General features: G+C 66.1%; 55 protein-coding genes and 2 pseudogenes (2 of these 57 cut by a window edge). 32 read left to right on the top strand and 25 right to left on the bottom strand.

Going from position 1 to position 55,907, the window contains the following annotated elements:
- The 4 genes from AC5FRW_RS11145 to AC5FRW_RS11130 all read left to right on the top strand — a co-directional run.
- Positions 1-668 carry the 3' portion of a calcium/sodium antiporter gene (locus AC5FRW_RS11145; RefSeq protein ID WP_493568529.1) on the top strand. Its footprint begins 265 nt before the window's first position, so only the last 668 of its 933 coding nucleotides appear in the window; its start codon lies off the left edge, out of view; it ends in the stop codon at positions 666-668.
- 113 nt (positions 669-781) lie between these two features.
- On the top strand, positions 782-1,306 hold the full coding sequence (locus AC5FRW_RS11140; protein ID WP_493568528.1) for a DoxX family protein: 525 nt from the start codon (positions 782-784) through the stop codon (positions 1,304-1,306).
- 15 nt (positions 1,307-1,321) lie between these two features.
- Entirely contained in the window at positions 1,322-1,621 is a 300-nt protein-coding gene (locus tag AC5FRW_RS11135; RefSeq protein ID WP_493568527.1) for a hypothetical protein, read from the top strand.
- Positions 1,622-1,748: 127 nt separating this feature from the next.
- The gene (locus AC5FRW_RS11130; RefSeq protein ID WP_493568526.1) at positions 1,749-2,177 is read left to right on the top strand and encodes a universal stress protein; all 429 of its coding nucleotides are present in this window, start codon (positions 1,749-1,751) and stop codon (positions 2,175-2,177) included.
- Between the two features lie 54 nt (positions 2,178-2,231).
- Here the strand turns inward: AC5FRW_RS11130 and AC5FRW_RS11125 are convergent, their stop codons facing one another.
- A complete protein-coding gene (locus AC5FRW_RS11125) occupies positions 2,232-2,873 on the bottom strand; it encodes a GNAT family N-acetyltransferase (protein WP_493568525.1) in 642 nt (213 codons plus the stop codon).
- A 108-nt stretch (positions 2,874-2,981) separates the two neighbouring features.
- A complete protein-coding gene (locus AC5FRW_RS11120; RefSeq protein ID WP_493568524.1) occupies positions 2,982-3,236 on the bottom strand; it encodes a hypothetical protein in 255 nt (84 codons plus the stop codon).
- 114 nt (positions 3,237-3,350) lie between these two features.
- Between AC5FRW_RS11120 and AC5FRW_RS11115 the strand changes: the two genes are divergently transcribed.
- Positions 3,351-3,530 carry an HVO_2922 family protein gene (locus AC5FRW_RS11115; RefSeq protein WP_493568523.1) on the top strand — a complete coding sequence of 60 codons (180 nt, stop codon included), beginning with the start codon at positions 3,351-3,353 and terminating at the stop codon, positions 3,528-3,530.
- 2 nt (positions 3,531-3,532) lie between these two features.
- On the opposite strand, the gene mutS (AC5FRW_RS11110) is transcribed toward AC5FRW_RS11115, so the two are convergent.
- On the bottom strand, positions 3,533-6,211 hold the full coding sequence (mutS, locus tag AC5FRW_RS11110; protein WP_493568522.1) for a DNA mismatch repair protein MutS: 2,679 nt from the start codon (positions 6,209-6,211) through the stop codon (positions 3,533-3,535).
- A gap of 89 nt (positions 6,212-6,300) precedes the next feature.
- Here mutS (AC5FRW_RS11110) and AC5FRW_RS11105 point away from each other — a divergent pair, with 89 nt between their 5' ends.
- Positions 6,301-8,517, top strand: a complete 2,217-nt coding sequence (locus AC5FRW_RS11105; RefSeq protein WP_493568521.1) for a glycyl aminopeptidase — start codon at positions 6,301-6,303, stop codon at positions 8,515-8,517.
- Between the two features lie 8 nt (positions 8,518-8,525).
- Here the strand turns inward: AC5FRW_RS11105 and thiD are convergent, their stop codons facing one another.
- Positions 8,526-9,836, bottom strand: coding sequence for a bifunctional hydroxymethylpyrimidine kinase/phosphomethylpyrimidine kinase (gene thiD, locus AC5FRW_RS11100; protein WP_493568520.1), 1,311 nt, complete (start codon positions 9,834-9,836; stop codon positions 8,526-8,528).
- Between the two features lie 214 nt (positions 9,837-10,050).
- Here thiD and AC5FRW_RS11095 point away from each other — a divergent pair, with 214 nt between their 5' ends.
- The 3 genes from AC5FRW_RS11095 (at position 10,051) to AC5FRW_RS11085 (ending at position 11,232) form a co-directional block, all read left to right on the top strand.
- Positions 10,051-10,200, top strand: coding sequence for a DUF7331 family protein (locus tag AC5FRW_RS11095; RefSeq protein WP_493568519.1), 150 nt, complete (start codon positions 10,051-10,053; stop codon positions 10,198-10,200).
- Positions 10,201-10,365: 165 nt separating this feature from the next.
- Positions 10,366-10,542, top strand: a complete 177-nt coding sequence (locus tag AC5FRW_RS11090) for a DUF7331 family protein (RefSeq protein WP_493568518.1) — start codon at positions 10,366-10,368, stop codon at positions 10,540-10,542.
- 69 nt (positions 10,543-10,611) lie between these two features.
- On the top strand, positions 10,612-11,232 hold the full coding sequence (locus AC5FRW_RS11085) for a DsbA family oxidoreductase (protein ID WP_493568517.1): 621 nt from the start codon (positions 10,612-10,614) through the stop codon (positions 11,230-11,232).
- Between the two features lie 90 nt (positions 11,233-11,322).
- On the opposite strand, the gene AC5FRW_RS11080 is transcribed toward AC5FRW_RS11085, so the two are convergent.
- The 3 genes from AC5FRW_RS11080 to AC5FRW_RS11070 form a co-directional block, all read right to left on the bottom strand.
- Positions 11,323-11,655, bottom strand: coding sequence for a thioredoxin family protein (locus AC5FRW_RS11080; RefSeq protein WP_493568516.1), 333 nt, complete (start codon positions 11,653-11,655; stop codon positions 11,323-11,325).
- A gap of 49 nt (positions 11,656-11,704) precedes the next feature.
- Positions 11,705-12,718 carry a sulfite exporter TauE/SafE family protein gene (locus tag AC5FRW_RS11075; RefSeq protein WP_493568515.1) on the bottom strand — a complete coding sequence of 338 codons (1,014 nt, stop codon included), beginning with the start codon at positions 12,716-12,718 and terminating at the stop codon, positions 11,705-11,707.
- Between the two features lie 179 nt (positions 12,719-12,897).
- Positions 12,898-13,677 carry a DUF7847 domain-containing protein gene (locus AC5FRW_RS11070; RefSeq protein WP_493568514.1) on the bottom strand — a complete coding sequence of 260 codons (780 nt, stop codon included), beginning with the start codon at positions 13,675-13,677 and terminating at the stop codon, positions 12,898-12,900.
- A 116-nt stretch (positions 13,678-13,793) separates the two neighbouring features.
- Between AC5FRW_RS11070 and mutS (AC5FRW_RS11065) the strand changes: the two genes are divergently transcribed.
- Positions 13,794-16,493, top strand: a complete 2,700-nt coding sequence (mutS, locus tag AC5FRW_RS11065; protein ID WP_493568513.1) for a DNA mismatch repair protein MutS — start codon at positions 13,794-13,796, stop codon at positions 16,491-16,493.
- Positions 16,494-16,502: 9 nt separating this feature from the next.
- Here mutS (AC5FRW_RS11065) and AC5FRW_RS11060 read toward each other — a convergent pair whose 3' ends face one another.
- Positions 16,503-17,207, bottom strand: a complete 705-nt coding sequence (locus AC5FRW_RS11060) for a bacterio-opsin activator domain-containing protein (protein ID WP_493568512.1) — start codon at positions 17,205-17,207, stop codon at positions 16,503-16,505.
- Positions 17,208-17,294: 87 nt separating this feature from the next.
- Between AC5FRW_RS11060 and AC5FRW_RS11055 the strand changes: the two genes are divergently transcribed.
- Positions 17,295-17,579, top strand: a complete 285-nt coding sequence (locus tag AC5FRW_RS11055; RefSeq protein ID WP_493568511.1) for a HalOD1 output domain-containing protein — start codon at positions 17,295-17,297, stop codon at positions 17,577-17,579.
- Between the two features lie 3 nt (positions 17,580-17,582).
- On the opposite strand, the gene nucS is transcribed toward AC5FRW_RS11055, so the two are convergent.
- Both nucS and AC5FRW_RS11045 read right to left on the bottom strand, forming a co-directional pair.
- Positions 17,583-18,317, bottom strand: coding sequence for an endonuclease NucS (gene nucS, locus AC5FRW_RS11050; RefSeq protein WP_493568510.1), 735 nt, complete (start codon positions 18,315-18,317; stop codon positions 17,583-17,585).
- Between the two features lie 12 nt (positions 18,318-18,329).
- On the bottom strand, positions 18,330-18,881 hold the full coding sequence (locus tag AC5FRW_RS11045; protein ID WP_493568509.1) for a DUF6735 family protein: 552 nt from the start codon (positions 18,879-18,881) through the stop codon (positions 18,330-18,332).
- 92 nt (positions 18,882-18,973) lie between these two features.
- Between AC5FRW_RS11045 and AC5FRW_RS11040 the strand changes: the two genes are divergently transcribed.
- Together AC5FRW_RS11040 and AC5FRW_RS11035 are read left to right on the top strand one after the other, a co-directional pair.
- Positions 18,974-19,249, top strand: a complete 276-nt coding sequence (locus AC5FRW_RS11040) for a DUF7577 domain-containing protein (RefSeq protein WP_493568508.1) — start codon at positions 18,974-18,976, stop codon at positions 19,247-19,249.
- 267 nt (positions 19,250-19,516) lie between these two features.
- Positions 19,517-20,698, top strand: a complete 1,182-nt coding sequence (locus AC5FRW_RS11035; protein WP_493568507.1) for a Fic family protein — start codon at positions 19,517-19,519, stop codon at positions 20,696-20,698.
- A 790-nt stretch (positions 20,699-21,488) separates the two neighbouring features.
- On the opposite strand, the gene AC5FRW_RS11030 is transcribed toward AC5FRW_RS11035, so the two are convergent.
- Positions 21,489-22,112: a transcription antitermination protein gene (locus AC5FRW_RS11030; RefSeq protein ID WP_493568506.1), complete on the bottom strand. Its 624-nt coding sequence runs from the start codon at positions 22,110-22,112 to the stop codon at positions 21,489-21,491.
- A gap of 87 nt (positions 22,113-22,199) precedes the next feature.
- Between AC5FRW_RS11030 and AC5FRW_RS11025 the strand changes: the two genes are divergently transcribed.
- From AC5FRW_RS11025 to AC5FRW_RS11015, 3 genes are all read left to right on the top strand, one after another.
- Positions 22,200-23,375 (top strand): MBL fold metallo-hydrolase, encoded by a 1,176-nt coding sequence (locus AC5FRW_RS11025; protein ID WP_493568505.1) that lies wholly within the window; start codon positions 22,200-22,202, stop codon positions 23,373-23,375.
- Positions 23,376-23,607: 232 nt separating this feature from the next.
- Positions 23,608-25,527 carry a bacterio-opsin activator domain-containing protein gene (locus tag AC5FRW_RS11020; protein ID WP_493568504.1) on the top strand — a complete coding sequence of 640 codons (1,920 nt, stop codon included), beginning with the start codon at positions 23,608-23,610 and terminating at the stop codon, positions 25,525-25,527.
- A gap of 97 nt (positions 25,528-25,624) precedes the next feature.
- On the top strand, positions 25,625-27,841 hold the full coding sequence (locus AC5FRW_RS11015) for a methyl-accepting chemotaxis protein (protein ID WP_493568503.1): 2,217 nt from the start codon (positions 25,625-25,627) through the stop codon (positions 27,839-27,841).
- Positions 27,842-27,880: 39 nt separating this feature from the next.
- Here the strand turns inward: AC5FRW_RS11015 and AC5FRW_RS11010 are convergent, their stop codons facing one another.
- From AC5FRW_RS11010 to AC5FRW_RS11000, 3 genes are read right to left on the bottom strand one after another with little or no spacing between them, the layout of a single operon-like run.
- Positions 27,881-28,615 (bottom strand): sugar phosphate isomerase/epimerase family protein, encoded by a 735-nt coding sequence (locus AC5FRW_RS11010; protein ID WP_493568502.1) that lies wholly within the window; start codon positions 28,613-28,615, stop codon positions 27,881-27,883.
- A gap of 32 nt (positions 28,616-28,647) precedes the next feature.
- Positions 28,648-29,547: an arylamine N-acetyltransferase family protein gene (locus AC5FRW_RS11005; RefSeq protein ID WP_493568501.1), complete on the bottom strand. Its 900-nt coding sequence runs from the start codon at positions 29,545-29,547 to the stop codon at positions 28,648-28,650.
- A gap of 5 nt (positions 29,548-29,552) precedes the next feature.
- A complete protein-coding gene (locus AC5FRW_RS11000; protein WP_493568500.1) occupies positions 29,553-30,482 on the bottom strand; it encodes a DUF7351 domain-containing protein in 930 nt (309 codons plus the stop codon).
- A 132-nt stretch (positions 30,483-30,614) separates the two neighbouring features.
- Here AC5FRW_RS11000 and AC5FRW_RS10995 point away from each other — a divergent pair, with 132 nt between their 5' ends.
- From AC5FRW_RS10995 to fer, 4 genes and pseudogenes are all read left to right on the top strand, one after another.
- Positions 30,615-31,094, top strand: coding sequence for an RNA-binding protein (locus AC5FRW_RS10995; protein WP_493568499.1), 480 nt, complete (start codon positions 30,615-30,617; stop codon positions 31,092-31,094).
- Between the two features lie 129 nt (positions 31,095-31,223).
- Positions 31,224-31,286, top strand: a pseudogene (locus AC5FRW_RS10990) (RNA-binding protein); the annotation flags it as partial.
- Between the two features lie 131 nt (positions 31,287-31,417).
- A pseudogene (locus tag AC5FRW_RS10985) lies at positions 31,418-31,480 on the top strand (RNA-binding protein); the annotation flags it as partial.
- 568 nt (positions 31,481-32,048) lie between these two features.
- The gene (gene fer / locus AC5FRW_RS10980) at positions 32,049-32,699 is read left to right on the top strand and encodes a ferredoxin Fer (protein WP_493568498.1); all 651 of its coding nucleotides are present in this window, start codon (positions 32,049-32,051) and stop codon (positions 32,697-32,699) included.
- An 86-nt stretch (positions 32,700-32,785) separates the two neighbouring features.
- On the opposite strand, the gene AC5FRW_RS10975 is transcribed toward fer, so the two are convergent.
- Positions 32,786-33,490 (bottom strand): DUF1028 domain-containing protein, encoded by a 705-nt coding sequence (locus AC5FRW_RS10975; RefSeq protein WP_493568497.1) that lies wholly within the window; start codon positions 33,488-33,490, stop codon positions 32,786-32,788.
- Between the two features lie 213 nt (positions 33,491-33,703).
- On the opposite strand from AC5FRW_RS10975, the gene AC5FRW_RS10970 reads away from it, so the two are divergent.
- Positions 33,704-34,969, top strand: a complete 1,266-nt coding sequence (locus AC5FRW_RS10970) for a DUF6498-containing protein (RefSeq protein WP_493568496.1) — start codon at positions 33,704-33,706, stop codon at positions 34,967-34,969.
- Positions 34,970-35,009: 40 nt separating this feature from the next.
- Here the strand turns inward: AC5FRW_RS10970 and AC5FRW_RS10965 are convergent, their stop codons facing one another.
- On the bottom strand, positions 35,010-35,684 hold the full coding sequence (locus tag AC5FRW_RS10965) for a helix-turn-helix domain-containing protein (RefSeq protein ID WP_493568495.1): 675 nt from the start codon (positions 35,682-35,684) through the stop codon (positions 35,010-35,012).
- Between the two features lie 89 nt (positions 35,685-35,773).
- Here AC5FRW_RS10965 and AC5FRW_RS10960 point away from each other — a divergent pair, with 89 nt between their 5' ends.
- The 6 genes from AC5FRW_RS10960 (at position 35,774) to AC5FRW_RS10935 (ending at position 41,117) form a co-directional block, all read left to right on the top strand.
- A complete protein-coding gene (locus AC5FRW_RS10960; protein ID WP_493568494.1) occupies positions 35,774-36,523 on the top strand; it encodes a cupin domain-containing protein in 750 nt (249 codons plus the stop codon).
- On the top strand, positions 36,523-37,362 hold the full coding sequence (locus AC5FRW_RS10955) for a CPBP family glutamic-type intramembrane protease (RefSeq protein ID WP_493568493.1): 840 nt from the start codon (positions 36,523-36,525) through the stop codon (positions 37,360-37,362). The genes AC5FRW_RS10960 and AC5FRW_RS10955 overlap by 1 nt, the downstream gene beginning before the upstream one ends.
- Positions 37,363-37,555: 193 nt before the next feature.
- On the top strand, positions 37,556-37,912 hold the full coding sequence (locus tag AC5FRW_RS10950) for a cell division protein SepF (protein ID WP_493568492.1): 357 nt from the start codon (positions 37,556-37,558) through the stop codon (positions 37,910-37,912).
- A 90-nt stretch (positions 37,913-38,002) separates the two neighbouring features.
- A complete protein-coding gene (locus tag AC5FRW_RS10945; protein WP_493568491.1) occupies positions 38,003-38,962 on the top strand; it encodes an ABC transporter ATP-binding protein in 960 nt (319 codons plus the stop codon).
- Positions 38,959-39,732, top strand: coding sequence for an ABC transporter permease (locus tag AC5FRW_RS10940; RefSeq protein ID WP_493568490.1), 774 nt, complete (start codon positions 38,959-38,961; stop codon positions 39,730-39,732). The genes AC5FRW_RS10945 and AC5FRW_RS10940 overlap by 4 nt, the downstream gene beginning before the upstream one ends.
- Positions 39,733-39,878: 146 nt before the next feature.
- Positions 39,879-41,117, top strand: coding sequence for a COG1470 family protein (locus tag AC5FRW_RS10935; RefSeq protein ID WP_493568489.1), 1,239 nt, complete (start codon positions 39,879-39,881; stop codon positions 41,115-41,117).
- A gap of 284 nt (positions 41,118-41,401) precedes the next feature.
- On the opposite strand, the gene AC5FRW_RS10930 is transcribed toward AC5FRW_RS10935, so the two are convergent.
- Together AC5FRW_RS10930 and AC5FRW_RS10925 are read right to left on the bottom strand one after the other, a co-directional pair.
- Positions 41,402-41,794 carry a DUF5611 family protein gene (locus AC5FRW_RS10930; RefSeq protein ID WP_493568488.1) on the bottom strand — a complete coding sequence of 131 codons (393 nt, stop codon included), beginning with the start codon at positions 41,792-41,794 and terminating at the stop codon, positions 41,402-41,404.
- A gap of 26 nt (positions 41,795-41,820) precedes the next feature.
- Complete coding sequence (locus AC5FRW_RS10925; protein ID WP_493568487.1) at positions 41,821-42,675, bottom strand: DUF7093 family protein; 855 nt, start codon at positions 42,673-42,675, stop codon at positions 41,821-41,823.
- 161 nt (positions 42,676-42,836) lie between these two features.
- On the opposite strand from AC5FRW_RS10925, the gene AC5FRW_RS10920 reads away from it, so the two are divergent.
- Together AC5FRW_RS10920 and AC5FRW_RS10915 are read left to right on the top strand one after the other, a co-directional pair.
- Positions 42,837-43,130, top strand: coding sequence for a DUF6432 family protein (locus AC5FRW_RS10920; RefSeq protein ID WP_493568486.1), 294 nt, complete (start codon positions 42,837-42,839; stop codon positions 43,128-43,130).
- A gap of 48 nt (positions 43,131-43,178) precedes the next feature.
- Entirely contained in the window at positions 43,179-43,739 is a 561-nt protein-coding gene (locus AC5FRW_RS10915; RefSeq protein ID WP_493568485.1) for a maltose acetyltransferase domain-containing protein, read from the top strand.
- A gap of 60 nt (positions 43,740-43,799) precedes the next feature.
- Here AC5FRW_RS10915 and AC5FRW_RS10910 read toward each other — a convergent pair whose 3' ends face one another.
- Together AC5FRW_RS10910 and AC5FRW_RS10905 are read right to left on the bottom strand one after the other, a co-directional pair.
- Positions 43,800-44,762, bottom strand: coding sequence for a WD40/YVTN/BNR-like repeat-containing protein (locus tag AC5FRW_RS10910; RefSeq protein ID WP_493568484.1), 963 nt, complete (start codon positions 44,760-44,762; stop codon positions 43,800-43,802).
- A 416-nt stretch (positions 44,763-45,178) separates the two neighbouring features.
- Positions 45,179-45,952, bottom strand: a complete 774-nt coding sequence (locus AC5FRW_RS10905) for a hypothetical protein (RefSeq protein ID WP_493568483.1) — start codon at positions 45,950-45,952, stop codon at positions 45,179-45,181.
- 91 nt (positions 45,953-46,043) lie between these two features.
- Here AC5FRW_RS10905 and AC5FRW_RS10900 point away from each other — a divergent pair, with 91 nt between their 5' ends.
- A complete protein-coding gene (locus tag AC5FRW_RS10900; RefSeq protein ID WP_493568482.1) occupies positions 46,044-46,820 on the top strand; it encodes an MOSC domain-containing protein in 777 nt (258 codons plus the stop codon).
- A 27-nt stretch (positions 46,821-46,847) separates the two neighbouring features.
- On the opposite strand, the gene AC5FRW_RS10895 is transcribed toward AC5FRW_RS10900, so the two are convergent.
- From AC5FRW_RS10895 to uvrA, 4 genes are all read right to left on the bottom strand, one after another.
- The gene (locus tag AC5FRW_RS10895; protein ID WP_493568481.1) at positions 46,848-47,735 is read right to left on the bottom strand and encodes a redoxin domain-containing protein; all 888 of its coding nucleotides are present in this window, start codon (positions 47,733-47,735) and stop codon (positions 46,848-46,850) included.
- Positions 47,736-47,798: 63 nt separating this feature from the next.
- On the bottom strand, positions 47,799-49,034 hold the full coding sequence (locus AC5FRW_RS10890) for an MFS transporter (RefSeq protein ID WP_493568480.1): 1,236 nt from the start codon (positions 49,032-49,034) through the stop codon (positions 47,799-47,801).
- Between the two features lie 51 nt (positions 49,035-49,085).
- Complete coding sequence (locus AC5FRW_RS10885) at positions 49,086-49,370, bottom strand: hypothetical protein (protein WP_493568479.1); 285 nt, start codon at positions 49,368-49,370, stop codon at positions 49,086-49,088.
- 143 nt (positions 49,371-49,513) lie between these two features.
- A complete protein-coding gene (uvrA, locus tag AC5FRW_RS10880; protein WP_493568478.1) occupies positions 49,514-52,483 on the bottom strand; it encodes an excinuclease ABC subunit UvrA in 2,970 nt (989 codons plus the stop codon).
- Positions 52,484-52,581: 98 nt separating this feature from the next.
- Between uvrA and AC5FRW_RS10875 the strand changes: the two genes are divergently transcribed.
- Together AC5FRW_RS10875 and AC5FRW_RS10870 are read left to right on the top strand one after the other, a co-directional pair.
- Entirely contained in the window at positions 52,582-53,163 is a 582-nt protein-coding gene (locus AC5FRW_RS10875) for an LURP-one-related/scramblase family protein (RefSeq protein WP_493568477.1), read from the top strand.
- A 59-nt stretch (positions 53,164-53,222) separates the two neighbouring features.
- Positions 53,223-54,668 carry an LVIVD repeat-containing protein gene (locus tag AC5FRW_RS10870; protein WP_493568476.1) on the top strand — a complete coding sequence of 482 codons (1,446 nt, stop codon included), beginning with the start codon at positions 53,223-53,225 and terminating at the stop codon, positions 54,666-54,668.
- Positions 54,669-54,679: 11 nt separating this feature from the next.
- Here the strand turns inward: AC5FRW_RS10870 and AC5FRW_RS10865 are convergent, their stop codons facing one another.
- On the bottom strand, positions 54,680-55,907 hold the 3' portion of the coding sequence (locus AC5FRW_RS10865) for a ribonuclease FAU-1 family protein (protein ID WP_493568475.1). Its footprint extends 161 nt past the window's final position; only the last 1,228 of its 1,389 coding nucleotides appear in the window; its start codon lies off the right edge, out of view; it ends in the stop codon at positions 54,680-54,682.

Here is a 55,907-nt window from a genome sequence, read left to right as displayed (position 1 = left end):
TCCTCGGTGGGGCGGCGCTCGTGCGGGCGCTACCGACGGCACCCGCGCTCGTCCGCCGGGACGGCGTCGCCCTGATCGGGGCCACGGCGCTGGTGCTCGTCTTCCTCCGTGATCTTCGGATCGGCCGCGGCGAAGCCGCTGTCTCCGTTGCCCTCCTCGGTGGCTATCTCCTCGTCCTCGCCCGCAGCGGGAACGACCGTGACGCCGGTGATCAGTCGGTACCGTTCCGCCCGCGAGAGGTGCTTCGACTGGTCGGCGGCCTCGCGGTCGTCGTCGCCGGCGCGCACCTGCTCGTCCTCGCTGCGACCGCGCTCGCTCGCGACGCTGGCGTCTCCGAGTGGACCATCGGCGTCACCATCGTCGCCGGGGGCACCTCGCTGCCCGAGTTCGTCACCGCCGTCGTCGCTGCCCGGCGCGGTCGCGCAGGTCTCTCCGCGGGCAACCTCGTCGGCAGTTGTCTGTTCAACAGTCTCGGCGTGCTGGGTGTGGCCGCGCTCGTTCGCCCGCTCTCGGTCACGCCCGCTGCCGTCGAGAGCACCGGCTGGCTACTGGGACTGGTCGTGCTCGTGACGGTGCTGTTCTGGTCCGGGCAGGTCCTCTCACGACTGGAAGGAGGGCTGCTCGTCGCCGTGAATATCGTCGACTGGGCCGTCGAGTTGCTGTGGTGAGCCGGACCGACCCGTGGCCTGTTCTCGCCGTCGAAGAGCCATTTTCACCCGTTGGGAACACCCCTCTGTTTATACCACGTATCAGTGCCAACTCGAATATGTGAGGTAATACGATGTCCACCCAAGCGGCCAACCCCCTGGCGACCGACTTCGAGTTAGAGTTAGACAGACCGCTGACGGCGTACTGGATAGCGCTGTTGCGTGTCGTGACCGGCTGGTGGTTCTTCCACGCCGGTGTGACGAAGCTGATCGAGGACGGGCTGGCGTTCACGTACGGGCCGATGTACATGCAGCAGATGACGGGGACGGCGCTGGGTCCCATTCCGGTGTGGATGGGCAACAATCTGGCGTGGTTGATCGCGCCGGGCGTGCCGCTGTTCGAGACGCTGATCGGGCTGGCCCTGATCGCAGGCGCACTGACGAGACTCGCCGCCCTCGGCGGCGTGTTCTTCATGGTGCTGTTCTGGATCGGCAACGCCGACTTCGCCCACGGGCTGGTCAACGGGGACTTCATGGGCCTGCTGCTGTTCATGACCGTCCTCGTGCTCGGGGCCGGCCGGTACTACGGTCTCGACGCCATCATCGAGAAGACCAAGTTCGTCCGGGAACGCCCGAAACTCCGCTACATCCTCGGCTAACGAGGTGCAACAACAATGACTGACACCACCACCACCACCACCGTCGACCGAATCGCCATGGGACTGAGCGGCGCCCTGTTCGTACTGGGCACCGTCGTACTGGGACTGATCGAGATCGTCGCGGGCAAACCGTACAGCCCGGCCGCGCTGACCAACGACGCCGGCGAAATCGTCGCCACGCCGCTGATCGACCCCACGCTGCGCACCGGCGTGATCCTGCTCGGCCTACTCGTCCTGGCCGTCTGGGGCCTCTACAAGGTCGTCACGCCGATGGCCGACGAGACGACGACCCGTCGCGAGATGACCGCCGACTGAACGTGTTCGGCAGGTCACGCCCGAAACTCTTCTCTCCCGCTCGACCGACCAGTGACGAGTCGACCCTGTTTTCACCGGCCGGGAACCCGGTCCGGTGCCTAAGTGTCTCGGGGCAGTAGCCTGTCGTATGTACGACGAGATCCTCTTTCCGACCGACGGCAGCGACGGTGCCGACGCCGCACTGGCCCACGCGATGGAACTGGCCGACACCTACGACGCGGCGGTACACGTCCTCTCCGTGGTCGATTCGAGCTATTTGGGAAGCGCTGCCGCCGAAGCGACGACGTTCGAAGCGCTCCGGGAGGCCAGCGAGCAAGCAGTCGCGGAGACGATCGACCGTGTCGAAGCCCGCGGTATCGAGGCCGTTCCGGCGGTGCAGGAAGGACAGCCCTACGCGACGATCCTCGACTACGCGGACGACGCCGACATCGACGTGATCGTGATGGGCACGCACGGCCGCCGCGGGCTTGATCGCTTCCTGCTTGGCAGCGTCACGGAGAAGGTCGTCCGGGCGGCCGAGGTCCCCGTCGTGACCGTCCGACTGGACGAAGACTGACAACGCGGTCAGGGTCGCAGCCGACGTGCCCGCGACGACGGACCGCGCGGCCACTCACCGTACTGGTCGTTCGCCGGGTCGGTCCTGCACGACTGGTGGGTGCTGGTAGGCGATCACGTCGTCGCCGGTGAGCGAGCGCCGCAGTCGCAGCGTCTCGGCCCACCGACCACGGGACTCGACGGTGTGTTGCTCGACGGTCTCGAAGCCGAGTTTGTCGTAGAGTCGTCGGGCCGACCGATTGTCCGACTCGACGACCAGTGTGAGCGCGTCGCGGTCGGCGGCGGCCGCCGTCGCGAGGACGTGTTTGCTCACTTCCGTCCCGATCCCGCGATCCTGATACTCCTGATGGACGAAGACGGCAAACTCCGGCACGGCGTCTTCGGTGGGCGTGTACAGCGCGTGTCCGACGACCCCGTCGTCACCGGCGACGACGAAGTTACAGCCCTCGGCCAGCAGGTCCGTGACCCACTCGTCGATCCGCGAGCGCGTCCGCGGGGGCACCCCCTGTGCGACCTGCCCGGGTGTGAAGTCGTCGTACATCGCGACCAGCGCGTCACGGTCTTTTCCCGTCGCCGGTCGAACGAGCCACGGGACCCCCTCGCGGTCGACGAAGCGCGGACACCGCGGCGGGCAGTGGCGATTCCCCTCGCACTCGGCCACGTTCCAGTACGTACAGACAGCGTCTGTCTGGTCCATGCTCGACAGTCGGTACTGCCGTGACTTAAGTCACGAACCGTACTGCCACTCCGTGAGAACGCCGCCGACGCGGGTCACCGGCCGGGACAACGATGACACTGCCCCGTCTCACACCTTCCCCGAGAGCGTCGAGGGAACCTCTCGTAGCGCTGCGTTACAGGAGCGACAGGTCTCCATCTCGGTGGCGACGTACACCGTATCGCAGTCGGGGCACCGAAACAGTCCACTCGCTGGCGCTGTCCCTGGTCCGTCGGCGTCCGCGCCGTCCGCCTGCGTCTCCGATTCCGCCGTGCTATCCGTCCCGTTGTGTGACTGAAGCCGTTCGACGCCCTTCCGTAGCCACTCGATCATGTTCTGGCGCAAGCACTCTGTGGTGGCGTCGGGAGGGTTTGACGCTTGTACCTATGTGGAACGTATCGACGGCCCCAGAATGTAGCCCGTAGCTTCTTGATGCTCACCTGTGAACTGTCGGTCGACATGTCGGCAACATTCGAACTGTACACCGATAGTGCGGACGAGTGGCGCTGGCGACTCGTCCACGACAATGGGAACATCATCGCGGACAGCGGCGAGGGGTACGCGAGCAAGCAGAAGGCAAAACAGGGCATCGAGAGCGTCAGAAACAACGCCGGCGACGCTCCTGTCGAGGAAGCCTGACCTCACTCCTCGTCCAGTTGCCCCTGCCACGCCTGGACTTTCGCCATTAGCTCGACCGGCGGCGTCTCGTTGACGTTCAGATCGGCGAGTTCGTCGAGGACGGCTTCCGTCTCGGGATCGAGCACTGCCTCGGTGGCGCTGCCGCCGTCGGCACTGGCCTGCTCGCCCCCGCTCTCTCCGGTCGCAAACTCGCCAGCGTCGAGATCGAAGACGACCTGTGTCGTCTCGCCACCGCCGCCGCTGCCGCGCACGTCGATGGCCTCGTCCTCGCGCAGGCGGTCGAGCACGTCCCGCGAGCGCGAGACGACGGGGTCGGGCACGCCCGCGAGGTCGGCGACGTGGACCCCGTAGGAGCGATCCGTCGGGCCGTCCCGGACGGTCCGTAAGAAGGTGACCTCACCGTCGCTCTCGTCGGCCGCGACGTGGACGTTCTGGACGGTCGGCAGTTCGTCGCCCAACACGGTGAGTTCGTGGTAGTGAGTCGCGAACAGCGTCTTACAGCCGATCTCGTTGACGATGTACTCACTGGCTGCCCACGCGATCGAGATGCCGTCGTAGGTTGCCGTCCCGCGCCCGACCTCGTCTAAGATGACCAGTGACTCCTCGGTCGCCGAATGGAGGATGTTCGACAGCTCCTGCATCTCGACCATGAAGGTAGAGCGTCCCTGTGCGAGTTCGTCCAGCGCGCCCACGCGGGTGTAGATGCCGTCGACCAGTCCCACGCTCGCGGAGCGGGCGGGGACGAAACTGCCGACCTGTGCGAGCAGCGTGATCAGGGCGGCCTGTCGCATGTACGTCGACTTCCCGCTCATGTTCGGGCCGGTGACGATGAGGAACTGCCGCTCGGGGTCCATGGTGAGGTCGTTGGGGACGAACTCGGTGGTCTGCTCGACGACCGGGTGGCGGCCGGCCTCCACGTCAAGTGCGCGCCCGTCGGTGAGTTCGGGCCGGGTCCAGTCGTTGCGGACGGCGTGGATCGAAAGCGAGGCCACCGCATCCAGTTCGGCCAGCACCCGACCCACGTCCTGCAGGAGTGTCGCCCGCTCGGCGACGCGCTCGCGCAGCTCGCCGAACAGCTCGTACTCCATCTCGTGGCGCTGTTCTTCGAGGCGGAACACCTCGCGTTCCTTCTCCTGCAGCTCCTCGGTCGTAAAGCGCTTCGAGTTTTTCAGCTCCTTGATCTGGGTGTAGTGGGCGGGCACGTCGTCGGCCTCACTCTTGCCGACCTGAATGTAGTACCCGTCGGTCTTGTTGCGGTCCACCGAGAGGTGGGTGATCCCCGTCTCTCCTTTCTCCCGGTCGGGCAGGGTCTCTAGCCACTCCAGTGCTGCCTCGTGGCGCTCGATCACGTCGTCCAAGTCGTCGTCGTAGCCCTGCCTGAAGAGGCCGCCCTGTCGGACGGTGCCGGGCGGGTCCTCGACGAGCGCGGCGTCGAGTGTCGCGGCGAGATCGTCGACGGCATCGCGGTCGAGTCGGTCGAGTGCCTCGGCCAGCGGCGAGTCGGCCAGTCGCTGGTCATCTGCGACGATGTCTTCGACGGTCCCGAGCAGGGAGAGCGTGCCGGCGATCGCCCGGAGGTCCCGCGCGTCGGCGCTCCCAGAGACCGCTCGCGAGGCGAGTCGTTCGAGGTCGTAGGCGTCTGAGAGGGTCTCACACAGTTGCTCGCGGGCCATCGCCGCCTCGGCCAGTGCGGCCACACAGGACTGCCGTCGCTGTAGCTCGCCTCGATCACGGCGGGGGCGCTGGAGCCACTCCCGGAGCAGGCGCGCGCCCGCGGCGGTCGTGGTGTGATCGATGGTGTCGAACAGCGACCCGTCGCCGTCGCCCTGCATGGTCTCGGTGAGTTCGAGGTTGCGCTGGGTCGTCGCGTCCAGATCGACGTGGTCGGTCGCGCCGTAGGACTGGAGACGCGTGATCGAGGCCAGCGTGCCGACGCCGGTCTCCTCGACGTAGGCGAGGACGGCACCCGCAGCCCGGATTGCGGCCTCGTCCGCGGCGATACCGACGCTGTCGACGGTCTCGGGACCGAAGTGGTCACGCACGCGGTGGGTCGCCCGGCCCGGCGCGAACGACTCCTCAGTGTGGACGGTCAGGGCGGCATCGGTGCGTTCGCGCAGGCGGTCGAGGAAGTCGTCGTCCCCGCGGAGGTCGGGACCGGGCAGTACCTCTGCGGGATCGAACTTGTACAGTTCCGTCTGGATCCGTGCGCGAGCGTCCTCGCCGTCCAGCTGGGTGACGTGGAACTGCCCGGTGGTCACGTCGGCGACGGCCAGTCCGTACGCCGACTCCCCTCCGCTTGTGTCGTCGTCCGCGACGACCGCGGCGAGATACTGGGCGGCGTCGTCGGTCGTCTCCAGATGCGTGCCCGGCGTCACGACGCGCGTGATCTCGCGGGCGTGGCCGTCTGCGGTCTCGTGCTGGTCGGCCACGGCGACCCGGTAGCCCCGTTCGACCAGCGCGGAGACGTACGGCGTCAGATCGTCGACCGGCACGCCAGCCATCGGGTACGACGACCCGTGCGAGGACTTCTGACTGATCTTCAGATCGAGTTCGTCGGCGACGATCTCGGCGTCCTCGTCGAAAAACTCGTAGAAATCACCACACTGCATCGCGAGAATGTCGGCGTCGCTGTCGGCCTTCAGCGAGAGGAACTCACCGACGATACCCGTCGCCTCTGTCATACCCGCCCGTGGGAGCGACGACGGCCTAAGGGTTGTGGGTCGCTACTGGCTGGGGCAGCTATTTGACGGGGGCTGTGTAACTGATCCCCATGGGTGAGGTGTCGCGCAGGATCGCCGCGTTACTGGTGGTGCTTGCACTCTCGGGCAGCGTCGCGCCCGCCGCCCCCGCCACGCCCGTGCCAGACTGGCCCACTGCCGAGCAACAGGCGCTCCCGACTGTCTCGTCCGAACGGAGTTCCCCGCAGCCCCAGACACGGACGCCGGCCGTCGACTCGCTCCAGCCAGTCGAACGTGATGGCTGGCAGGCGATGGCCGTCACGAGTCAGGCCACCGTCGCGGCCGACGAGACGATCACGCTCGACCAGCAGTTCGAGCGCCTCCCCGACCGGCCCGGCGTCGTTCGCGTCACGCTTCGCTATCGGATTCCCGACCGCATCGTCTCGCTTCGCACCGAGCTACCGGCCGCGGCGATGGACCCGGACGGGGAGGGATTCGTCCGCGACAACGAGACACAGTTCCGATGGCGTGGGACGACCCAGCGACCCGAGATCACGTACGATCTGCCGGTCAACGAGACGATCGACTGGTCCGATCCACGGATCGGGTCGGGGCGCTATCTCGCCGCCGACACCCGAAACTGGTCGCTGTTCGAGCGTCCATCGGCACCGACGAACTGGGAGGCGACCGGTCGCACGCCGATCCAGTTCGAGCGCGAGTCCTCGACGGTCGGTCCCGGTGCGGCCGGGGAATGGCTCGTCTTCCTCGGCGCACACGAGACACACGAGCGGACGGCCTACGGTCAGCAGTTCCGCCTCGTCGTTCCCGCGGCCGCGAACCTGAGCGAGTCACCCGACGCGCTGCTGGCTGCGCTCGCGAACAGTTCCGACGCGTTGCGTGTCGGCGACCGTGACGAGCGTGTCTTCCTGATCGCCGCACCGACCGACGGCGTCCCGTGGGCCGTCCGCGGACTGCAGACCGGTGACAGTGACATCTGGGTGCAGGACGACGAACGCCTCGACGAGGCCGACAGTCCCTGGATCCACGAGTACGTCCACTCCCGGCAGGCCTACACGCCGACGAGTCGGACGCTGTGGCTCTCTGAGGCGTCGGCGTCGTACTATGCGGCCCTGCTCTCTCTGGAGCACGACGCTATCGACTTCGACGCGTTCGAAGATCGGATGCGGATCGGCACGTGGCCGGTGTACGACCGCGTGGTGCTTGCCAACACCTCGACGTGGGTGCGCTCGCCGGACTACTACAAGGGTGCGCTCGTCGCCGGACAGCTCGACCGGCGTCTCCGCGTCAGCACCGACCGCGAACAGACGTTTCAGGACGTGTTTCGGACGCTGAACGGCCAGCAGGGGCCGATCTCACAACTCGATCTCCTCAACGCACTCGCCGCTGCGGACGATACCGGCCTGCTCGATGTCGGGCAGACCTACACCGAGCGCAGCGCGAACGTCAGCATGTGGAACCGGACGACCCACGCGGCGGTGTTCGGACAGCTTCCGGCACGGATCGGCTACGAACTCCCGCCGGTCGAGGCGTCGAACGCCTACCGCATCACCGGCCCGTATCGCAACACAACGGTACGGGAGCCAGCACCGATCGTGCTGGTCACTGGCGAGCGCCTGACCGTCGACGCCGTCGTGGAAAACGCCGGCGGGACCGCCGGCCAGTACAACCTCTCGATGCGGGTCAACGGGACCGTCGTCGAGGAGGCAGGCGGTCGGATCGGGGCCAGCCAGTCCCGGACGGTCCCACTCTCACACCGGTTCCCGACACCGGGGTCGTACGTCGTCTCCGTCGACGGGACGACGGTCAACGTCACGGTCCAGCGCCCGGCCGCTGCACGTGTCGTCGACCTCTCGGTCGGCCAGTCGGACCTCAAACAGGGCGAGTCGGTGCTCCTGACAGCGACCGTCGCCAACGACGCGCCGGTGCCCGGCGAGACGACCGTCGTGTTCACGCGGAACTTCGAGGCAGTCGACCGCACCCGCGTCACGCTGTCGGCCAACAGTACGGTGTACGTCGTCCGTGAGATCGATCTCCCGGCCGCCGGCAACGTCTCGCTCGGTGCCGGACGCGCCCGCCCGGTCGAGGTTGCCGTCGCCCCGGCACCCGTCCAGACCATCGGACCAGCGGTGGCGACCGAGACGGCCACGCGGTCGCCCGCGACCGACGACCGGACGACACGGACATCGAGCGCGTCGTCGGCCACGACGACCGCAGACGGTCACGGATTCGGGCCGTTGTCCGCAGTGCTGGCCGTGGTGCTGTGGTGGCTGGTGCGACGACGGGACTGACCCTCGCCTCACTCGTCGACGTTCGCGACGACCGTCCGAATCCGTTCGAGCAACTGCTCGGCCGTGTCGGCGAGGAGGTGGAGGCGCTCCGTGCGATCGTCGACGATCGCTGCGGGCGTCGTGGCGGTCTCGTCGAACGCCCGATCGATCACCTCGTGCTCGTCCGCCGTGACCGTCGCGGCCGGGCCGTCGAGTCCGCCCAGCGCGTCCACGACGGCCGGCGTCGCCGTACAGGTCAGGCCAAAGCGCACCGCTGGATCACGTTCTCGCGCTGTGAGTACCACGTCGACCAGTGGCGTCTCGACGCCAAAGCGGACGCCGCGATTGGGTCGCAGACCGTCTCTGGTCCGGCCGATCCCGCCGTCGACGGCGGCCACGTCGCTCGCCGACTCCGCGTAGGGGGTCGTCCCGACGACGTTCGTGACACCCTGCGGGACCAGCGCCGTCGCCTCGGCCTCGCGCAGGCCCGCGACGACCCGCTCGATGGCCTCGACGGTCTCGTCGCGTGCGGCATCGTTACGCACATCGACGGCGTGGTGAACCGCGCCCGGTCCCGTGCCCACGTCGACGTTGTACCGGACCGCCCGCGAGAGCAGGGCGATCCCCTCGCCGACGGCCGTCGGCAGGTCGTCACCGTGGGCCAGTCGCGTCGCGATGGCACTGGAGAGCGTACAGCCAGAGCCGTGGGTGGCGTCGGTGTCGATCCGGTCGTGGCGGTAGGTGTGGACGGTCTCGCCGGTGACGAGCGTGTCCACGACAGCATCGCCCGGGACGTGGCCGCCCTTGACGAGCGCGGCGTCGACGCCCTGTTCGAGCAGTGCCTCGCCCGCCTGTTGGGCGGTCTCGGCGTCGGTCACCTCGATGCCGGTCAGGACTTCGGTCTCGTCGGCGTTTGGCGTCACCACCGTCGCCGCCCCAAGCAGGTCGTCGTACGCTGCTTCGGCGTCTTCGTCCAGCAACCGGTCGCCGCTGCTGGCGACCATCACCGGATCGACGACCAGCGACGGCAGGTCCGGCCCGTAGTCGGCGACGGTCTCGACGATCTCGCTGGTCGCCAGCATGCCGGTCTTGACTGCCTGTACGTCGATGTCGTCGACGACGGCGTCGATCTGGGCGCGCACCGTCTCGGGGGCGAGTGTCGTCACGTCCTGGACCCCCTGCGTGTTCTGGGCGGTGACGCTCGTGATCGCCGTCGTCGCGAACGCGCCGCCGGCCTCGATGGTCTTCGTGTCGGCCTGAATCCCTGCCCCGCCGCCGCTGTCGCTGCCGGCGATCGAGAGGACGGCCGGCGGCGCGATTGGTGCTGCCTGACGTGTCATAGTCGGCGTGTTGCGCGAGTGACCCTAATCGGTGGTGATTCTCGTCTCACGTGGCCGCCGTCCCCCCACACGCTCGCGTTTCGCGCCGGATGTCGACAGCCTTCTGCCCGCTATACGAAAATACCCGCTTCCAACACTGTGAAAATAACAAATATTTATGATAGTTGGTGATATATGTCTGGCAACCCGGTTCCACGCCGGGTGGCATGGGACGATGACAGGCACAGTTGACCAAACAGGTGGGGAACAGGCAGACAAATACGGCACGTTCGTGACTGGCGACGGAAACTTCGTGGTGTACGACCGCGAGAACCCCGATGCGTGGATTCAGTCGGACTACGCCCTCGAGGTGGGTGGGCAGTAGCCGACGGTGAGACCAACGGGACACATCGGCGTCGCCGTGTGACGACACATCGATTTCTCGATTTTTCTACCGACGAGGGCCTAATATGCTATTAAGACTGGATACACTCTCTGGGAAAGGCTTATGAAGCACATTCCATTGTGACTGGGTAACGAACGACAACCGATGAACGATACGAACCACTCCTCCGAGACGACCGACGAGCAGATCGATGCCGACGAGCAGTACGGCGCGTTCACGACCGGCGACGGCGACACCATCGTCTACGACCGGACGAACTCTGCGGCCTGGATCCAGTCGGACTACGCCGTCGATGTGGGTCCCGACCCGTCCTCTGCGTAGTCGGGACGACCACCGTGGCTGCACGACCGGCGAACCCTCTTGTGTCACGATCGGTAAGCAGGTCTTACGATGCCTGAGACGATCACCGTTTACTCGGACTACGTGTGCCCGTTCTGTTATCTCGGCCGCGAGTCGCTCGCGCGCTATCAGGACGACCGCGAGGACGACCTTCGGATCGAGTGGCGACCGTTCGACCTCCGGTCGCACAAGCGCCGGCCCGATGGCACCATCGACCACTCCGTCGAGGACGGCAAGGACGACGAGTACTTCGAGCAGGCCAAAGAAGGTGTTCGCCGTCTCCAAGAGCAGTACGGCGTCGAGATGGAACTCGATCTGAGCCGCGACGTGGACTCACTCAACGCTCAGATCGTGTCCTATCACGTCCAGACGACGGCGGACTACGAGACGTGGCTGGCCTTCGACCGGGCGGTCTTCGACGCGCTCTGGCAGGACGGCCGGGACATCGGCGACCCGGACGTGCTGGTCGAACTGGCCGCGGACGCCGGGATCGACGCCGAGGAAATCCACGCAGCACTGAACGACGACGGTCTCCGCGAGGAAGTCCGCGAGCGCTTCGACGCGGCACAGCGCGAGGGCGTCACCGGTGTGCCGACCTTTGCTTACGACGGTCACGCGGCCCGTGGTGCGGTGCCACCCGAACAACTCCGGCGGCTGGTCGAAGGGTCGTAGCCGACCGTCGTCATACTGCCGGCTGTAACTGTGTCAAGAGATTCGCGACCCCGGGTCGCGAAATTCGTTACAGACGTACAGCCGGCAGTATCAGTCCTCGCCGACGAAAGCCAGCAATTCCTCGACCGGCACGAAACCATCTTCTTTCGTCTTCGTGACGACGCCGTCCTCGAACAACAGGAGCTTCGGCACCGAACGCACGTCGTACTCCTCGACGAGTACGGGATCGTCACGGGGGTTCATCGTCACCACGGGCACGTCCGTTGCCTTCGCGACGGCGCTCAAAACCGGCTCCATCGACGCACAGATCGCACAGCCTTCGGTGTGAAACTCGACGAGCACGCGGTCGTGGTCGGCGACGATGTCGTCGAGGTCGGCTTTCGAGTCGAACGCGTGAGGGCGGTTCTGTGTGGTCGAGACCATACCTCGACTACGCGGGCCAGCCGAGTAAGTATGTCTCTGCTCGCGTCGCTCAGAACAGGCCCTGTCCGGCAAGCACGTACAGCGCAGTCGAGATCAGGACGAACAGGGCGGCGACGAACAGTTTCAGTGTTTTCGTGCTCACCGTCGAGGTGACGTAGGGTGCGATCTGGCCGCCCGTCACTGTCGCCGGGACAGTGAAGACGACCATGTTCCACGGTGTCGAGGCGAGGTCTAGCTGGTGGGCGCCGACCAGCCCGCCGCCGAAGACGTGGGTCAGCGAGGCGGCGATGGCCGTGGTGGCGACGATGATGTGGTTCGTTCCGATGGCGACACGCACCGGAATCTTCGAGCGCAGCATCGAGACGATCCCGATCTCACCGATCCCGAAGCCAGCGACGCCCTGAAACACCCCACCGAAGCCGTAGGTACCGAAGCGTTCGAGGTAGCCCGAGCGGTCGTAGCGGTACTCGGTGCCGCTGCGGTCGACGCGGGTGACCATCCCGTCGCCGTCGACGGCGACGCCAGCGTGGCCGAGTTTGTCGTCGTCGTCGGGCAGGTCGTTCCCGCCGTCAGTGGCGGCCGTCGGCTCGTCGCTCCCGTGGCCGTGAGAGAGGTCCAGATTGAAGAGGAGGTACGCCGACAGCGTCAGCACGATCCCGAGCATCAACTGGAACACCGGCTCCGGGAGGAAAAAGGAGAGGAACGCCCCGCCGACCACGAGCGGGAGCGCGCCGCCGACGATGGCCGTCCCGACCCGGCGGTCGACGAGTCCGTGTGCGACGAACGCGATGGCCGAACTCGACAGGCCGAAGGACTCGCTGATGAGACCCACCTTGACGATGGTCGGGGCGTCGAGTGGCGACGCCAACAGCGGGAAGATGAAGATCAGGAACGGGACGAACAGCGCCGCGCCGCTGATCCCGACCGTGTTGACGATCGTCGCCCCGAGCAGGAAGAAGGGGAACAGCCACCAGTACTCCAGCCAGTAGCCACTCCCGCCTGCCCCGTCGGTGGGCGCGAACAGGTACACCAGCGCGACGAACAGCACGGGTGCTGTGAACACGAAGAAGTGTTGATGTTTGAGAAACGACGATACGATTCGTGCGTACGACGACTTCGACTCGGTCGGTGTCGATGTCACGAGCGGATAGCCCTACGTGGGGGAAACGGAGTTAAAAAAGTGAATGTCGAATCCGGTTTTGGTGGGCGTTCCCACGCAGCGTATCGCCGTTTTCGCGCCTGTTAGGCCGGGGTCGAGGGGGTCGTCGCCGCCGTCGACTCGCTGCCGAATTCGCCGTCGTCGGCCTCGCGAAGCTGGGTGTAGGCGTCCGTGGTCACGGCCAGCCCGTACAGCGAGATGGGGGCGATCAGGACGGCGACGACCACGCTGAACAGGCCCGACGGGCCGCCGACGATGGCGACCATCGCCGATCCGAAACCGATGATCCCACCGACCAGGCTACCCAGCGCCATCAGGACGAACAACAGAGCGAAGATCTCGATGCGGTGATCCTCGGTGAGCTCCCAGCTACGTCGGAACCCTTCGAGGAAGCTCACACCCTCGTCGGCGACGTAGATGGGCATGAACACGAGTGTGACCATCACGAACAGTCCGGGAACGACCAGCAAGACGAGACCGGCGGTGTACAGGATCGAGTAGACGATCCCGCCCGCGGCGAGGTTCACGAGTGCCCACGCGATCCCACCGGTGAGGGCGTCGTCGGGGAACGAGCCACGCGCCTTTGGGACGAAGGTTCGGATGGCGACGATCGAGAGATAGCTCAGCGCCAGCAGGCAAGCGAGGACTGCGCACCCTCGGAGCCATAGCGGGCCGCCCAGGGCCGGCTGGAGCATGCCAGCCGTGTCGATGTCGTACTGTCGGTACATGCCGACCATGAATCCGTTGGCAGAGATCTGGTAGATGACGTAGGTGAGGGCGTACGCGAGCAGCAGTACGCCGCCGGTGCGGCTGACGAGTCGGTCGAAGCCGCCTCTGAGGGCGGCACCGATCTGGAGGGACATTGTATTCGGACGTGTACGTGCTGGCATGATCTTCTTTGCGGTGGTACGAGCGGACGACGAGACCGCCACGGTCGGACCCGCAGTATATTAAAGCGACGAGGGCCTCCCTCTCGGGTATGGATGCGGCGGTGGGCGCGCCCGAGAAGATGGCCGAACAGGCCGAGGAGCTGACGCCGATGATGAGTCAGTACTACGACCTCTGTCGGGCCTACGACGACTCGCTGGTACTCTTTCAGGTGGGGGACTTCTACGAGGCCTTCTGTGGAGCGGCCGAGCGTGTCGCACGGCTCTGTGAGATCACGCTCACCAAGCGCGAGGACTCGACGGGGACTTACCCGATGGCGGGTATCCCCATCGACAACGCCGAGAGCTACGTCGAGACGCTGCTGGACGCGGGCTACCGGGTCGCTATCGCCGATCAGGTCGAGGACCCCGACGCGGTGTCGGGGATCGTCGAGCGCGCGGTCACGCGGATCGTCACGCCCGGCACCCTCACCGAGGACGCGCTGCTCGGGTCGCCGGACAACAACTACGTCGCGGCGCTGACCACCGACGAACGGCGCTACGGACTGGCGCTGCTGGACGTGTCGACGGGCGACTTCTACGCGACCAGCGCCGACAGCGTCGACGCCGTCGCCGACGAGGTCGGACGGTTCGCGCCTGCCGAGGCCATCGTCGGCCCGGCGGTCGACATCGACGAGGATGCCGTCTTCGGGACGGCCGCGATGGTGACACCCTACGACGAACGCGTCTTCGAGCGCGAGACCGCGGCCGAACGCGTTCGCGCTTACTTCGGCCAGCCAGACTCACTGCTGGCCGACGACGTGGAGGTACGGGCCTGTGGCGCACTGCTCGAATACGCCGAGTACACCCGCGGCGGCGGTGCGGGAACGAGCGACGAGATCGCTGACGGCGAGGGCGGGCGACTCGACTACCTGAACCACCTCACGCGCTACGATCCCCGCGAGTACATGCTGCTCGATGCGGTCGCACTCGACAGTCTCGAACTGTTCGACCGCCGGGCCGTCCGGGGTCACGAGGGCCGAACGCTCGTCGACACTGTCGACGAGACCGCCTGCGCGCTCGGGCGGCGACGACTCAACGACTGGCTGCGCCGGCCGCTGTTAGACGAGTCCCGCATCGAGCGCCGTCACGCCGCCGTCGCCGAACTGGTCGGCGACCTCCAGACCCGCGAGCGCTTACACGACCTGCTCGCGGACGTGTACGACATCGAACGGCTGATCTCTCGTGTCTCGCGCGGGCGGGCGAACGCCCGGGACCTGCGCTCGCTCGCGGCCACGCTCGCGGTCGTCCCCGACGTGCGCGACCAGCTTGCAGACGCCGAGAGCGACCTCCTCACGGACCTCTACGACGGTCTCGATCCCCTCGCGGACGTGCGCGAGGAGATCGAAGCGGCGATCCGCGAGGACCCGCCACAGGAGGTGACCGAGGGCGGCGTCATCCGTGACGGCTACGACGACGAACTCGACGAACTGCGGGCCACCGAGCGGTCGGGCAAGCAGTGGATCGACGACCTCGAAGTGAACGAACGCGAGCGCACCGGCATCGACTCGCTGAAGGTCGGCCACAATTCGGTGCATGGCTACTACATCGAGGTGACCAACGCCAATCTCGACAGTGTGCCCGAGGACTACCAGCGTCGCCAGACGCTGAAAAACTCCGAGCGCTTCGTCACGCCCGAACTGAAAGAGCGCGAAGACGAGATCGTCCGAGCGGAGACGGCCGCCGACGATCTGGAATACGACCTCTTTCGCGAGGTTCGGGCTGCCGTCGCCGACGAGGCCGAACGGGTGCAGGCACTCGCCGACAGACTGGCGGCGCTCGACGTGCTCGTGGCCTTCGGCGAAGCCGCGGCCAGTCACGACTACTGTCGCCCGACGGTCGGCGGCGACGCCATCGACATCGCGGGCGGTCGCCACCCCGTCGTCGAGCGCGCCGAGGCGTCGTTCGTCCCCAACGACGCCGACCTGACACGCGACGCGCCGTTCGCGATCATCACCGGGCCGAACATGAGCGGGAAGTCGACCTACATGCGCCAGATCGCACTCGTCTGTGTGCTGGCACAGGCCGGGAGCTTCGTCCCCGCCCGCGAGGCGAGTCTGCCGATCCTCGACCGGATCTTCACCCGCGTCGGGGCCAGCGACGACATCGCGGGCGGGCGCTCGACGTTCATGATCGAGATGACCGAACTCGCCGACATCCTGCAGGGCGCGAGTCGCGACTCACTGATCTTGCTCGACGAAGTCGGCCGGGGCACCTCGACGGCCGACGGACTCGCCATCGCTCGCGCCGTCACGGAGTACGTCCACGACGAGATCGGTGCCTACACGCTGTTTGCGACCCACCATCACGAACTGACGGCCGTCGCCGACGAACTTCCGGGCGTGCACAATCTCCACTTCGAGACGCGCCACGACGGCGACGGCGTCGTCTTCGAGCACCGCGTCGCACCCGGCGCGGCCGCCGCGTCCTACGGCATCGAGGTCGCGGATCTCGCTGGCGTGCCCGAGTCGGTCGTTGCCCGCTCGCGGGCAGTGCTGGACGAATCTTCGACTGACTCCCAGCGTGAGCACGCGGACGCACAGCCATCACCCACCGCCACGGACGGAGCGGCGCGGACGAACGGCCACGCCGAGCGACCGACGGAGGCCGAGTCGGCCGTCGAAATGACAGCGTCTGACGCCGACGCCGTGTCGCTACGCGAGCGACTGCAGGCCCTCGACGTGGCGACGATGACGCCCATCGAAGCGATGAACGCACTCGCAGCACTGCAGGACGCGTGTGACGAGTCCTGACCGTGTCGGTTACGGCTCTGTCGGCCCGTCGAAAAGCGCCGTCACCAGTTTCCGCTCGGCCGTTCGGAGGTGCTTGTGCAGCGTCGCGCTGGCGATGTCGTGGCGCTCGGCCAGCGTCTGGGCGTCCGTCTCTCGGGGCCAGTCGTAGTAGCCCGCCTCGTAGGCCGACAGCAGGATCTCCTCCTGGCGATCGGTAAAGCGTTCCTCGACCAGCCGGCGAAACTCCTGTGCGCCCACGATCGGTGTCGCCGTCGACTGTTCGCACTTCGCCGTCAGTTCGGCCCCGTCGAACTCGTCGAGAAACGTCTCGATGACGGTGCCCGGCTCCACGCTGTGGGGGATGTCGACGATCAGCCGCGCCGCGCCGTTCTTGCCGTGAATCTGTCGTGGTAATGCACCCGCTTCTGCGAGGTGGACTGCCGGACAGTTGTCGGTCGTGACGTGGAACTCGAAGAGACCACGCTGTCGGTCCGTGGTCAAAAGCTGTGCCTCGACTGCGCCGGTCTCCGCGACCGCGTCGAGTACGACCTCCGGGTCCGTCCCGATGAACGTGAAGAACTCGGCGTAACCGTCGTCTCGTGGGATGATCTCTTCGAGTCTGGCCGTACAGGTGTTCTGGGTCGTCACGTGGAGAAACGGGTACTCACTCCCCGTCAGTCCGAACTCGACCCGCGTGACGGACGTGGCTGTCGGCGGGTCGGCATCACCACTCATACTGTGGGATACCTTGCCTCCACGTATAGAGTTCCGGGCTAACTCTCTAGCCAGACGCGCTAACACGCTGCCGCTCGACGTTCCACTATGTCTCCCGATACGAATCACAGCGACGGGACAGAGCCACTCGTCTCGAAGAGCGGCCCCGCACCGCCGACTACGGCGACTGTCGTCGACGCCATCGCGACCGCACTGCACACGCGTCCCACCGCCCTCACGCCGCTGTCCGATGCGGTCGACCCGTCAGCGCTCGACCGCGTCCTCTCCTCGACGACCGATGGCGTCGTCTCGTTTCGGTACCGTGACTATCGCGTAGCCGTCACCTCCGACGGCACCGTCGAAGTGTATCCGGCAGCCGACGAGCGACCCTGACCGTCACTGCTCTGGCGGCGTCACCGAGACGAATTCGAGTCCCTTCCGGGCCAGCAGGTCGCGCGCCCGGTCGGTCACCGACGGCGCGACCAGGATTCCCCGCACCTCTGCATCGTCGTGGAGGTCGCGAGCGAGCGCGTCGACGTAACGATCCAGCTGGCCGACCGCGTCCGGGCCGACCCGCCGCCGTTTCAGCTCGACGACGACGGTTCGCCCGTCGTCGTCCTCGCCGTAGATGTCGACCGCGCCCGCCGGGGTCGACCGCTCGGTCGCAAGCGGTGTGAACGCCGGTTCGACGAGGTTCGGGTCGTCGAGAATGCGCTCGCGAAGGTCCTCCTCGGTGCCCGACAGCGTGAGGTCGGAGGCGTCGGTCACGTCGAAGGCGGCCGCGTGATCGACGGATTCGAAGGTGATCAGCAACTGCTCCTCGGGCGTCGAGCGCTCGCTCTCGACGACGAGTGCGCCGTCGACGACGCGAACCATGTGCTCACAGCCCGGGGGTTGCCAGTTCACTGGCTGCTGGCCCTCGTCGGTGTGGACCAGCGCCGCGCCGTCGGGCTTGAGCATGACGTGGCGGTCCCCCGGCCCGAGCGTGCTACTCGCGCGCCCGTCGTAGTCGACTCGACAGCGGCCAAAGAGGGTCACCAGCGCACCCGCTTCGATCCCCCGTTCGACCAGTTCGGCGGCGCTGTCGGGGTCGGGATCGGCGAGCGTCCGGGTCTGGTCGGCGGTCGTCACGCCGTCCCGTAGTCAGTCGGTGCGTAAAAAGGACGCGTCGTCGGGCGAATGGACCGGGCCGCGCCGGGCGAGCGTGCGCCGGAGGACCTGCCGGGCAGTCTCGGCGTCGAGGCGACCGGCGTCGACGGCCGCTCCCAGTCGCTCTTTCTGGTCGACGAGCGCCCTGCTGATCGCGGCTCCCTCGGTGGTCGGACCGACCAGTACCAGCGGGCCACCGCCGTCGATTCCCAGCGGACAGACGACGTACGTTCGCGTCGCGTAATCTGGCGCGACCACGACGAGCGTCTCGATCGTGGGATCGATCGCCGCCAGCACGCTTGGCGGACCGACGCCGCGAGCGAGCGGTCGCCGGTCCACCCGCGTCGGACTGGTGTGCCCGCCACTGGGATCGAGACCGAATCGGTCGGCGATCGGGTCGCTGGGTGCCCGCGTGCTCGCCCGCTCCGTCTCGCCGCCGAAGGGCGTCGCCGCCGTGATCTGCTCGGCGATGCCATCGCCGTGGTGGGCGTAGTGGAGGTCGAAGCCGTCGTCGTCCCGATAGGCGACCAGCGCACGGTGTGCCATGCGGTCGGCTGGCCCGTACTCGCTCAAAAACGTCCGCCGCCGTGTCACTGTCTGTCACAACCCTCAAGTGGACAGTCCACGTAGTCTCACACATGCTCGGGTCCGAGTGGGTGTACGTCGCCATCGCGGTCCTGCTGTGTGCCCATCTCCTGATCCTGCTGTACGCCTATCGCGCCAACCGGTCGGCCTTCGACGCCGACCCGGTCGCGGCCGACGCTGACGGGGACGCCGAGTCGGTCGTCTGTCGCTGCCCCGAGTGTGGCACCGAGAACGACCGCACCTATCGGTTCTGCCGCCAATGTGTCGCCGAGCTGCCCGCGACGCAGTTACACATCGAACATCCCGGTCGCCAGCAACAGCCGTACTGAGGGGCGTTCTGGGCTCGTACTGTTCGTCGGGGTCGGCGCATACCGGTAAATCACTACAATAAACGCTATCAGAGCATGTTTCTTCTGGCAGATCCAGCGGCGTGACGCCGATTGTCTGTCTGAGACCGCTAGCAAACGAGCGTGGTCGGCACGAACGGCTGTTGCGTGCAGGACACCCACATACAGCCATAGACTCTCCCATGGCACACTATTTGCATCTGGTACCACTAAATTCATGCGCATGGCGAAAATAGGCCCACGACGTGCATGAGAGAGAGCGAACTCGAAGAAGCCGCTCCCGGTGATTTCATCGCCTACGGGCGAGAGTCGTACTACAGGCCGGACCCGCTCCCACCCTCGCGCGACCTCGCGCTAGACGGGGACTTCTACGGCTTGCTGGCCGACGCCACGTTCTGGCTCGGAAAACTCAGCGGCGTCAGCCTCGAACTCGACTTCCCACCAGTCCTCTACACGTCGCTCCTCCGGAAGGAAGCGATAGAATCTGCAGAAATCGAAGGCGCTGATGTCGACTACGACGCCCTCTACAGTCTCGAAACACGCAGTCTCGACGAGACGCTGGGTGAATCGGCCATCGAAGCTCAAACGGAGACTGCGGAGACGAAGGACACACAGGAAGTCCTCAACTACGAACAGGCGGTCGAGGACGGGATCGGCTTGCTCGACGACGGCAAGAGGATAACCGAGTCGTTACTGCACGATCTCCACGAGACGCTGCTTACTGACGTACGGGACGACCGTGTCGAGACCGACACCATCGGTGCCTACAAGACCGTGCCGAATCACCTCGGCGACTTCCTTCCGCCAGTTCCGAGCAAGGTCGACGGTCTCATGGACGCGCTCCTCACCTACTACCGGACTGGCGGGAACTACCACCCGCTCGTCGACATCGCCCTGTTCCACTACCAGTTCGAAACGATCCATCCGTACGGTGACGGGAACGGACGACTCGGACGCCTCCTCATCACACTCCAGCTGTACGATGCCGGGCTGCTCGAACGGCCGAACCTCTATCTCAGCGAGTACTTCAATCGAAACAAGGCCACGTACGTCGACCGGATGGCGGCGGTTCGGACCCGCGGCGACTGGGCCGCCTGGCTGTCGTTTTTCGTCGAGGGTGTCGCCCACCAAGCCCAAGAGTCCGTCGAACGGACGCTCGCACTGGATCGGCTGCGACGGCGGTACGAAGACGAGTATGGCGGCGTCCAGTATGCGAAACACCGGCTCGCGTGCTCGCTTTTCCAGCATCCCTACGTGACGACGAAAACGGTCGCCGAGCGACTCGATATCGAGCGGTCGACGGCCTACCGCGCGATCGATGCCCTTCAGGACGAGGGCGTGCTCGAAGAGGTGACGGGCAAACAGCGCAACAAGGAGTACCGCGCCCGGGAGATCTTCGAGATTCTTGAACGCCCACCCCAGACGTACTGAACTCGCGGGAACTCCCCCAGAGATCTGTATTGTCGAGTCCACAGATGGCTTGGGGAGCAGGGTGCCTTGTTGAATCCACAGATGGCGTAGCGATCACTCCTTGATGACTTGTTCGAGGTTGTAAACGGCGACGGTGAGCACAAACTCTCTGCATTCGCGGTACCAAGCGCTCGGCCCGACAGCCCACCTGTGTATCGTGAGGCCAGTGTGCCGAACAGTGGAGGTCAAGGACGGCACACGACTCCGTATCGACCAGGGCCGTCGTTTTCAGCGTCCGTATGTGGCGATCCGATCGATCGACGTAGTGGCTGGATGCCGCTTGGCGGTCGAAAAAGGTGGCATCCAATGCCCCGTAGTCTCCCGGATCGCAGGCGGTCGCTGACCGACGGAGCAGTTGCCCCCAGATACGGGTTGGCACCCGCTCGAACGACCGCCACAGCGTCGAGGGTGCCGGAAATGCCATCCGCGCCAACTGCAACAGGCCACGGACGCGATCCATCTCGCTCGCCCAATCGACGATTTCGCGGTACGTCGCGTCCATGTGAATCCGCAAGAAATGTAGCGCCAGGTGCTTCCAATCCGCAAATCCATTGCCAGCCGGGTCGCTCACCACCGCCGTGGGGCTGGCGGCACAGCGTCTTTGAGCCAGCGATGTGGCTTGTTTAACGAAGCGGAAGAGTACTCTAGTCACATTCACTCTCTCCGCTTCGTTCCTTCCTTCAGAGCGACGCTATCCCCCAGCTGTCTCCGGATTCAACAGAGCAGTCCCTACATGTGCCGACCGTCTCACTCAACACACCGGTCGCGGATCGAGACCCAGCACGTCGAGGCGCTGGGCGTAGTCGTCGTACGCGACCGCGACCGTCTCGACGGCGACCGTCCGGGCGCGGTCCCAGTCGGCCTCGTCCTCGCAGCACGACGCCAGCAACGTTGCCCCGGCGTCGATGTCCTCGCCGGTACTCTCACGCAGGTCGCGGCAGGTGTCGGCCATCGTCTCGTCGGTCTCGTTGACGAAGAAGTTCACTGCCTGTAGCATCGTCCGGTCGCCAAGCAGGCCGCTGGCGACGAGACCGGCAGCGCGTTCGACCGTCGTGTCGAGTCCGTCGAGGTGGTCGACGACGGGCCAGTCTGTCGTCGTCGGTGCGTCGTCGAGGCGGTCGGAAAGCGACGCGTAGCGCTCGGCCGCCCGCTGGCTCGCGTGTTCGAACGTGGCGGCCGCTTCGCCCGTGCTCGCGCTCGCCCACGCGGCGAAGGCGTCGCTCCGGCCCGCCTCGCGTCCGGCCAGCGTCGCCAGCACGGTCTCGGGTTCGAGGTCGGCGTTCGTCGCCGCGAGCAGGACCTTCTCGGAGCCGAGCCGATCCAGCTGTGTCGCCGCGTCCTCGCGCACGCCGTCGACGAATGCGTCTGCGTCCATACTCGTGTGTCGGCGTCCCGCGTCTTAATCGCCACGCCGCTTTCAGCCACGACACATCTTATCACGCCGACGGCCCTACGAGGTCGTATGCCCGAGGAGTACCCCGAGCCACCGGTCGAACCCGACAGCATCGATCCGGACGAACTCGCCCGGCACGTCGCCGCGGGCGAACCGGTCCGGTTGCTCGACCTTCGGAATCGCGACGAGTTCGAGACGTGGCGCGTCACCGGGCCGTCGGTGACGGCGACACAGCTTCCGTTCTCGAAGGCGCTGCAGGCCCAGGTCACCGATTCGGTCCCCGACCTCGCCGAGCAGGTCGACGGTGAGGGGCCGATCACGGTCGTCTGTGCTCGCGGCGAGTCCAGCGCCTACGTCGCCGGGTTGTTCGAGCAGGCCGGTATCGAGGCCCACAACCTCGCCGAGGGGATGCGTGGCTGGGCGCGCGTCTACGAAGCTCACGAGATTCCGGCCGGCGACGACCTCACGATCCTGCAGTATCAGCGTCCGTCGTCGGGCTGTCTGGGCTATCTGCTCGTCAGCGGGGACGAGGCGACCGTCGTCGACCCGCTGCGGGCCTTCACTGACCGGTACGGCGCTGACGCCGCCGACTACGGAGCGACCGTCGAGTACGTCCTCGACACGCACGTCCACGCCGACCACGTCAGCGGGATTCGAACCGTCGCCGAGGCGACCGGCGGCGCCCCACTCGTCTCACAGCGCGCGCACGACCGCGGGATGACCGACGACGTGGGGACGCTGGCCGAGGACGAGCGACTGTCGCTTGGCGGGGTCGACCTTCGGATGGTTCCGCTGCCGGGTCATACGACGGGGATGACCGGCATCGCCGTCGACGATGTGCTCCTGACCGGCGATAGCCTGTTCATCGAGAGCGTCGCCCGGCCGGATCTAGAAGCCGGCGACGACGGCGCGTCCGAACTGGCCCGTGAGCTATACGCGACACTCACCGACCGACTGGCGGGGTTCGACGACGACACCACGGTCGCACCGGGCCACGTCAGCGAGCGCACGCCGCGCAACGGCGACGGCACCTACACGGCCACGCTCGGCTCGCTCCGCGAGGATCTGTGGGTGTTCGACGTGGACGAAGATTCCTTCGTCGAGCGCATCCTCGCCGACATGCCACCCCGCCCGTCGAACTTCGAAGACATCATCGCCGCGAACCTCGGCGAGTCGACGCCCGACGACGAGGCGGCCTTCGAGTGGGAACTCGGGCCGAACAACTGCGCCGCGACCGCCGACTAGCACTGGGTTCACTGCTCGTCGACGACCGAGCGGCGATCCACCCGGCGACAGCACGTCACTGCCAACAGCCCACTCGATTCCTGTCCCGACCACCGTCGCCCGTATCGTATCGATAACCACTGGAGCCGTGGCTGGAACGAACAGTTATATACTGGAAAAATATCTATTCTACTAGACACCAGGGCGGGTGAAGCGTGTCGAGTCACCGGCCTCACTGGTCAGGGGGCAAGAGATGAGCGAAGAGATGCGAGAGATCGACGAGTCGACTGTTTTCGACGCACTCGAACGGGTCGGAGACGGCGTCGTGACGCTCGACGACGACTTGCGGTACACGTACGTCAACGGCCGCGCCAGAGAGCTTTTGGAGCGCGACGACCTGCTGGGCGAGCACATCTGGACGGTGTTTCCCGAGGTCGCGGCGAGTGTCAAAGACGAGATCGAGACCGCTATCGACCGCGGTGAGCAGATCAGCTTCGAACGGTTCAACAGTCGGGTCGGCCGCTGGCTCGATGTCAGGCTCTATCCCGGAGCGGATGGGACCACGATCCTGTTCACCGACGTGACCGACGAGAGGCGGGCACATCAGCATCTCGAACAGGTGCTTCAGACCGCACCGATCGCTATCGCGCTGCTGGACGACGGCGGTGAAATCGTTCGTGCTAACGGTCGTGCCGAGGATCTTCTGGGCCTCGCCCGGAGCGACATCGAGGGCCGGACCTACGACGATCCAGCGTGGAACATCTGGGACGACGCGGGTGACCCGATCCATCCCGACGACCATCCTGTCACGGACGCCCTCACCAGTGGCGCTGTCGTTCAGGGGTTCGTCCACGGTATCACGCTGCCCGACGGCTCCGAACGGTGGCTGTCGAGCAATGTCGCGCCCGTGACAGACGCGGACGGCTCGATCCGGCAGGCTGTCGTCGCACTGGAGGACGTCACCGCGTTCAAGCGTCTCGAACGACTGATCGACACCTACCAGCCGGTCGAAGACGTTCTCAACAGGGCCTCGACGCGTGCGTCGGTCGAACAGGAAGTGTGTGATCTCCTGACCGAGACCGATGAGTACGAACTGGCGTGGATCGGTGAGTACACGCCCGGAGCAGCGCTTCTCGAACCACGAGCGATCAGCGGATCGAAGGGCACCGCTCTCGACGAGGTCGAGTTCCCGATGGCCGACGACGAGGCGGTCGGCCCGACGCGCCGCGCCGCCGAGAGTGGGACTATTCAGGTCGCCGATGGGACGGACACGACCGCTGTGCAGTGGCGTGAACAGGCCCCCGACCACGGGCGACAGTCCAGTGCTGTGGTCCCACTCGTCGACGACGATGACACGCTCGGCGTCCTCGGGCTGTCCACGAGCCGGGCCGACGCGTTCGGCGACCGCGAACAGGCGTTGCTCTCGACGCTGGGTGGTCGGATCGGGCAGGTCATCCACGCCATCGAGGCCCGGAACCTGCTGCAGGCCGAGCGCGTGCTCGAACTCACGTTCAGGAGTACCGACACCGGGTCGTTTCTGATTCAGGCCTCGGACACCCTCGACTGTACACTCACCGTCGAGAGTACGATCCCGACGCCGGCGGACGCGCTCGTGTATTACGTCTCAGTGGAAGACGCGTCGGTCGCCGACCTCTGTGCGCTCGCCGACGACGTGCCTGCCGTCGAGGGAGCGCGCCCGATCCGTCAGGGATCGGACGCAGTCGGTGGTGTCGTCGAGCTCGTGTTACATCGACAGTCGCTGGCACACACACTGGTCTCGCTGGGCGCGGCCGTGACGACGGATCGAGTCGTCGACGGCGAGGCGACGGTCGTCTGTGAGGTGTCCCCCGACCGGGACATCAACGGCATCGTCTCACGCCTGACCTCGTCGTATCCAGAGACGACACTGGCCGCCAAACGCCGGTCGACCCCCTCGTCGGGTGCGGTCGGACGGGACCACGGTAACGCCCTCGGCGAGGTGTTCGAGCGGGAACTGACCGACAGACAGCGTCAGGCGCTCCGTGTCGCGTACCACGGTGGGTATTTCACGTCACCGCGCGGGAGTTCGGCCACCGAAATCGCCGACGCACTCTCGCTCACACAGTCGACGTTCTCGTACCACCTCCGCAACGCCCAGCAGACGCTGTTCGACGACCTCTTCGATCACCGCTGAACTACGACCGGCGAGATCACCGTCTGAGTATCACTCCTGATACTCATACCGGTATCTAGAGCCTACTCTTATACTGACAATTCTTGAAGTATCTCTCATGCTTCAGAAAATCCGACTCGACGGGATCGATCTCCGTCCGAAACTCATCGCAGCGTTCGTCGTCGTCGCCGTCCTCGTTGCAGTGACTGGTGTCATCGGCTACCAATCGGTCACGACCGTCGACGCGAAGACCCACGTCGTCGCCGACGACGCCGAGAAGGTCGATGCGACCATGGAGATGCTGGTCGCAATCGAGACCCAGCAAGCCGCCGTCAACGCCGCGCTGGCTGGTGACCCGAACGCCAGATCGGCGTTCGATGCGGCCCAGTCAGAGTACGAACAGTGGGCCGGAACTCTCGAAGCACACCACCTGACCGACGAGGAGCGTGTGGCGTACGAGTCGCTTCAGTCACGTCACGAGGAGTACACGGTCGTCGCCGAGGAGCTGTTCTCGGCGGTCGGAGCGGGTGAGACTGCCCGGGCCGAACGGCGACAGCAGGAGCTTTCCCCGCTGATCGTTTCGATGCGCGAGGACGCACACACACTCGAAGAGCTTGCGAATCAGGACAAAGCGGAGGCGGTCGCCGCAGCCGATCGCACCGCCGAGACTGCACAGCTGGCCGTGATCGGGCTGTCGCTCGTCGCGTTCGTCGTCGCGATCGCGATCGGACTCTTCGTCGCCAACCGGATCACGACGCCGATCGAACAGCTCTCGACCGCGGCCCAGGCCGTCAGCGAGGGGGATCTCGGAACGGAGATCCAGGACCACCTCGAAGACGACGAACTCGGTCGGATGGTCGACGCGTTCGCCACGATGCAGGCCGACCTCCGTGGTGTCTTCGACCAGATCTCGATCGCCAGTCAGGGGCTCAAGGCGGGGGACCTCGGCTGGGAGTTCGAGACCGACTATCCGGGCCGTTTCGGCGCGACCGTCGCCGATCTGGAGACGGGGGCCGACGAACTCGCCGGCAGTTTCGCGGCGATCCAGCGAGCCAGTCGCGACCTCCAGCGCGGCGATCTCGACGGGCGGATTGAGACGGACCGCCCCGGCCAGTACGGCGCCGTTCTCGACGATCTCGCGACCGGGACCGACCAGCTTTCCGAGAGTTTCACCCAGATCTCGACCGCCAGTCAGCACCTCAAGGAGGGGCGACTCGACCCCGGCATCGAGACCGAGTATCCCGGGACGTACGGTGACGTGCTGTCGGACCTCGTCGCCGGACTCGACCGATTCAGCGCCAGCGTCGAGCGGGTCCAGGCCATCGCCGACGAGGTGGCGGCGTCGAGTCAGGGGGCCGCACAGAGTACCGAAGAGATCGAGCAGGCGAGCCAGCAGGTGGCCCAGTCCGTCGAAGAGATCTCGCACGGGACGGACACCCAGAGCGAGACGCTCGACGAAGTCGCTGGCGAGATGAACGACCTCTCTGCGACCGTCGAGGAGATCGCATCGTCCGCCGAGGAAGTGACTGCGACCGCCGGAATCGCTGTCGAGCGCGGTGAGACGGGGCGGGAACACGCTGCCGAGGCGACGGCCGAGGTCCGTTCGATCGAGGAGCGCGCCGAGGAAGCGGTCACGCGCGTCGAGACGCTCGACGACGAGATGGACGAGATCGGTGAAGTCGTCGAAATGATCACTGCGATCGCCGAACAGACCAACATGCTCGCGCTCAACGCCTCGATCGAAGCGGCCCGCGCGGGGAAGGCTGGCGAGGGATTCGGTGTCGTCGCGACCGAGATCAAGTCCCTCGCGGAGGAGGCCGGGGCTGCGACGGCCGAGATCGAGAACCGGATCGCGACCGTCGAGGCGACGACGACCGACACTGTCGAGGTGATCAAACAGATGAACGACCGCGTCGACCGCGGCGCAGCGACGATCGAGGACGCGATCGAGATGTTCGACGAAATCGCGGACGCCGCTCAGGAGGCCGAGAGTGGCATCACCGAGATCAGCGACGCGACCGACGATCAGGCAGCCTCCGCCGAGGAGGTCGTCGCGATGGTCGACGAACTCTCGACCGTCAGCGAGGAGACCGCGGCCGAGAGCGGCAACGTCTCAGCAGCCAGCGAGGAGCAGGCGAGTTCCCTCTCCCAGATATCGAAGACTGTGCAGGGGCTTTCGACGCTGGCCGACTCCCTCCACGACGAGGTCTCGGCGTTCGAGACCAGCACCGAACACGACCACGACATCGAAGCCGTGTCGGCCACGGATACCAGTACCACCCAGAGCCGGGCCGAAACCGACGGCGGGACCCGCGACGACTCCCCGCTGACCTGAACCGACCCCGACGGCGACATCGTCGGGTTCGCCACGCTCTCACTCGTTCACGAAGGTCTCGCTGGCGTGTTCGAGTTCGCTGTCGGGGTCGTCCTGTGAGCCGTTCTCGTAGATGCGCCACTCGATGTCGGTGGCTTCGATGGCGTCGAAAACGGGTTCGTAGTCCACGTCGCCCGTGCCGAAAGTCGCGTGGGCCGGTTCGTCGCCGTCGACGTGGGTGTCGGTGCAGTGGACCAGTTCGATCCGGTCGGCGTGGCGTTCGATTACAGCGGCGGGGTCGACGCCGGCGTAGGTCGCCAGTCCGATGTCGAGTTCGAAGTCGACCGCGTCGGTATCCTCGACCAGTACGTCGAACGCGGTCCGTCCGTCCAGTTGGGCGAACTCGGCATCGTGGTTGTGATACAGCAGTGGGTAGTCGTACTCGGCCAGTTCTTCGGCCAGCGTGTCGAGGCGCTGGGCGGTCTCTCGCACTCGCTCGACAGTGGCGAAGTCCTCGGAGTCGAGGTAGGGAACGACCAGTCGCTCGGCCCGCAGGTCGCGGTACTGTTCGACCGTGGCTTCCTGCTCGTCTTCGAGGGCCTCGACTGGGACGTGTGCGCTTGGCACGTCGAGACCGGTCTCGTCGAGCGCGGCTGTCACCGTGTCGGTATCTGCCTCGGGGACGCGATAGGCGTACTCGACGCCGTCGAAGCCGGCGTCGGCGACGCGACTCAGGAGTTCGGGAACCGACTGGTCCATCTCGCGCAGCGTGTATAGCTGGATGGCTGTGGCCATACCCGAGCATGTGTCGGGGGGGCCTTGAGCGTTCACCCACATTGCACGTCCGCAGCCGACGGAACGAACGCCAGACCGAACTCCCGTTCGAGCACGTCGTGCCACTCGTCGGGCGACACCGACCGCTCGGTCGTCTCGCCGTCGACGGTCTCTGCGAACTGGTCGGTCGAGAGGCGTTTGTGGCCGCGCTCGGTCCCGATGGTGATGGTCGGCGCACCGGTGAACGGTGACTCGGGGGCGGTCTGGAGGTAGTCACAGGTCGCGCCGAAGTACGACAGCTTCCGGGGCTGCTCGGTCAGGTCGTAGCGGTCGGTCCACGCGTCCGTCCCGGTGGCGTCCCGCCTCTCGCCCGCTCCGGCCTCGTTCTCGCGGTGCTGGACGATCCGGTCGGCGTCCGGCCGGTCGCTGTCGACGACGCGCCAGTCGATGCCGGCGTCGGTGACGACGGTGCCATCCAGCGGGAGCGGGCGTCGAAGCTTCGGCAGGCCAAGCCCAACGTCGACGACGTAGCGCCGGATCCCCTTCGATCGGCTTTCGGGCGCGATCTCGCTCGGTCCGACTGTCCGTTGGTCGAGCGTGACGACGATGCTGTGGTGGTTCGCCGGTGGCGTGCGGTCGCCGTCGCTGATCACCCGTGCGGCGACCCGTTCGGCGTCGAAGCCCAGTTCACGCAGGAGCCAGGTGAACGCGCCGTTGAGTTCGAAGCAGAAACCTCCGCGACGGCGTTCGACGATCTTCTCGTAGCAGTCGTCGAGCGCCAGCGAGACGCCGTCGCCCTCGCGGTCACCGTGGGGATCGCCGGTGATCGCCAGCGTCTCGAACGGGACGGTCGTGACGTGGGCGCGCTGGAGTTCGGCGAGCGTGGCGAGCGTCGGCGCTCGGGCGTCGTCGGCGTCGAGTCCGACCCGGTCGAGGTAGGTACCGGTATCCATCCCCGTCAGTCCTCTCCGGCGACCGATCGCTCCGCCGCACTTCTGTCGCTTCGATCCGCGACGCACCGGCGCTCGCTGTCGACGACCGAGAGGTCGCCGTCGACTCGGACGACGAGGCGCTCGTCGCCTTCGACCATCTCGACGCGGAGTTGCCACGGGTCGTCGTCTTCGACGGTGACGGGGTGGTCGTCGACACACCACTGGAGTCGCCAGTACGGCGTCTCCGAGAGGTCGACGCCGTGGTCCTCGTAGAAACTCACGACGGCCGACTGATCGAGCAGGCCCAGTCCGACCGCCGAGCAGAGCGCTTGGGCGCACTGGCGACAGCGGTGGGTCGCGCGTACCGAGACGCCGAGACAGCACGTCTCGCCCCGTTCGATGGTCGTCGTCATCCGGCCGTTACACTCAGGGCAGACGCCGTCCTTGGCGAGGCAGTGCAGGTGCCGGACCCGCTGGTCGAACGCCCGCAGGACCTCGGCGTCGGTGCGCTCGTGGAAGCCACCGGGTGGGAACGGGTATTCGCCGTGGCCGTGCCCGCAATCGGGGCATTCGATAGCCAGCATCTCCTCGGCGTAGTGGGCCGATAACGCCGCGCCACAGCGCACGCAGGGATCGTCGATGGCGACCTCGCGTTCGGGATGCTGGGTGAACGAGCCGGCCAGGATCGCCTGCACGATGCGCTCGCCCGCGGTCCTGAGTTCGTAGCCGTCCCCGCGCTTGCGGACGAACTGGTCGGTCAGCTTCCCGAGGTGATAGTTGAACTGTGCGCTGTCGGCCATCCCGACTTCGGCCCGAATCTCGGAGAAGGCGGCCGGTTCGTCTAGTCGCCACAGTGCTTCCAGGATCGAGAGTCGCGACTCCTGACCGACGATGGCGAACGCGTCGGCGGGTGCGAGACAGTCCTCGCAGTCCTGAAGCTCGTCCGTGCTGCTCATGGTTGGGTGGTTGTCAGGTAGGTAGTAAAGCCTTCGCAGAACTGTGTTTTTGTAGAGAATCTGTCATATTTGCGCGTGGGTCGCCAGTCCCGTAACGGGCGATTTATCTCCGGTCCGTTCGACGGGTCAGCTATGAACGTCAAGTCGCGCCACCATCTCCGGGCCGACGAGATCGACGCGATCACGGACTCGGTCGCTGCGAGCCTCGGTGTCGATGTCGAGGCTGACACCTTCGAAAAGGTCGCGTTCGAGGACAGCGACTGGGACGTCGTCCTCGTCGACGGGGACCCGCTCGTCCTGTACGTTGAAGACGAACCCTTCCTCACGGTCCAGGGTCTCAACGCCTTTCCACCGGAAGCCCATGTCGTCACCGTCGACGCCGGCGCAGTGTCGTTCGTCTCGGACGGCGCGGACATCATGCGCCCCGGCATCACGGAGGCCGACGACGACATCGAAGCGGGCGATCTGGTCGCCATCAACGAGGAATCCCACGGGAAGTTCCTCGCCGTGGGCCGGGCCAAGACCGGCGGCGACGACATGGTCGGTGACTCCGGGAAAGTCGTCGAGTCGATCCACCACGTCGGTGACGACTTGTTCGAGTTCTCGGTGTAGAGATCGGCATACCGCGCCGAAGGCGCGGTTTCACCGGTCCGAACAGCGTGAGGACCGGCCGTTTTCATCGACGTTTTTCGAGGAGTGGTGTGCGAGCGCAGCGAGCACACTCGACGATGAAAAAGGTCGTCGGGCAAGGTCGTCGAGTCGATCCACCACGTCGGTGACGACTTGTTCGAGTTCTCGGTGTAGGCGGTACTCGCATCCCGAGCGAAGCGAGGGTTCACGGGACCGAGCGGAGTGAGGTCCCGCCGTTTTTCATCGACGTTTTTCGAGGAGTGGTGTGCGAGCGCAGCGAGCACACCCGACGATGAAAAAGGTCGTCGGGCAAGGTCGTCGAGTCGATCCACCACGTCGGTGACGACTTGTTCGAGTTCTCGGTGTAGGCGGTACTCGCATCCCGAGCGAAGCGAGGGTTCACGGGACCGAGCGGAGTGAGGTCCCGCCGTTTTTCATCGACGTTTTTCGAGGAGTGGTGTGCGAGCGCAGCGAGCACACCCGACGATGAAAAAGGTCGTCGGGCAAGGTCGTCGAGTCGATCCACCACGTCGGTGACGACTTGTTCGAGTTCTCGGTGTAGGCGGTACTCGCATCCCGAGCGAAGCGAGGGTTCACGGGACCGAGCGGAGTGAGGTCCCGCCGTTTTTCATCGACGTTTTTCGAGGAGTGGTGTGCGAGCGCAGCGAGCACACCCGACGATGAAAAAGGTCGTCGGGCAAGGTCGTCGAGTTGATCCACCACGTCGGCGACGACCTGTTCGAGTTTTCGGTGTAGAGATCGGCATACCGCGCCGAAGGCGCGGTTTCACCGGTCCGAACAGCGTGAGGACCGGCCGTTCTACTCAGGAGAGTGTCCGGAGCGAAGCGAGGTTCACACGAATCCTACACTATCATTCGTGACTTACCAAACGTGGGAGGGCGAAGGTTTAACCCCGTTATACAGCTAGAATCGGGCGTGGCGTCCCCGTTCGAGATTCTCGAAATCGACGACGGCGCGAGCGACGAGGAAATCGAGCGCGCCTACCGTGAGCGCATCAAGGAGACCCATCCAGATCACGGCGGCTCACTGGAAGCGTTTCAGGCGGTTCGGGAAGCCTACGAGCGGGCGCTCGCGGGCGAGTGGAACGAGCCCCAGAACGGCCATCGCGAGGACGACCGCGAGACAGAGACATCGGGACCGATCCAGCCCCGCGTCGAGTACCTCGATTACGAGGTGCTCGATGACTTCGGCTGGGCAGTCGACGACGAGGACCTCTTCGAGAAGGCGGCCGCCGCAGACCTCTCGGAAGCGGACTACGGCCACTTCTACGTGCAGCCTCGCGAATCCGTGCTCGAAGCCGCCGAGCGCAACGGCTTCGCGTGGCCCTTCGCCTGCCGGGGCGGGGCGTGTGCGAACTGTGCGGTCGTCATCGTCGAGGGCGAACTGGCGACGCGCGTCGACCACGTCCTCCCCGACGAGATGGTCGAGCGCGGGTTTCAGCTCTCCTGTAACGGCATCCCGATCTCCGACGAGCTACAGCTACTGTACAACGTCAAGTCGATGCCGGAACTGGAGGACCTCTTGCTCCCGCCTCGCCCGTTCGAGCAGGCCCACTCCGACGACTGATACGGATGGTTGTAGCGATGTACCGGTGAGCGTACCCCGTAGCGATGCTCACCGGTACGCAACGACAACGCTCCGTATGAGTCGGTTCACTCGCCGTCGCCGTCGTCGGACTGCTCGTCTTCGTACTTCGAAAGCGCCGTCTCGTAGCTCTCGCGAGCCAGTTCGAACGTTTCTCTGAGGTCTGCAATCGGGGTCTCGGTCGCGTCGACTCGGAGGTCGCGCCAATAGGGTTCTGCGGCTTCGTCTTCGGTGGTCGCGACGGCGAGGGCCCCACTCTGGACCGACAGTTCGGTGCGCTTGTCGCCCCCCGCTTCGTGGCCCGCTTCGAGCGCGTCGATCAGGCGCTCTGCCAGTGGCGCGTCGTCGTCGCGGCCGGCTTCGTAGGCCGCTGCCGTCTCGTCGATCACGTCGCGACCCGTCAGGAGGTTTCCGGCGACGGTGTAGCCGTCGCCGATGACATGTCCGAACCACTCGCCGCAGTCCTCGCCGGAGAAGGCGAACTCACCGTCGGCATCGACGCCGTGGAGCTGGCGCTCGGGCTTGCCCTCGTCAGTGGCGAGCAGCGCTTCGAGTGCGTCCGCGACCGCGAGTCCGTCGTCGATGTACTCGATGCCACGTCGCCCGAGGTCGACGTTGACGTGACTCTGGGTCGCGACCGCGCCATGTTCGCTGACGAACGGACAGAGCGTCCCGACCGCCGCGAGTCGGGTCGTCACCGCGACGCCAAAGCGTGTCTGTTCGTCGCCCTCGTCGTCGGTGTAGTGCTCTCTGACGCAGATGCTGAACGTCACGGCAGTACGTTGGACGGGAACGGCAAAACTGGTGGGGCCTCTGATCGACCCAGTCTCGGCCGTTCGGTGTCGGTGCTTACCGAACGCGTGTTTCACGACCGGTGCGGAGAGCCGCCGTCACGAGGGACCGCGACTCTGTTGGAACAGGAGTGTCGCTTGCGACGCGGTCGAGAATCCCGTCATTCATAGTTCGTTCCATCCTACGCGTCGGTAGTGCCCTCCATTCGACGGATGCTCGGCGGCGAGACGAGCCGTCGAACCGAACTCCTCGGTGTCGTCGCTGCGAACGCGGTCCCGCTCGTCGGCGTCGTCGCGCTCGACTGGAGCGCGACCGCGCTGCTCATGCTGTACTGGCTCGAACTCGGGGTCGATTCGTGCTGGGCGCTCGTTCGAGCGCTGTTCGCCGGTCGCCCGCCGGACCTCGAAGCGGACGCCTTGCTCGTCGGGCCACTGGCGGCGCGACAGCCGACGTTCTCGATTCCGGGTACCGATCTGGTGGTCTCTCTCGTGACGGTCGCCAGACTCCCGGCCATCGTCCCGATCTTGCTCGTCGTCTGGCTCCTTGCCGGCGCGCTACTCGTCGGCCCGCTGCCCGCGGCCAGTTCCGACACGCTCGCGTCCGTGATGCTCGCGACCATCGCCATATTCGTGACGACCGGCGCGACGACGGTACGCAGCTACTTCCTCGATGGCGACTACCGCGAGCACAACGCACGAACGGCCGTCAGCGGGCTGTTATTCCGCATCTGTACCGTCTTTGTCGGTGCGCTCCTCACGCTGGCGTTCATCACGGCGGCGACCGAGGGGCCGGACGCAGAGATCGGCAGCCTCGATCCCGGTGTCGTGGGGCTACCGCTGCTGGTGATGATCGTCCTGTTCAAGTTCACGTCCGATTATCTGGGTGTCTACAGTGATCGCCTCGCACTCTATTTCACGTCCTACGACCGCCAGTACGGCTGGCAGGCCCCGCCGCCGGAACCGAGTCCTATCGACGAGACGCTGCCGGACGCACCCGAGTCCGTCCGACCGGTTCGCTGGGGTCGGGTGGTGGGTGGCCTGATCCGATTTGCGGACCATCCGGGCACTGCCTACATCGGCGGACTGGGATTGCTCGTGGCGGGCCTGTTCGCGCTCGGACAGGCGTGGCTCGTGGCTGCCGCGCTCGTGGCGGTCAGCGTCGCCGTGCCCATCTGCCTCCTGTGTCTGGATCAGCTATTCAGGTACGGAGCCGTCGAGTATCGTATCGCTCCCGACCGCGATGCCATCGTCGCGTACGACCAACTCTTCGAGACGCCACTCTGGCACATCGAGTCGTGGGACGAGCGCGGCGTTCGTGTCGTACGGACCCCGGTCGATAAGCTACTGGGCACCGAGACGGTCGTCATCGACCACGGTGAGGGCGAGTTTCGTCTGCCACATCTGCCCGACAGCGAGCCGATACTGACGGTGTTCGATCGGGAGCCAGCGCGGCCCGATTGACTGACGGACAGCGCCTTCTCCGTGGGCGTCGTCCAGCGGTTTACGCATCGACCCCGAACTCGTCTAACACGTCGGCGACGAGGTTCGCTTCTGCTTTCTGGAGGTGGTCGCTGGCTGTCGGCGGCGCACAGCCCAGTTCGGCGGCGATGTCTTCGTGGGTCGCCTGCCGAGGTCGGTTGTAATAGCCGAGTTCGAACGCCACCGTGATGGCTTCGCGCTGCCTGTCGCTTAGCTTCGCCACCGGATCGTCGGCCTGCCATCGGAGGCGACCGATCTCGTCGATCTGTACCTCCACGCCATCGGGGGCCGCTTCGAGTGCGCGCTGGAGTGGCGCAGCGTCGCCGACTACCCGCGCCGACATGGTCCGGTCACGATAGACGATCGGTTTGCGGACGATGATCCCCGCCTGCCTGCTCGCCCGGTGGATGGCGGCGAACAGCGGCGTCTCCAGTGGTCGCATGACGACCAGCACGTACGTCCGGCCCTGCGTCGTCTCCGACAGTTCCACCGACTCGATGCCATCGGTGTCGGCCGCCCGGTCGGCAAGCGTCGCCGGATCACCGTCGACGGCGTACAGGATCGTCGCCTGTTCGCCGGTCGTCATGCTCCAGTCGACCAGTCGGGTCTCTTCGATGGCCGGCGAGTCTGCCAGCAACTCGAAAAACTCCGGTGTCCGGTCGTCGTCGACGTGGACGGTCACTTCGAGGTGCTTCACGACTCCGCCATCGAACGAGGGGGGATTAAAGCCCACAGACATACCTCACAGAAGTCCCATTCCGCGGCGGATCGTAGCACGGTGCAGTGATGGACTCCGAGACGCAGTCCGGCGAGCAGGGATCGACTGCCGACGATGACACACCCCTGCGAACCGGTCGCCCGCTCGTCGATGGTGCCCCGACCGACGGTCCGGCCCTCGAACTGTCCCCCGACAGCGCTGCCGGCACCCTCCTCCGACAGTCACCCAGTCCGCTCGTGTCCGATCCCGTGACCAAGACGTGGGCGACACTGCTGGAGCGGCCAGCGTCGGGGCACACTGATCGCCCCGTCCTGATCCAGTGGGTGTCCCCGGACTCTCCCGCGCCGCCCGTCCATCACCATCCGACGACGGAGACGTTCCGGGCGCTCGAAGGCACCGTCACCGTCGTCTGCGATGGCGACCCGGTCCAGCTTCGCCCCGGAGAGTCACTGACCGTCGAGCCAGGGCAACCACACACGTTCCGCAACGATACTGACGAGACCGTCGCATTCAGAGCCGAACTGCCGTCGATGCAGACGGTCAAAGGTCTCTACACTGTCTGGGCACTGGCCCACGAGCGGGGACCCGACGAGGATGGCACCTATCCCGGCCCGAGGCCGGTGCAATCGCTCGTGGTCGCCGCTGACCTCGCCGACGAGACGACGATGACGGCGATCCCACTGCCCCTCCAGCGACTCCTCTGGGCGACCGTCGGGCGGGTCGCTCGCATCGCAGGCACGACCGGCATCGACGACGCCTTCCTCGACGCTGCGTTCTGGAAGCGACACGTCGAGCAGCCATCGTGGGGGGGCGAGTGATGTCGCGTACTGCCCCGTCGTTGCCGACCTTCGAGCGTGGACTGGCGGTTCCCGTCGCCGCGTACCTCGCCGTGATCGGCGTCCTGACGGCTCTCATGTTCACAGTTCAGACGCCCTCGCCTCCGCCCGTCTTGGGGATGGCCTGGGGCGTGTTTCTCGCCGTCCTCGCTCTCGGTGCCGCCCGTCTGGAGGGCGTCTCACCACGCTCGCTCTTCCCGTCGGCTCGCACGCTCGGTCCCGTGCTCGCGATTCTCGTCGCGTTCTGGGGCGCGTACAATCTCGCCGCGTACGCGCTCGCTCTGGTTGGCGTTCCCGGCTTCGATGCCGCGTGGTCGCGAGTCGCTGCCCATCCACTCCCGTATCTCGCGGCGCTGCTCAGTTCCCTCCTGTTTACCGCGATCCCGGAGGAACTGCTGTTTCGGACGTACCTCCAGCAGAAGTTCGTCGCGGTGGCCGGTGGCGACACGCGCCGTGCGGTCGCGCTCGGCGTCGGTGTTGCGGCGGTCCTGTTCGCCCTCTTCCATCTTCCGCGGTGGTTCCTCGCGTCCGGGCACGGGATCGGGTCCCCGCTGGCGATGCGGCTCGCTGGACTGACCGTCATGGGTCTCACTTTCGGGCTGATGTACGTGCTCACCGGAAACGTCTGGCTGGTCGCGCTCTTCCACGCGACGATGAATCAGCCACCGGTCTTGCTCTCGATGGAGCTTCCGTCCGAACTCCACCTGATCGTCGCCCTCGTCGAATCTGTCGCCATCCTCACGATCACGTTCCTCTCCGGGTACGTGGCCGAAACGGACGGGCTGGCGCTCGCCCAGCCCCGAAACGAGGGCGCGTCCTGAAAGCCGACTCAGTGACCACTCGCCTGACTGCCACGACAGCCCAGCCGTGTGAACGCCGTACTCGTGGCTCCAGCAGCGACGTGGTCCGTTACTGCGGACGGTGTGCTCGGGGTGGCTCGATACGACCCGAACGTGCAGACGAAAAAGGGCGTCTGACGCAAAGCATAAACCACCGGAGACCGCCACACAGGGTATGGGACTGATGAGCAAGATCCTGGGCGAGTCAGGGTCCTCACGGGTCACGGAAGATTACGTCGAGCTATCGGCCGACGATCTCGAAGCCGGTGTCGAGGCCACACGACAGGTTCGGATCGCCCGCATCGGCGACAAGCAAGACGTCATCGAGATCAAGGACGCGGTGTACGACGGTGACATCGTCGTCGCCGACATCACGCGCCACAGCACGCAAGATCGGACGATGGAACAGATCACGGACGAACTCAAGCGGGTCGTCAACGAGGTCGGTGGCGACATCGTCCAGAAAGACGACGACCAGCTCATTATCACGCCCGCGGGCGTCGGGATCAGCCGCGAGCGCCTCGGCGAGTAGTTCGGCCTTCTCCTGTATTTTCTGTCACGCCTCGGCCACGTCAGCGACCGTTTCGAGAGCGTTAACTGACTGGGTAGTCAGGCTAGTGCAATGACTGATCCTGCGATCCGCGCCCGTGAGCTGACGAAGCGCTACGGCGACGTGCAGGCACTCGACGGCCTCAGCCTCACTGTCGAGGCCGGGGAGTTTTTCGGCCTGCTCGGACCGAACGGCGCGGGCAAGACGACCTTTATCAACACGCTCGTCGGTCTCGTCCACGCCGACGGCGGCGAGGCGGCCGTGTTCGGCTACGACGTCGAGGACGACTATCGCGAGGCCCGCGACGCTATCGGCGTGGCACCGCAGGAGTACAACGTCGACCGCTTTTTCCCGATCCACGAAGTCTTAGAGCACAAGGCGGGCTATCATGGCGTCCCCGAGGCAGAAGCCGAGGAACGGGCAGCCGAGGCACTGAAGACGGTCGGCATCTGGGACAAACGCGACACGCGCTTCGACTGGCTCTCCGGCGGGATGAAACGCCGGTTCGTGCTCGCGCGGGCGCTCGTCTCGGACCCGGACCTGTTGATTCTCGACGAGCCGACGGCCGGCGTCGACGTCGAACTCAGGCGCGACCTCTGGGAGCTGATCACGGATCTGAACGACGCCGGAACGACGATTCTGCTGACGACTCACTACATCGAAGAGGCGGAACGGCTCTGTGATCGTGTGGCGATCATGGACGACGGCCGGAAAGTCGAGGTGGCGACGCCAGACGAACTGATGGCACGTGGCAGCGACACCATCGAGGTCGGTCTCGAATCGCTGCCGGCGACGCCCCCGACACTCGACATCGACGGCGTCCAGAACGTCCGCATCGAGGACGGCTACCTGCTGGCGACGGCGGCCGGCGGGAGCACACTTGCCCCCCAGATCATGCGCGACCTCGAAGCGATGGGCCACACCGTCACGTCGCTGGACGTGCGCCGGGCCTCGCTCGAAGAGGTGTTCGTCGACATGACGCGGGCCGATCAGGGCGGCGACGACGCGGTCGAGATGGAGGCCCAGCCATGAGCGCGACCGGGTTCAAGACCCTGCTCAAGCGCGAGATTCTGCGGTACGTCCGTCGGCCGCGAAACACTTTCTTGCCGCCCATGATCACGAACGTCCTGTACTTCGCCGTCTTCGGCGTCGTGCTTGGTGGGACCATCGAACGTGGCGGGAGCGGCTTCGAAGGCGGCTACACCCTCTTTATTCTGCCCGGACTGGTGGTGCTTGGCACCATCTCGAACGCCTTCGAGAACGCCTCGTTCTCGATCTTTCACGGTCGCTGGAACGAGTACATCCACGAAGTGCTCACCTCGCCGCTGTCCCACACCGAGATGGTACTGGCCTACGTCACCGCTTCGGCGCTGCGGGGCCTGATCGTCGCCGGCATCATCTGGGTGATCGGCATGATCTTTACGCCGGTCCAGGTCGCCAACCCCTTCTATCTCGTCGCGTTCATGCTCGTCATCCCGACGCTCTTTGCGGGCTTTGGCGTCATCGGCGGCCTCTGGGCGGAAGACTTCGACTACCTGACGGTGCTGACCCAGTTTATCATCCGCCCGCTGGTGTTCTTCGGCGCGGTGTTCTACCCGCTGTCGGCACTCTCGGGCATCTGGCTGCAGGCCTCCCTCCTGAATCCGATGGTGTACATGGTAAACGGTGTTCGCTACGGCGTCGTCCCCGGCGCGGCCGACATCGAACCGAACACCTCCCTGATCGTGCTGACGGCGCTGACGGTGGCCGTAATCGCCGTCGACATCGCCCTCGTCCGGCGGGGGTACGGGCTGGTCGAGTAGGCGACCCCCAGTCGTTCCGAAGACGCTACGTCCGGCGGTCGCCACAGCTGTCTTCCCGAAGATATTTAGTCACTCCACAATCAGTTTCGTTTGAACCCCGTTACCTTGCCCTCCATGCAGGGATCGAGGGGTCGCCAGAGATATCCATGCAACAGAGAGTCCTTTCACTGGTCCTCGTCGCCGCACTGATCGTCCCCGCCGCCACCAGCGGCGCGGTCGTGCAGTCGGCAACGGCGACCAGTGTGGCCGAGGAGACAGCATCGACACAGCAAACGAGTGAGAACTACACGCGACTGTACGTCGACGACCAGTACCGCTCGCTGGAACTCAAGCCCGGCGAGAGCGAAACGCTCAACGTCACCGTCGAGAACGGTGAGGACGAGTCGGTGACGCTGTCACCCCACCTCTACGTTCCCCAGCTGGGCCGCCAGCCGGTCGAGCAGTCGTGGGTGACCATCGAGGGCGGCAACATCACGCTCGACGCCGACGAAGAGCGGACGGTGACGATCACCGTCGACGTGCCCGACGACGCCGAGATCGGTCGGTACAGCGGCATCGTCGCCTTCACAGACGAGCGGATCAGCTACCCCGGGCAGCCGGTGCGCCCGGTCCACATGGCCCAGTTCTCGCTCGAAGTGTGGGAGGAGCCGACCGTGACGATCGAGAGCGACGAATGGCTCTCCTCGCAGGTCCAGAGCGGCGAGACGACCACGCAGGAGATCGTCATCAGCAACAGCGGCGAGGAAGCCGTCCCGCTGAACCCGACGATCAAGACCGAGCGTCGATCGTCCCACCGGATGGGTGGGGAGCCACTCGACAAGTCCTGGTTCGAGATCGACGCCCCGAGCGAGATTCCCGCCGGTGAGAGCGCCACCGTCGAGGTGACGATCCGACCGCCGTCGTCGGCCGACCGGGGCCGTTATAACGCCGAACTCGATCTCGGCGTTCGCGATCCGGCCCGTCCCGACGACTCGAACTACTGGCAGCAGATCCACGTCGGCTTCCAGGTCTGGGAACAGCCAGACGAGGCCTTCGAGACAGATGTCGCCGTCGCCAACGGCACCGAGTCGATGACGCTGACGCTGTCGACCCGCCAGCAACCCAACACCGAGCGGACGACGCCGCCGTCCTTCGACGTGACGTTCGTCGCGCCAAACGGGACGACCGTTACGCCCGAGCGCGTCCAGCAGTCGACGAACGGTCACGTCGATCTCGGTCGCTCCGACGAGCGACAGAACGGTGACTCGCCGTACGCCAACAACGGCGAGGACCGAGAGATCACCTACCGGATCGACGATCCCAGTGAGGGCGAGTGGACGGCACAGATCATGCCCCACAACGCCATCCAGTTTGGCTACGAGATCACGCGCAACGAGTCACGGTAAGCCAACCGCTCACGCTTTCTTTTTCGATAGGAAAACGGCATCCCGGTGTGTCCGGCACGCCGTCCAAACTATGACAGGGCCGTGGCGGACTGGCCCTACCTGCGCCAGTCAGCCACGCGCCTCGCGAGTCTCGCTCGCGGCCCGGATACTTTCGATCGTGACTGCAGTCACGACGCTCCGCCTCCGGTGTGGCGTATGTTAATAATTGACATGCATGTACTTGAACGTATCGCTGGTCGCCACTGTCGGTGCCGATGAGCGTCGAAGGTCAGGAGAACAGAGAGCTAGACGTTGTCAGGGGCCTCGGCGTCGTCCTCGACGGAGCGTTTCATCGAGTCGCGCCGGGCTTTGGCGTCGCGGCCGGTCGCCTCTTCGAGGAAGTCGTTCTTGGCGGCGACGGCGTCCTGTGCCGCGTCGGCGTTCCCCTCGGCGATGACATCTTCGGCGTCACGTTCGTCGATGTGGAGCGCGAGCTTGTTTTTCTTGCCGCTGTACTCGACAGTGCCGGCCACGACGCGCTCGAAAACGGGATTCTTCGGGTCGTCGACGACCAGCAGGTCGCTGTCTTTTCGTTCCTCTGTGTCGGTGATCTCGCCGAAGTAGTCCTCGACGAACGCTTCCATGTCGGGAACGCGGTCTTCGAGGTGCTCGCCGCGACGCATCTTGTACTCTCGCATGGAAGTCGATTTGTACTGGCCTTGCCTTACTCTTTTCGCGTTTCGTCTTCTGGCTCGTGGACGAGGTTGCCCCGGCGACACTCGGGGCAGAAATCGCCCCGGCGCAGCGAAGAGGACTCGACTTCCGTCCTGAAGTCACACTCGGGGCAGCGGAACTGTCCGTCGGGGACCGTCAGCGTCGTCGCCTCCGTCGCCTGCTCTTCCTCGTCGTCCTCGTCGATCGAGCCGATGGTGTCTGGCTGCCACTCGTCGTCGCCCGTATTCGGCTCTTCGGGCCACTCTCCGGGCTGGCGACCTTCGTCGTCGCCGTGCTCGGTGTCCTCGTCGATGATGACCGCGTCGTCCTGTTCGTCGCCGTCGTCGGTCACCGGATCGGCCGTGACGGTGCTCTCCTCGATGTCGGCGTCGACGGTCGGATCGGCCAGCTCTTCGTCGACGGCGTCGTCGCTGTCAACCGGTTCGTCGGACTCGGCGTCGATGATCTCGGCGCCCGTGTCGGGTTCGCTTCCCTCCGGTGGTGACGGCGTCGTGTCGTCGCTGTCGTCGCTGCCGTCGCTGTCGTCGCTCGTCGTGGTGTCTGTCCCACCGACGATCTCCGAGGCCGACAGTTCCTCGCCTGCGGCCGCCAGTTCTTCCTCGTCGACGCTGTCGGCCGTTTCGTCGCCCACCGACGCCTCGTCGCGGTCGAGTTGCGCCTCGTCGTCGGGCGTCTCGATCGACGTTACCTCTTTGTTCTCCGAGACGACGCGTTCGCTGCCACAGCGGTCGCAGGTTTCGATCTCGCGAATGGTGATAACCACCTCGCTGCCCTGCTCCTCGCGGTCGCGTTCGACAGTCGTCTCTCCGTACGCGTGCCCGAGCACGGAGCATTTGAGACCCATTGTCACGACATGGCCCGCTCCGAGTGATAAGCCTACTGCTTGGGGAGACGGTCGAGGTGGTTGTGTGATAGTGGTCACGTACACACAGCGTCGCGGTCGGGCACTCGGTAGCGGCCGTGACGAGGGATAGACCCAAGAGGTCGCCGCGACTACGATGACGTATGAGAGCGAAGCCGGAGTATCGCGACCGGCCCGACACGGAGGTCGCGGTGCTTGATGCCCTCGCCGACCGTCCCGACGACGGGATGACGGTCTTCGAACTCCGGTCACGGGTCGACGTCGACATCGACCGTCTGGAGGAGGCCCTCGCCGCACTGAAGGGCGACGGCCTCATCGAAGTCACGAACAACGGCGACCGGACGGAGATCACACCGGAGTCAGGAGTGGTCGGTCCGTACGATCCCGAAGCGGAGGAGTCGATGCTCGACGCGATCAAACGCCGCCTGCCGCTGTAGCCGCCCGCCCGCGACAACATTTACTTGACCGGCCTGTCAGGAACGGACATGGACACGGAGAAAGCGAAGATGCTCGCCGGGGAGCTGTACGATCCCAGCGATCCACGGCTCGTCGAGGAACGTCGGCACGCTCGCGAGGTGCTCCGCGCGTTCAACCGATCCGAGGGTCCCGTCGCCGACGCCCAGCACCACCTGCAGGACCTGTTCGGGTCGGCGGGCGAGGACATCTTTGTCGAACCGCCCTTTCGCTGTGACTACGGCTACAACATCCGGGTCGGCGACGACTTCTACGCGAACTTCGACTGTGTCGTCCTGGACGTGTGTCCCGTCACGTTCGGCGACGAGTGCATGCTCGGGCCGGGCGTCCACGTCTACACGGCGACCCACCCACTCGACGCCGAGGCACGTGTCGCCGGTCGTGAGTACGGCAAGCCAGTCACCGTCGGCGACCGGGTCTGGATCGGCGGGCAAGCAGTGCTCAACCCCGGCGTAACCGTCGGTGACGACGCCGTCATCGCCTCCGGTGCGGTCGTGACCGAGGACGTGCCCGACAATGTCGTCGTACAGGGCAACCCCGCGACGGTCGTGAAAGAACTGGACGAGGAGTGACTCGCTCAGTGAGTCGTCTCGTCTGTAAACAGCGAGTCACTCCGACGAGTAACGACGCGGTCAGACGACGGCCACCCCGCGCGGGACCTGGTGATATTCGGTGTCCCACGCCAGTTCGAGCTGGTCCCACTGCCGTCCGTCCTCGCTCGTGAACACACCGTGGTTGGTCAGTGCGTAGAACCGCCCGTCGAGTGTCCCGAGCACCGGCCGGGCGAGTCCCTCGGGACCGGGAAGCCCGGTCATCGCACGCTCCCAGCCGCCCTCGACGCGGCGATAGACGGCGGACTCGCCGTCCGTGCGATGGGCCGAGCGGGCACCGCTCGCGGCCGAGACGACCACGTCGTCGGGGTCGGTGCCCACGGCGAGCCCCCAGACGTAGCGATGTTCCAGCCCGTCCTGCGGGGAGCGCCACGTCTCACCGCCGTCGGTCGACTCGGCGTAACCGTCGCCGGCGGCGGTGTACACTCGCCCCGGCGCGTCGGGGTGGGTCGCCAGCGTGTGGTTGTCCCGCCGTGCCCCCTCGGGATGGTCGAGCCACGTCTCGCCGCCGTCCTCGCTACGGACGAGTGCGCCGGCCTCGATGGCGACGTACAGCCGCTCCGGATCGGCGGGATCGACCGTGATCCAGCGGACGTGGTGCGTGTGAGGCCGTGGCGGGAACGACCAGCGCGACTCGGAGGGGAGGTCCTGCAAGCCCGGTCGCTCCGTCCACGTCTCGCCGCCGTCCGTCGAGCGATACACCCGCGACGGTTCGGTGCCCGCCCAGATCACGTCCGGGTCGTGGGGGCTGATCGTCACCGCCGTCACGCGGTCGTCGGTCGCGAGCGTCGTCGTCCAACTGTCGCCTCCGTCGGTGCTGTACTCAAGCCCATCGTCGACGGTGCCGACGAACACGCGTTCGGGCCGCTCGGGCGACGCGGCGACACAGTCCAGCGCGCTCGCCACCGGGCGCTCGTGGGCCAGCCAGTCGTCCTCCCGGATCACCAGCAGCCGGTCGTCGAGTGCGGCGTAGAGTGTCGTCATACGCTGTGGCTACGATGGCCGGGCACAAAACCGCTCCCCGGCTCTGCAGCTAGCATTCAGCTAAGAAATGCAGAGAAGCGATGTTGAGGAATCGAAAGCCCTCGCAGCGCTCGCCCTTTCATCCGCCAGGATTCGGATGCGGATCCGTCTGAACCCTTGGTGGATGAAAGGGCGAGGCTTGGTCCGAGGGTCTGCGACGGCACTATCCGAACGAAGTGAGGATATCCGTCACAGACCCCCGGAGCATGCCGAGGGCTTTCGATGCGTCGTCTCCAGTTTGGACCGCTTATCAGAACACTGCGCTCCGAACCGGACAACTGCGACAGTCCATCTCTCATACGGACGGTTGTAGCGATTGACCGGTGAGCGTCTACCCCGTGGCAACGCTCACCGGTAAGCAACTACAACTTTCCGTATCAGACGTACCGCAGGCCGACCATCACGAACACGATCGAGAGCTGCATGAGTCCCTGAATCCCGCCCAGCCGCGCGTTTCGAAGCCCGATTTCGCCGATCAGGTCGGTGTCGGGCTCGGCGGAGGCGATCTGTCGGTAGATCCTGATCTCGCCGGGGAGGATGACGCCAAAGCCCTGTAGACCGAGCAGCGTGACGATGCCGAGCGCCGCCAGAATCCACGGCGAGGTCGTCGTCACCATCGCGGCCAGTGCGGTGCCGGGCAGCGTCGTCGCGAGGTACGCCCCGGAGCCGACGAGCGCGACGCCGAGGACGGTCAGCGTACGGCGGTCGGTCAGTGCGTCGAACTGGGAGCCAAGCAGGAGGACGATCGGGACCGTGTTGACGGCGGTGAAGACGGCGAGCCACTGCTCGGCGTAGGCGAACGTCGTCACTTTCAGCGCCAGCGTGATCCCGCCGGCGATGGTGACGAGTGCGAGCGACGGCATCAGGAACGTCATCTTCGGCGTGAATCGGCCGAAGAAGTCGGCCCGTTGCTCCGGGTCCAGTCCACCGACGACCGGCCCGAGGACCGCACCGATGAACAGGTCGATCCCCGTCCAGAGGACGCCGGCCATCACGTGGACGTATGTCAGCGCCCGCACGTCGTTGCTCGCGAGCGCGCCCGCAAGCGCCGCCAGCGGGACGACGACCGCCCCGACCGCGAATGCCTTGTTCGCCTGCTCTGCGAGTCCACCGAGACCCCACGCTGGTGTCTCCACTGTCGACTGTGCCATGGGCGTGTTCATCGGTCAAACGGTGAAAAAACCACGTGTCGCCGACGACGGTACGAAGCGTACAAGGCCGTTGTCGACAACTGTGACACCAATGGCAAGGATCGAGCGGCTTACGGTCTACCCCGTCAAGGGGCTGGACGGCATCGACCGCGAACAGGCCGCCGTGACGCCCGGTGGGACGCTCGCCCACGACCGCGAGTTCGCCTTTTTCGACGACGACGGCGAGGTGCTCAACGGCAAGCGGACCGACCGCATTCATCGCCTCGACACCGACTTCGACCCGTCGACGGGCGAACTCGTCGTCGCGTTCGACGGCGAGCGCAGGCAATTCGACCTCGCCAACGACGCCGACCGGGCCAGCGCGTGGTTCTCGACGGTGTTCGACAGCGACCTCCACCTCGAACGCGACCGCGAACTGGGCTACGTCGACCGCCGGGAGATGGGGCCGTCAGTGGTCTCGACGGCGACGCTCCGGGAAGTCGCGTCGTGGTTCGACGCGCTCACGGTCGACAGCGTGCGCCGACGGCTCAGAGCGAACGTCGAGGTCGCCGGTGTGCCGGCGTTCTGGGAGGACCGCTTCGTCGGTGCGGACGCCCCGTCGTTCGCCGTCGGCGACGACTCGCCAATCAGATTCGAGGGGGTGACGCCGTGTGGTCGGTGTGTCGTCCCCGAGCGCGACCCCGACACCGGCGAACCGACACCGTCGTTCCGCGAGCGCTTCCTCGAACGACGGGAAGCGACGTTTCCGGACTGGGCCGATTTCGACGCCTTCGACCACTACTACACGCTCATGCTGATCGCCGCTGTTCCGGAGCGCGACCGAGAACAGACACTCGCGGTCGGTGACGACGTGTCCGTCGTCGACTGATACGGAGTACGAGCGCCGGTCGCTGCCCTACGCCGTCGTGCCTTCGGTGACGGACGCCGGGTCGCTGTCCGGTTCGGGTAACGTCTCGCCACGGACCTTCTGGAGGGCTTCTTCGGCGGCTTCGCGACGCTCGCTTCGCTTCTCGGTGTTGCCTTTCCGCGACGCCGTGGCGAACCCGGCGAGCCACTCGGCGGCCTCCCAGTAGGTCGTCGCCGTCACGCGGCCACGGCTGTTACGCTCGCGGATCGCATCGCCGTCGGCCAGTCGCTGCCCGGTCGTGAACGTGTCCGTCGCCTCGCCGAACTCGTCACAGGCTTCGGTAAATGCCGACCCGGCCAGTCCCCAGTTGCCCGACTCGCAGTGTTCGAGACCACTGGAGAGATAGCGCCGTCCTTCCCGGTAGTGTGCGTAGCCGACGCGGTAACTCCCCTGTGCCGACCGATCGGGCGTGATCGACCCGAGCTGGTCGCGCAACTCACGGAAGTCCGGCATCCCGCCCGCGTGCGATGCGCGCCACTCGTGGACGACGACACCCCGGTAATCGACGACGAACACCGCGCGCTCGGCCAGTGGCTGGCCGCTCTCACCGGTCGCCGCCACGTCGTAGTCCGCGGCGACCGCCCCATCAGGGTCGCTGACGAGTGCGACGTCGACGCCCGCCTCCTCGGCGAAACGCTGATGACTGTACACCGACTCCGGCGCGACGCCGATCGCCGTGGCGTCCGCCTCAGTCGTCAGTTTTCCTATCGCGCGCAACAGTGCGGCGCTCTGCCCGGCCTTCGGTCCGAAGTTCGAGGGGTAGAACGCGAGGACCACCACCGACTCCCCGACACGTGAGTCGAGGCTTACTCGTTCGATCTCTCCCGCGACGACCCCCGGTCGCGAGAACGGTATTGCTTGCTGCTGACCACCCATTCCTTGTCACCTAGTAGGTAGCTAACACGTTCCTCATCATGAACCTTTGGTTCGATACGTCAATCATCGATCCAAAAGCCACAGCAGTATCGTCAGTGCCGTTGCTCCGACGAGGGCCAGCGCCAGCAGGCTGAAGGCGAGGCCGAAACTGGCGACCTCCGAGAGCCAGCCGACGACCGCTGGCGCGACCGCGCCGGCCCCCATCAGGAGCGTGCGGACGACGCCGAGACTCCCGCCGGCCACGTCCTCGGGGACGACCGTCATCAGATACGCGCCTCTGACCGGCCGGTAGCCGTGTGCGCCAAGCCCGAGCGCCACCACGGCCCCGCCCAGCACGAGCGGGCCAGCCGTCGCCGACAGCGCGATGATCCCCACAAGCCCCGCTGTCGCGACCGAGAGCGTCAGGACCAGCACGGGGGCCGTCCCGACGCGGTCGCTGGCCTCGCCAGTGACGAGCTGGACGAGCGAGACGACAAAGAGCGCGCTAAAGAGGAGGTTCGCCGTCGCCATCGAGAGGACACTTTCCTCGGCGAGATACAGCGGCAGGAACGCGACCGTGCCGTTGTAGGCAAACGAAAACAGGATTGTCACGGCGACGAACGCGCTGAACTGCCACTCGCGGAACAGCCGCAGGTAGTCACCGACCACGGCACCGTCGCTCGCTGCGCTCGTCTCGGCTGTCTCGGTATCGGGCGACTGGGCCGAAGGGAGCCGTTTCGGGACGCGGTGGACGAACGCCGCCGCCAGTCCGACGGTCGCCAGCCCACCCGCGAGAAAGACGAGTCGCCACGACGCGCCCGCAACGAACGCGACGCCACTGACGGCGACGACTGCGGCCGGCGCGGCGACGCCCCCGAAGGTCCCGAACGTGTCGAAGACGCCCAGCGCGCGCCCGGTCCGGTCGGGGTAGACGCCAGAGAGGAGGCGGACGGCGACGGTCTTGTACGCCCCCGTACCGGCCCCCATCAGCACCATCGCACCCGCGAGCACCCAGAACGGCGCGTCGACCACGAGGACGAGCGCCCCCGTCGCCGCCACGGCCGCGCCGGCAGCGATCACCCGAACTGATCCGAGCCGGTCGGCCAGCGCGCCGGAGGGGAACTGCATCGCCGCGTAGACGAGCATGAACCCTGTAAAGGCCGTTCCGAGCACCGTTCGCGAGACGCCGTAGCTCTCGCCAAGTGTTCCGAACAGCGGCGGAAAGGCATAGCGCAGGAACTTCCCGAGGAACCACAGCGACGCCGTCAGCACGAGCGCGTCGAAGCGAGCCAGCCCACGGAGTCGCGTGGCGAGCGTCACAGTTGCTCCAAGGCCGGGTCGGACGGAAATACGCGTCGAAGCCGGCCGGGCCTACCCCGTGTGCCAGTAGCGCCAGAGACCGACGACCACCATCGCACCGCCGAGTACGATCATCACCGTGGCGAACGGTGGCCGGACCGCCGTGGTACAGTCCGCGAGTCCGCCCCGCGCCGTGGTGAAACAGACGCTCTCACCGATAGCGAGTGCGAGTAGCAGGAGGCCGGTACCGACGAGCGTGATCGTGAGCAAACGCCGGGTCGCCACTGTCCGCCGTCGCGAGAGTTCGTCCCAGCGCTCGCGGACACGCTCGTGTTCCCGGTCGGTGCCACGCTCCATGTCCGATCACACTTCGGTGTGCTAACACATACCACTTCCGCTGTGAGCGGAGACTGTCGGAACACAGGTCGGTCCACTTTTTTCGTGGTTCGATGTCGCTGACCCAGTCCGTCAGTCGTCGAGCACGGCGGATGAGGACTCAATCAGTCGTCGTCCGCGGCTGGCTGGGCCACGTCACGATCGGCGCGCGGTCCCTCCAGATCCACTTTCGGCAGCAGATCACGGAGGTACTCGCCCGTGTAGGAGTCGTCGTCGCGTGCCACTTCCTCCGGTGTCCCTTCGGCGACGATGGTCCCGCCGTTTTCGCCGCCTTCGGGACCGAGGTCGACGATGTGGTCGGCGTTCTTGACGAGGTCGAGTTCGTGCTCGATGACGACGACGGTGTTGCCCTCGTCGGTGAGGCGGTGGAGCACGTCGATCAGTTTGCGCTCGTCCTCGTGGTGCAGGCCGGTCGTCGGTTCGTCCAGCAGGTACAGCGTCTCGCCGGTGTCTTTCTTGCCCAGTTCCTCCGCGAGTTTGATCCGCTGGGCCTCCCCGCCCGAGAGCGTCGTCGAGGGCTGGCCCAGTTGCATGTATCCGAGGCCCACGTCCTTGAGGAGCTTCAGCCGCCGCCTGATGCCGGTGTGGCCCTCGAAGAACTCGTAGGCCTCCTCGACCTCCATGTCGAGCACGTCGGCGATGGTGGCGTCCTTGTAGGTCACGTCGAGGGTCTCGTCGTTGTAGCGCGCACCGTCGCACTCCTCGCAGGGGACGTACACGTCAGAGAGGAAGTTCATCTCGATCTTGACAGTGCCCTGTCCGCCACAGGCCTCACAGCGCCCGCCCTTGACGTTGAAGGAGAATCGGCCCTTCTCGTAGCCCCGCTGTTTCGAGAGGCTGGTCTCGGCGAACAGTTCTCGGATATGATCGAAGACGTTGGTGTAGGTCGCGGGGTTCGAGCGTGGTGTGCGACCGATCGGCGACTGGTCGATCAGCCGGACGGTCTCGATCTGATCGATCCCTTCGATGTCGTCGTGCTCGCCGGGGTTCACGTCGGTGTCGTTCATCCGACGCACGAGGCCCTTGTACAGCACGTCGTGCATCAGGGTCGACTTCCCGGAGCCAGAGACGCCCGTGATCGCGGTGAAGTTTCCGATGGGGAGGTCCACGTCCAGATCGGCGAGGTTGTGCTGGCGTGCGCCGACGACGGTGAGTGCGCCGTCGCCGTCCCGACGCTCCTCTGGGACCGGAATCTGGCGCTCCCCGGCCAGATAGTCGCCGGTGACGCTGTCCTCGCAGGCGATCACCTCGTCCATGTCGCCGTTGACGACGACCTCGCCGCCCCGTTTGCCCGGCCCCGGACCCATGTCGATGATGTTGTCGGCCCGGCGCATCGTCTCCTCGTCGTGTTCGACGACGAGCAGCGTGTTCCCGAGGTCGCGCAGTTCCGCGAGCGTGTTCAGCAGGCGGTCGTTGTCGCGCTGATGGAGACCGATCGACGGTTCGTCGAGCACGTAGAGGACGCCGACGAGGCCGCTCCCAATCTGCGTGGCGAGCCTGATACGCTGGCTCTCACCACCCGAGAGCGTCGACGCTTCGCGGTCGAGCGTCAGGTAGTCGAGACCGACCTCGCACATGAACCCGAGGCGAGCGCGGATCTCCTTGAGTATCTCCTCGGCGATCTTGGTGTCGCGTTCGTCCAGTGACTGTTCGAGTCCCTCGAAGTGTTCGAGGGCGTCGCCGATCGAGAGGCGATTGACCTCGGTGATCGACGTTCCTTCCACGAGGACGTTCCGGGACTCGGCCTTCAGACGCGACCCCTCACACTCCGGGCAGGTCGTGACGGCCATGAACTCCTCGATGTGCTCGCGGGCGCGGTCGCTGTCGGTCTCGACGTGGCGGCGTTCGAGGTTCGGAATGACGCCCTCGAAGCGCTCGGTCTTCTCTCTGGTCCCGTTCTTGGTGCGCCACTCGAAGTGGACGAGCGAGTCCGTGCCATAGAGGAACTGGCGCTGGATCGACTCGTCGAGGTCCTCGAAGGGCGTGTCGAGCGAGACGCCGAAGTGGTCGGCGACGTTGTCCAGCTGTCGGGAGTAGTAGGTCCGGTCGTAGCTCCACGGTTCGAAGACGTGTTTGAGCGGCTTCGAGGGGTCTTCGATCACGAGGTCCTCGCTGACCTCCTTGGTCTCGCCCAGCCCCTCACACTCCGGGCAGGCCCCGTGAGGGCTGTTGAAGGAGAACGACCGCGTTTCGATCTCGGAGATGTCGATCCCGCAGTGGGTACAGGCCAGATCCTCCGAGAACTCGACGACGAGGCGGTCGCGGTCGCTGTGGTCCTCGCTGTCGCCGGTGCCCGCCAGATCGCCGGTAGAGCGGGCGGTCGCGCCGCCCAGTTCGGTATCCTCGGGTGGGTCGGGCAAGATTACCTTGATGATGCCCTCGCCCTCTTCGAGTGCGGTCTCGACGGAGTCGGTGATCCGCGAGCGAGCCTCGTCGCTGACGGTCACGCGGTCGACGATCACGTCGATCGTGTGGTCGTAGTTCTCGTCCAAGTCGGGGTCGTCCATCGTCAGGTCGTACGGTTCGCCGTCGACCTCGACGCGGGCGTACCCCTCGCTGGTGAGGTCGGCAAAGAGGTCCTCGAAGGCTCCTTTCTGGTCGCGCACGACCGGTGCGGCAATCTTCGCACGCGTCCCCTCGGGGAGTTCGAGGATGCGCCGGACCATGTTCTGGGCCGACTGTTCGCCGACCTCGCGGCCACACTCCGGGCAGTGGGGCGTGCCGATCCGGGCATAGAGCAGGCGCAGATAGTCGTGGAGTTCGGTGACGGTCCCCACAGTCGATCGGGGGTTGTTGGCGGCGTTCTTCTGGTCGATGGAGATAGCGGGGGACAGGCCTTCGACGGTCTCGACCTGTGGCTTGTCCATCTGGCCGAGGAAGTTCCGGGCGTAGGCCGACAGCGATTCGATGTAGCGGCGCTGACCCTCGGCGTACACCGTCTCGAAGGCCAGCGAGGACTTGCCCGATCCCGACAGTCCCGTCACGACCGTCAGTTCCTCCCGTGGAATCTCAACATCGATGTCCTTGAGGTTGTGTTCCTCCGCACCGCGGACCTCGATGTACTCTCTTGTCATCTATCGCCCCCTGAGGACTGGGGGCGTGAAACGCTGTCGGTCCCGCCCGACCGGCAAGTGGCAGGAAGCTTATGCCGGTACCGCTGCAGGGCCGATACATGAGTATGGGTGTGGCCCTCGACATCGCAGGACTGGATCTGACCGACGACAGCTATACCGTCGAGCAGTCGTTGATCCGCAACAAGTACAAGGCGATGGATCAGGCCGGCAACGTCGTCGTCCGCGGGAAACAGAAGATGCTGAAGATGAAAGAGGAGTTCCCCTTCGTCGACGGCGACGGCAACGACGTGTTCACCGTCAAGGCCGGCGGGATCATCGACGTGGCCGGTAACTACGTCCTGACCGACGCCCAGACCGGCGAGGACCTCGTGATCCTCGACAACGACTTCTCGATCCTCCAGGACACCTGGCGGATCAAAGACGCCAGCGACCAGCGCGTCCTCGCGAAGATCGACTCCCGGGGCGCTGGGGTAACGCTCGCCCGCAATCTCCTGCCGTTTGGAGCCTTGATCCCGCACAAGTACGAGATTACCGACGGCAACGGCGACCACGTCGGTTCGATCGACGGTCAGTTCTCGTTCCGCGACCGCTACGAGATCACCATCGACGACGCCAGCGACGTGCCCAAAGAACCGATCGTCGCCGCCGCGATGGTCATCGACGCGATTCAGGGCAACTGAAAGCATCGCCTCTCGAACGACAGCACAACGCTTCTACGTCGTCGGTTCCCAGTTAGCGTATGCGCCGCCGGTCGGTCCTGCGGAGTCTCGGCAGTGCACTCGCGCTCGCCAGCGTCGGCGTCGCTGGTGCCCATCCGACAGCGACGGGTAACGGGACCCCACCAGCTGAGACCCCCGATAGCCAGCCGCTGGGAACCGTCTCGGTTCCCGATACTCGCGAGATGGTCCTCGGCGACGACCGGACGACTGCCTACGTCGCGACGGTCGATGGCTTCGCCGTCGTCGACGTTGCCGACCCGACTGCCATGTCGGTACTGGCCCGCCAGCCGGTGCTTTCCGAGCACGAGGACGGCCCACTCGGTGGCATCTGGGACCTGCACGTCGACGGCGACCGCTTGCTCGTCGCCGGCCCGGCAAACGGTCGTGCGCCGCTGTGGGGCTATGGCTACTTCGACGTGTCCGATCCGGCCAGCCCCGAACAGATCGGGGCTCACGAGACCGACTTCTACGCACACAACTGCTTCTTGCAGGACGGCGTCGGCTACTTCACCGGGGGCGGGATCGAGGGGAGTCCGCTCGTGGTCCTCGATGCCGCGTCCGGCGCGGAACTGGCTCGCTGGAGCGTCCGCGATGCCGACGGCCGCTACGCCGACCTCCCGTTCGGTATGATCAATCTTCACGACGTGTGGGTCGACGGCGAGTACGCCTATCTCGCCTACTGGGACGCCGGGACGTGGTGTCTGGACGTGTCGGACCCTGCCGATCCCACGCTCGTCTCGCAGGTGCGGGGACGGCCCGTCGAGGAGCTACTCGACATCGAGGACTACAGTCGCGAGCGCACCGAGCCGCCGGGGAACGACCACTTCGTCACCGTCGACGAGTCGGGCGACCTGCTCGGGATCGGCACCGAATCGTGGGCCGTCGACCAGCGCCCGCCGGGCGGTCCCGGCGGCATCGCGTTCTACGACGTGTCCGACCCCGGTGCTCCCGAGCGGTTGGGCGAGATCACACCGCCGCCGACCCCGGACCCGACCCGCGCGGGCGTCTGGACGACGAGTCACAACTTCGAACTGATCGAGGGGCGATGCTACGCCTCGTGGTATCAGGGCGGGGTGACCGTCCACGACGTGAGCGATCCGGCCGACCCGGTCGAACGCTTTCGCTGGCGTGACGCCGACCGCGGGAAGTTCTGGGCGGCACAGCTTGCCGCATCGGGCGATTTCTTCGTCGCGGCCAGTATCGGTGCGTTCGGCAGAAACACAGACGAAGCGGACTCGCCGCTGGAAGCCGGCCTGTTCGCGTTCCCCGATCCGTCCGAGGGGGCGACGCCGGTGACGACAGCGGCGTCAGCCACGACGACACCGAGCGACGGTCCCCCGTCACCGGGACAGGAACCGACGCCGACGAGCACCGAAGGCGCGGGTGCCACCGGTGACGGTCTGGGTCTCGGTGCGGGACTGCTCGGACTGGGTCTCGGTGCGTGGTACCGGCGTCGGTCGAAGTAATCGGTTTCCCGCTACTCCAGCCCGTGCTTGACGGCAGCGGCGACGCTTCTGGCCTTCTCGGCCAGTGCCTCGGAGACGTGGCCCGCCGCGACCGCGGCGTCGAGTTCGTCGTCGTCGACCCGTTCGACGGTCCCGTCGGCGTGCTTGACCACGTCGACGTGGAGGTCGACGTAGCGGATCGCATCGGGGAACACCTCGACGGGCGTACAGACGTTGACGTAGGTGCCGCGCTTGGTTCCATCCGTGCCCTCGTAGACGGTCGGATACCACCAGCGCCCTTCCTTGACCTTCGTCGTCGCCACGTCGCCGGCCTGCCGGTCGACGCCCAGCGCGTCGTACGTGCCGCCGGGCGACATCTCGCGCTCGACGGTCACCGTCCCGTCGGCGTCGACCGACTCGACGCTCGCGTCGCCCAGCGTGTAGCAGTCGCCGTTTGGCTTGCCGTGATCGAGGCGAACGCTGTCACCAGCCTGCGGGCCGAACTGGGCCGTGACGGCCGAAAACGGGAAGTCCTGCTCGTCGGTCTGGAACCCCGCGGCGACCGCCTCGGCCAGATCGACGCCCGCCGATGCGCTCCGAGAGCCGGCCTTGATCCGGTGGTGGCCCGGCATCGTCCGGGTCACGTCGGCACGGACCTCGTCCAGTGCGAAGCGTCCCTCGCGTCCGAACCACACCCACGCCGTCGCTTCGGGTGCAGCGTAGCGGTGTGGTGCTGCGTCGAACGGTTGGGGGGCGTCGGCCAGTGCGTCGTCGACCGTTTCCGCGCGCTCGTTCGCCCGGTCGAGCGCGTCCCCGAGTGCGTCGAGACCGGCGTCGTCGCTGTGTCGTCCCCACGAACTGCCCCAGCCGTCACGGGGATCGGCCGGGAGGATGTCGGCCAGTTCGGGACCGCCGTGGTCGGCGCTGCCCCCGCGCACGAGCGTCAGGAGCGCGCCGTGTGCTCGCACGGTGGTGTCGAGTAGCGGTCGGTCGTCGTCCCACGGCGCTGCTGGCTCGTCGACCTGCACGCGCAGGCGGTCACCCGTCTCGATCCGCTCGTCGGTCTTCGAGAAGGGGAGGTAGCCCTCGCCGTCGCCCAGGTCGACGATGGCCCCGCCGCTCAGTGTCTTGGTCACCTCGCCGGCGTAGAGTGCCCCGCGTGGCGTCGCGTCGGCCCAGACGAAGGTGTCTCGGGAGAGGTCGCCGAGGCGCTCGGCGACGACCTCGACGGTGTCGGGATCGCCCGTGATCTGGACGCCC

The sequence above is a fragment of the Halomicrobium sp. HArcht3-1 genome, from assembly GCF_058933345.1.
Note: the sequence above shows the minus strand (reverse complement) of the source record. Positions and strands in the feature narration are given on the sequence as shown.

Coding starts and splice junctions, on each gene's coding strand:
- AC5FRW_RS11090 (WP_493568518.1), top strand. CDS start 10,366: ATGAACGATACGAACCACTCCTCCGAGACGACCGACGAGCAGATCGAT.
- AC5FRW_RS10915 (WP_493568485.1), top strand. CDS start 43,179: ATGGACACGGAGAAAGCGAAGATGCTCGCCGGGGAGCTGTACGATCCC.
- AC5FRW_RS11030 (WP_493568506.1), bottom strand. CDS start 22,112: ATGGACGCAGACGCATTCGTCGACGGCGTGCGCGAGGACGCGGCGACA.
- AC5FRW_RS11015 (WP_493568503.1), top strand. CDS start 25,625: ATGCTTCAGAAAATCCGACTCGACGGGATCGATCTCCGTCCGAAACTC.
- AC5FRW_RS11125 (WP_493568525.1), bottom strand. CDS start 2,873: ATGGACCAGACAGACGCTGTCTGTACGTACTGGAACGTGGCCGAGTGC.
- AC5FRW_RS11105 (WP_493568521.1), top strand. CDS start 6,301: ATGGGTGAGGTGTCGCGCAGGATCGCCGCGTTACTGGTGGTGCTTGCA.
- thiD (WP_493568520.1), bottom strand. CDS start 9,836: ATGACACGTCAGGCAGCACCAATCGCGCCGCCGGCCGTCCTCTCGATC.
- AC5FRW_RS10885 (WP_493568479.1), bottom strand. CDS start 49,370: ATGGAGCGTGGCACCGACCGGGAACACGAGCGTGTCCGCGAGCGCTGG.
- mutS (WP_493568522.1), bottom strand. CDS start 6,211: ATGACAGAGGCGACGGGTATCGTCGGTGAGTTCCTCTCGCTGAAGGCC.
- AC5FRW_RS11135 (WP_493568527.1), top strand. CDS start 1,322: ATGACTGACACCACCACCACCACCACCGTCGACCGAATCGCCATGGGA.
- AC5FRW_RS11095 (WP_493568519.1), top strand. CDS start 10,051: ATGACAGGCACAGTTGACCAAACAGGTGGGGAACAGGCAGACAAATAC.
- AC5FRW_RS10960 (WP_493568494.1), top strand. CDS start 35,774: ATGGACTCCGAGACGCAGTCCGGCGAGCAGGGATCGACTGCCGACGAT.
- AC5FRW_RS10955 (WP_493568493.1), top strand. CDS start 36,523: ATGTCGCGTACTGCCCCGTCGTTGCCGACCTTCGAGCGTGGACTGGCG.
- AC5FRW_RS11010 (WP_493568502.1), bottom strand. CDS start 28,615: ATGGCCACAGCCATCCAGCTATACACGCTGCGCGAGATGGACCAGTCG.
- AC5FRW_RS11025 (WP_493568505.1), top strand. CDS start 22,200: ATGCCCGAGGAGTACCCCGAGCCACCGGTCGAACCCGACAGCATCGAT.
- AC5FRW_RS10940 (WP_493568490.1), top strand. CDS start 38,959: ATGAGCGCGACCGGGTTCAAGACCCTGCTCAAGCGCGAGATTCTGCGG.
- AC5FRW_RS11055 (WP_493568511.1), top strand. CDS start 17,295: ATGTCTCCCGATACGAATCACAGCGACGGGACAGAGCCACTCGTCTCG.
- AC5FRW_RS11080 (WP_493568516.1), bottom strand. CDS start 11,655: ATGGTCTCGACCACACAGAACCGCCCTCACGCGTTCGACTCGAAAGCC.
- AC5FRW_RS10995 (WP_493568499.1), top strand. CDS start 30,615: ATGAACGTCAAGTCGCGCCACCATCTCCGGGCCGACGAGATCGACGCG.
- AC5FRW_RS10935 (WP_493568489.1), top strand. CDS start 39,879: ATGCAACAGAGAGTCCTTTCACTGGTCCTCGTCGCCGCACTGATCGTC.
- AC5FRW_RS10895 (WP_493568481.1), bottom strand. CDS start 47,735: ATGGGTGGTCAGCAGCAAGCAATACCGTTCTCGCGACCGGGGGTCGTC.
- AC5FRW_RS10925 (WP_493568487.1), bottom strand. CDS start 42,675: ATGGGTCTCAAATGCTCCGTGCTCGGGCACGCGTACGGAGAGACGACT.
- AC5FRW_RS11115 (WP_493568523.1), top strand. CDS start 3,351: ATGTCGGCAACATTCGAACTGTACACCGATAGTGCGGACGAGTGGCGC.
- mutS (WP_493568513.1), top strand. CDS start 13,794: ATGGATGCGGCGGTGGGCGCGCCCGAGAAGATGGCCGAACAGGCCGAG.
- AC5FRW_RS11070 (WP_493568514.1), bottom strand. CDS start 13,677: ATGTCCCTCCAGATCGGTGCCGCCCTCAGAGGCGGCTTCGACCGACTC.
- AC5FRW_RS10910 (WP_493568484.1), bottom strand. CDS start 44,762: ATGACGACACTCTACGCCGCACTCGACGACCGGCTGCTGGTGATCCGG.
- AC5FRW_RS11020 (WP_493568504.1), top strand. CDS start 23,608: ATGAGCGAAGAGATGCGAGAGATCGACGAGTCGACTGTTTTCGACGCA.
- AC5FRW_RS11085 (WP_493568517.1), top strand. CDS start 10,612: ATGCCTGAGACGATCACCGTTTACTCGGACTACGTGTGCCCGTTCTGT.
- AC5FRW_RS10870 (WP_493568476.1), top strand. CDS start 53,223: ATGCGCCGCCGGTCGGTCCTGCGGAGTCTCGGCAGTGCACTCGCGCTC.
- AC5FRW_RS10875 (WP_493568477.1), top strand. CDS start 52,582: ATGAGTATGGGTGTGGCCCTCGACATCGCAGGACTGGATCTGACCGAC.
- AC5FRW_RS10950 (WP_493568492.1), top strand. CDS start 37,556: ATGGGACTGATGAGCAAGATCCTGGGCGAGTCAGGGTCCTCACGGGTC.
- AC5FRW_RS11045 (WP_493568509.1), bottom strand. CDS start 18,881: ATGGCACACCGTGCGCTGGTCGCCTATCGGGACGACGACGGCTTCGAC.
- AC5FRW_RS11000 (WP_493568500.1), bottom strand. CDS start 30,482: ATGAGCAGCACGGACGAGCTTCAGGACTGCGAGGACTGTCTCGCACCC.
- AC5FRW_RS11040 (WP_493568508.1), top strand. CDS start 18,974: ATGCTCGGGTCCGAGTGGGTGTACGTCGCCATCGCGGTCCTGCTGTGT.
- AC5FRW_RS11140 (WP_493568528.1), top strand. CDS start 782: ATGTCCACCCAAGCGGCCAACCCCCTGGCGACCGACTTCGAGTTAGAG.
- AC5FRW_RS10900 (WP_493568482.1), top strand. CDS start 46,044: ATGGCAAGGATCGAGCGGCTTACGGTCTACCCCGTCAAGGGGCTGGAC.
- AC5FRW_RS10945 (WP_493568491.1), top strand. CDS start 38,003: ATGACTGATCCTGCGATCCGCGCCCGTGAGCTGACGAAGCGCTACGGC.
- AC5FRW_RS11060 (WP_493568512.1), bottom strand. CDS start 17,207: ATGAGTGGTGATGCCGACCCGCCGACAGCCACGTCCGTCACGCGGGTC.
- AC5FRW_RS11005 (WP_493568501.1), bottom strand. CDS start 29,547: ATGGATACCGGTACCTACCTCGACCGGGTCGGACTCGACGCCGACGAC.
- AC5FRW_RS11130 (WP_493568526.1), top strand. CDS start 1,749: ATGTACGACGAGATCCTCTTTCCGACCGACGGCAGCGACGGTGCCGAC.
- AC5FRW_RS11035 (WP_493568507.1), top strand. CDS start 19,517: ATGAGAGAGAGCGAACTCGAAGAAGCCGCTCCCGGTGATTTCATCGCC.
- AC5FRW_RS10905 (WP_493568483.1), bottom strand. CDS start 45,952: ATGGCACAGTCGACAGTGGAGACACCAGCGTGGGGTCTCGGTGGACTC.
- AC5FRW_RS10930 (WP_493568488.1), bottom strand. CDS start 41,794: ATGCGAGAGTACAAGATGCGTCGCGGCGAGCACCTCGAAGACCGCGTT.
- AC5FRW_RS10920 (WP_493568486.1), top strand. CDS start 42,837: ATGAGAGCGAAGCCGGAGTATCGCGACCGGCCCGACACGGAGGTCGCG.
- uvrA (WP_493568478.1), bottom strand. CDS start 52,483: ATGACAAGAGAGTACATCGAGGTCCGCGGTGCGGAGGAACACAACCTC.